The 54995-nt window shown below is 61.7% G+C and carries 58 protein-coding genes, 1 tRNA gene and 2 pseudogenes; 36 read left to right on the top strand and 25 right to left on the bottom strand.

Annotated elements, in window-relative coordinates; genetic code table 11:
- Nucleotides 1–43: 43 nt before the first annotated feature.
- Nucleotides 44–255, bottom strand: a pseudogene (locus K3174_RS14780) (integrase core domain-containing protein); the annotation flags it as partial.
- 807 nt (nucleotides 256–1062) lie between these two features.
- Between K3174_RS14780 and K3174_RS14775 the strand changes: the two are divergent.
- Nucleotides 1063–3171, top strand: coding sequence for a DUF3363 domain-containing protein (locus K3174_RS14775; RefSeq protein WP_221560082.1), 2109 nt, complete (start codon nucleotides 1063–1065; stop codon nucleotides 3169–3171).
- Between the two features lie 242 nt (nucleotides 3172–3413).
- The gene (locus K3174_RS14770; protein ID WP_221560079.1) at nucleotides 3414–3947 is read left to right on the top strand and encodes an NUDIX domain-containing protein; all 534 of its coding nucleotides are present in this window, start codon (nucleotides 3414–3416) and stop codon (nucleotides 3945–3947) included.
- Nucleotides 3948–4623: 676 nt separating this feature from the next.
- Here K3174_RS14770 and K3174_RS14765 read toward each other — a convergent pair.
- The gene (locus K3174_RS14765; protein WP_221560077.1) at nucleotides 4624–5565 is read right to left on the bottom strand and encodes a HEPN domain-containing protein; all 942 of its coding nucleotides are present in this window, start codon (nucleotides 5563–5565) and stop codon (nucleotides 4624–4626) included.
- A 487-nt stretch (nucleotides 5566–6052) separates the two neighbouring features.
- Between K3174_RS14765 and K3174_RS14760 the strand changes: the two genes are divergently transcribed.
- The 3 genes and pseudogenes from K3174_RS14760 to K3174_RS16900 form a co-directional block, all read left to right on the top strand.
- Entirely contained in the window at nucleotides 6053–6274 is a 222-nt protein-coding gene (locus K3174_RS14760) for a hypothetical protein (RefSeq protein ID WP_221560074.1), read from the top strand.
- Nucleotides 6275–6417: 143 nt separating this feature from the next.
- Nucleotides 6418–6687, top strand: a complete 270-nt coding sequence (locus K3174_RS14755) for a helix-turn-helix domain-containing protein (RefSeq protein ID WP_221560071.1) — start codon at nucleotides 6418–6420, stop codon at nucleotides 6685–6687.
- Nucleotides 6684–7727, top strand: a pseudogene (locus K3174_RS16900) (recombinase family protein); the annotation flags it as partial. The gene K3174_RS14755 and the pseudogene K3174_RS16900, both read left to right, overlap by 4 nt.
- 573 nt (nucleotides 7728–8300) lie before the next feature.
- Here K3174_RS16900 and K3174_RS14745 read toward each other — a convergent pair.
- Nucleotides 8301–8390, bottom strand: a tRNA-Ser gene (locus K3174_RS14745).
- 162 nt (nucleotides 8391–8552) lie between these two features.
- Here K3174_RS14745 and hspQ point away from each other — a divergent pair.
- Nucleotides 8553–8933: a heat shock protein HspQ gene (gene hspQ / locus K3174_RS14740; protein ID WP_221560068.1), complete on the top strand. Its 381-nt coding sequence runs from the start codon at nucleotides 8553–8555 to the stop codon at nucleotides 8931–8933.
- Nucleotides 8934–8946: 13 nt separating this feature from the next.
- Here the strand turns inward: hspQ and K3174_RS14735 are convergent, their stop codons facing one another.
- Nucleotides 8947–9846, bottom strand: coding sequence for an ABC transporter permease (locus K3174_RS14735; protein WP_221560065.1), 900 nt, complete (start codon nucleotides 9844–9846; stop codon nucleotides 8947–8949).
- 71 nt (nucleotides 9847–9917) lie between these two features.
- Here K3174_RS14735 and K3174_RS14730 point away from each other — a divergent pair, with 71 nt between their 5' ends.
- Nucleotides 9918–10598 (top strand): GcrA family cell cycle regulator, encoded by a 681-nt coding sequence (locus K3174_RS14730; protein ID WP_221560062.1) that lies wholly within the window; start codon nucleotides 9918–9920, stop codon nucleotides 10596–10598.
- Between the two features lie 122 nt (nucleotides 10599–10720).
- Nucleotides 10721–11248 carry a DUF1993 domain-containing protein gene (locus tag K3174_RS14725; RefSeq protein WP_221560058.1) on the top strand — a complete coding sequence of 176 codons (528 nt, stop codon included), beginning with the start codon at nucleotides 10721–10723 and terminating at the stop codon, nucleotides 11246–11248.
- On the opposite strand, the gene K3174_RS14720 is transcribed toward K3174_RS14725, so the two are convergent.
- From K3174_RS14720 to K3174_RS14690, 7 genes are all read right to left on the bottom strand, one after another.
- Nucleotides 11245–11925, bottom strand: a complete 681-nt coding sequence (locus K3174_RS14720; protein ID WP_221560054.1) for a spermidine synthase family protein — start codon at nucleotides 11923–11925, stop codon at nucleotides 11245–11247. The genes K3174_RS14725 and K3174_RS14720 overlap by 4 nt on opposite strands.
- 74 nt (nucleotides 11926–11999) lie before the next feature.
- Entirely contained in the window at nucleotides 12000–12707 is a 708-nt protein-coding gene (locus K3174_RS14715) for a hypothetical protein (protein WP_221560051.1), read from the bottom strand.
- Between the two features lie 202 nt (nucleotides 12708–12909).
- Nucleotides 12910–15198 carry a polyribonucleotide nucleotidyltransferase gene (gene pnp / locus K3174_RS14710; RefSeq protein ID WP_221560048.1) on the bottom strand — a complete coding sequence of 763 codons (2289 nt, stop codon included), beginning with the start codon at nucleotides 15196–15198 and terminating at the stop codon, nucleotides 12910–12912.
- Nucleotides 15199–15370: 172 nt separating this feature from the next.
- Nucleotides 15371–15640, bottom strand: a complete 270-nt coding sequence (gene rpsO / locus K3174_RS14705; RefSeq protein ID WP_221560045.1) for a 30S ribosomal protein S15 — start codon at nucleotides 15638–15640, stop codon at nucleotides 15371–15373.
- 5 nt (nucleotides 15641–15645) lie between these two features.
- Complete coding sequence (gene truB, locus K3174_RS14700) at nucleotides 15646–16644, bottom strand: tRNA pseudouridine(55) synthase TruB (protein WP_221560042.1); 999 nt, start codon at nucleotides 16642–16644, stop codon at nucleotides 15646–15648.
- Nucleotides 16641–17333 (bottom strand): site-2 protease family protein, encoded by a 693-nt coding sequence (locus K3174_RS14695; protein WP_221560039.1) that lies wholly within the window; start codon nucleotides 17331–17333, stop codon nucleotides 16641–16643. The genes truB and K3174_RS14695 overlap by 4 nt, the downstream gene beginning before the upstream one ends.
- Nucleotides 17334–17358: 25 nt before the next feature.
- Nucleotides 17359–17937, bottom strand: coding sequence for a thymidine kinase (locus tag K3174_RS14690; RefSeq protein ID WP_221560036.1), 579 nt, complete (start codon nucleotides 17935–17937; stop codon nucleotides 17359–17361).
- A 100-nt stretch (nucleotides 17938–18037) separates the two neighbouring features.
- On the opposite strand from K3174_RS14690, the gene K3174_RS14685 reads away from it, so the two are divergent.
- Both K3174_RS14685 and K3174_RS14680 read left to right on the top strand, forming a co-directional pair.
- Nucleotides 18038–19678 (top strand): AbgT family transporter, encoded by a 1641-nt coding sequence (locus tag K3174_RS14685; RefSeq protein ID WP_221560035.1) that lies wholly within the window; start codon nucleotides 18038–18040, stop codon nucleotides 19676–19678.
- A 12-nt stretch (nucleotides 19679–19690) separates the two neighbouring features.
- A complete protein-coding gene (locus K3174_RS14680) occupies nucleotides 19691–20266 on the top strand; it encodes a YceI family protein (RefSeq protein ID WP_221560032.1) in 576 nt (191 codons plus the stop codon).
- On the opposite strand, the gene K3174_RS14675 is transcribed toward K3174_RS14680, so the two are convergent.
- Entirely contained in the window at nucleotides 20263–21171 is a 909-nt protein-coding gene (locus K3174_RS14675; protein WP_221560030.1) for a haloalkane dehalogenase, read from the bottom strand. The genes K3174_RS14680 and K3174_RS14675 overlap by 4 nt on opposite strands.
- A gap of 71 nt (nucleotides 21172–21242) precedes the next feature.
- A complete protein-coding gene (gene rbfA, locus K3174_RS14670; RefSeq protein WP_221560028.1) occupies nucleotides 21243–21644 on the bottom strand; it encodes a 30S ribosome-binding factor RbfA in 402 nt (133 codons plus the stop codon).
- 238 nt (nucleotides 21645–21882) lie between these two features.
- Here rbfA and K3174_RS14665 point away from each other — a divergent pair, with 238 nt between their 5' ends.
- Complete coding sequence (locus K3174_RS14665; protein ID WP_221560026.1) at nucleotides 21883–22194, top strand: RcnB family protein; 312 nt, start codon at nucleotides 21883–21885, stop codon at nucleotides 22192–22194.
- A gap of 70 nt (nucleotides 22195–22264) precedes the next feature.
- On the opposite strand, the gene K3174_RS14660 is transcribed toward K3174_RS14665, so the two are convergent.
- The 7 genes from K3174_RS14660 to pspF all read right to left on the bottom strand — a co-directional run bounded on the left by K3174_RS14660 (nucleotide 22265) and on the right by pspF (nucleotide 29806).
- Nucleotides 22265–22693 (bottom strand): PaaI family thioesterase, encoded by a 429-nt coding sequence (locus K3174_RS14660; RefSeq protein ID WP_247712213.1) that lies wholly within the window; start codon nucleotides 22691–22693, stop codon nucleotides 22265–22267.
- Entirely contained in the window at nucleotides 22690–23121 is a 432-nt protein-coding gene (locus K3174_RS14655) for a PaaI family thioesterase (protein WP_221560024.1), read from the bottom strand. The genes K3174_RS14660 and K3174_RS14655 overlap by 4 nt, the downstream gene beginning before the upstream one ends.
- Before the next feature lie 17 nt (nucleotides 23122–23138).
- Nucleotides 23139–25646, bottom strand: a complete 2508-nt coding sequence (gene infB / locus K3174_RS14650; protein ID WP_221560022.1) for a translation initiation factor IF-2 — start codon at nucleotides 25644–25646, stop codon at nucleotides 23139–23141.
- Nucleotides 25647–25675: 29 nt separating this feature from the next.
- Nucleotides 25676–26395 carry a DUF448 domain-containing protein gene (locus K3174_RS14645; protein WP_221560020.1) on the bottom strand — a complete coding sequence of 240 codons (720 nt, stop codon included), beginning with the start codon at nucleotides 26393–26395 and terminating at the stop codon, nucleotides 25676–25678.
- Nucleotides 26376–28073 carry a transcription termination factor NusA gene (gene nusA / locus K3174_RS14640; protein ID WP_221560017.1) on the bottom strand — a complete coding sequence of 566 codons (1698 nt, stop codon included), beginning with the start codon at nucleotides 28071–28073 and terminating at the stop codon, nucleotides 26376–26378. Before nusA ends, K3174_RS14645 begins: the two co-directional genes overlap by 20 nt.
- Nucleotides 28073–28636 (bottom strand): ribosome maturation protein RimP, encoded by a 564-nt coding sequence (gene rimP, locus K3174_RS14635; protein ID WP_221560015.1) that lies wholly within the window; start codon nucleotides 28634–28636, stop codon nucleotides 28073–28075. The genes nusA and rimP overlap by 1 nt, the downstream gene beginning before the upstream one ends.
- Nucleotides 28637–28783: 147 nt before the next feature.
- Nucleotides 28784–29806, bottom strand: coding sequence for a phage shock protein operon transcriptional activator (gene pspF, locus K3174_RS14630; protein WP_221560011.1), 1023 nt, complete (start codon nucleotides 29804–29806; stop codon nucleotides 28784–28786).
- A gap of 166 nt (nucleotides 29807–29972) precedes the next feature.
- On the opposite strand from pspF, the gene K3174_RS14625 reads away from it, so the two are divergent.
- The 12 genes from K3174_RS14625 to K3174_RS14570 are packed head-to-tail and all read left to right on the top strand — an operon-like array spanning nucleotide 29973 to nucleotide 34191.
- Entirely contained in the window at nucleotides 29973–30125 is a 153-nt protein-coding gene (locus K3174_RS14625; protein ID WP_221560008.1) for a hypothetical protein, read from the top strand.
- 2 nt (nucleotides 30126–30127) lie between these two features.
- Nucleotides 30128–31018 (top strand): phage shock protein PspA, encoded by an 891-nt coding sequence (gene pspA / locus K3174_RS14620; protein ID WP_425594439.1) that lies wholly within the window; start codon nucleotides 30128–30130, stop codon nucleotides 31016–31018.
- Between the two features lie 5 nt (nucleotides 31019–31023).
- Nucleotides 31024–31329 (top strand): envelope stress response membrane protein PspB, encoded by a 306-nt coding sequence (gene pspB / locus K3174_RS14615; RefSeq protein ID WP_221560005.1) that lies wholly within the window; start codon nucleotides 31024–31026, stop codon nucleotides 31327–31329.
- The gene (gene pspC, locus K3174_RS14610) at nucleotides 31326–31703 is read left to right on the top strand and encodes an envelope stress response membrane protein PspC (RefSeq protein ID WP_221560003.1); all 378 of its coding nucleotides are present in this window, start codon (nucleotides 31326–31328) and stop codon (nucleotides 31701–31703) included. The genes pspB and pspC overlap by 4 nt, the downstream gene beginning before the upstream one ends.
- A 21-nt stretch (nucleotides 31704–31724) precedes the next feature.
- Complete coding sequence (locus K3174_RS14605; RefSeq protein ID WP_221559993.1) at nucleotides 31725–32033, top strand: hypothetical protein; 309 nt, start codon at nucleotides 31725–31727, stop codon at nucleotides 32031–32033.
- Nucleotides 32030–32341, top strand: coding sequence for a hypothetical protein (locus K3174_RS14600; protein ID WP_221559983.1), 312 nt, complete (start codon nucleotides 32030–32032; stop codon nucleotides 32339–32341). Before K3174_RS14605 ends, K3174_RS14600 begins: the two co-directional genes overlap by 4 nt.
- Nucleotides 32341–32649 carry a hypothetical protein gene (locus K3174_RS14595; protein WP_221559982.1) on the top strand — a complete coding sequence of 103 codons (309 nt, stop codon included), beginning with the start codon at nucleotides 32341–32343 and terminating at the stop codon, nucleotides 32647–32649. The genes K3174_RS14600 and K3174_RS14595 overlap by 1 nt, the downstream gene beginning before the upstream one ends.
- Nucleotides 32646–32957 carry a hypothetical protein gene (locus K3174_RS14590; RefSeq protein ID WP_221559978.1) on the top strand — a complete coding sequence of 104 codons (312 nt, stop codon included), beginning with the start codon at nucleotides 32646–32648 and terminating at the stop codon, nucleotides 32955–32957. The genes K3174_RS14595 and K3174_RS14590 overlap by 4 nt, the downstream gene beginning before the upstream one ends.
- A gap of 20 nt (nucleotides 32958–32977) precedes the next feature.
- On the top strand, nucleotides 32978–33217 hold the full coding sequence (locus K3174_RS14585; protein ID WP_221559975.1) for a hypothetical protein: 240 nt from the start codon (nucleotides 32978–32980) through the stop codon (nucleotides 33215–33217).
- Nucleotides 33214–33390: a hypothetical protein gene (locus K3174_RS14580; RefSeq protein ID WP_221559973.1), complete on the top strand. Its 177-nt coding sequence runs from the start codon at nucleotides 33214–33216 to the stop codon at nucleotides 33388–33390. Before K3174_RS14585 ends, K3174_RS14580 begins: the two co-directional genes overlap by 4 nt.
- A gap of 41 nt (nucleotides 33391–33431) precedes the next feature.
- On the top strand, nucleotides 33432–33839 hold the full coding sequence (locus K3174_RS14575) for a SufE family protein (RefSeq protein ID WP_221559970.1): 408 nt from the start codon (nucleotides 33432–33434) through the stop codon (nucleotides 33837–33839).
- A gap of 1 nt (nucleotide 33840) precedes the next feature.
- The gene (locus K3174_RS14570) at nucleotides 33841–34191 is read left to right on the top strand and encodes a YbaN family protein (protein WP_221559968.1); all 351 of its coding nucleotides are present in this window, start codon (nucleotides 33841–33843) and stop codon (nucleotides 34189–34191) included.
- Nucleotides 34192–34396: 205 nt separating this feature from the next.
- Here the strand turns inward: K3174_RS14570 and K3174_RS14565 are convergent, their stop codons facing one another.
- Entirely contained in the window at nucleotides 34397–34915 is a 519-nt protein-coding gene (locus K3174_RS14565) for a sterol desaturase family protein (RefSeq protein ID WP_221559966.1), read from the bottom strand.
- 52 nt (nucleotides 34916–34967) lie between these two features.
- A complete protein-coding gene (locus tag K3174_RS14560) occupies nucleotides 34968–35393 on the bottom strand; it encodes an acyl-CoA thioesterase (protein WP_221559963.1) in 426 nt (141 codons plus the stop codon).
- Nucleotides 35394–35484: 91 nt separating this feature from the next.
- Between K3174_RS14560 and leuC the strand changes: the two genes are divergently transcribed.
- From leuC to K3174_RS14505, 11 genes are all read left to right on the top strand, one after another.
- Nucleotides 35485–36936, top strand: coding sequence for a 3-isopropylmalate dehydratase large subunit (gene leuC, locus K3174_RS14555; protein ID WP_221559960.1), 1452 nt, complete (start codon nucleotides 35485–35487; stop codon nucleotides 36934–36936).
- A 13-nt stretch (nucleotides 36937–36949) separates the two neighbouring features.
- Nucleotides 36950–37108, top strand: coding sequence for an isopropylmalate isomerase (locus tag K3174_RS14550; RefSeq protein WP_221559955.1), 159 nt, complete (start codon nucleotides 36950–36952; stop codon nucleotides 37106–37108).
- A gap of 73 nt (nucleotides 37109–37181) precedes the next feature.
- Complete coding sequence (leuD, locus tag K3174_RS14545; protein WP_221559953.1) at nucleotides 37182–37787, top strand: 3-isopropylmalate dehydratase small subunit; 606 nt, start codon at nucleotides 37182–37184, stop codon at nucleotides 37785–37787.
- Nucleotides 37784–38782: an NADPH:quinone oxidoreductase family protein gene (locus K3174_RS14540; RefSeq protein ID WP_221559951.1), complete on the top strand. Its 999-nt coding sequence runs from the start codon at nucleotides 37784–37786 to the stop codon at nucleotides 38780–38782. Before leuD ends, K3174_RS14540 begins: the two co-directional genes overlap by 4 nt.
- Nucleotides 38783–38848: 66 nt before the next feature.
- Entirely contained in the window at nucleotides 38849–39175 is a 327-nt protein-coding gene (locus tag K3174_RS14535; RefSeq protein ID WP_221559948.1) for a DUF1476 domain-containing protein, read from the top strand.
- Nucleotides 39176–39179: 4 nt separating this feature from the next.
- The gene (locus tag K3174_RS14530) at nucleotides 39180–39413 is read left to right on the top strand and encodes a BolA/IbaG family iron-sulfur metabolism protein (protein WP_221559945.1); all 234 of its coding nucleotides are present in this window, start codon (nucleotides 39180–39182) and stop codon (nucleotides 39411–39413) included.
- Between the two features lie 37 nt (nucleotides 39414–39450).
- Nucleotides 39451–39783 (top strand): Grx4 family monothiol glutaredoxin, encoded by a 333-nt coding sequence (gene grxD, locus K3174_RS14525; RefSeq protein ID WP_221559935.1) that lies wholly within the window; start codon nucleotides 39451–39453, stop codon nucleotides 39781–39783.
- 310 nt (nucleotides 39784–40093) lie between these two features.
- Nucleotides 40094–40876 carry an NUDIX hydrolase gene (locus tag K3174_RS14520; protein WP_221559933.1) on the top strand — a complete coding sequence of 261 codons (783 nt, stop codon included), beginning with the start codon at nucleotides 40094–40096 and terminating at the stop codon, nucleotides 40874–40876.
- A 164-nt stretch (nucleotides 40877–41040) separates the two neighbouring features.
- Nucleotides 41041–42036, top strand: coding sequence for a LacI family DNA-binding transcriptional regulator (locus K3174_RS14515; RefSeq protein WP_221559930.1), 996 nt, complete (start codon nucleotides 41041–41043; stop codon nucleotides 42034–42036).
- 74 nt (nucleotides 42037–42110) lie between these two features.
- The gene (locus tag K3174_RS14510) at nucleotides 42111–42875 is read left to right on the top strand and encodes a carboxylesterase family protein (protein ID WP_221559916.1); all 765 of its coding nucleotides are present in this window, start codon (nucleotides 42111–42113) and stop codon (nucleotides 42873–42875) included.
- Nucleotides 42868–43737 (top strand): endonuclease/exonuclease/phosphatase family protein, encoded by an 870-nt coding sequence (locus tag K3174_RS14505; RefSeq protein ID WP_221559903.1) that lies wholly within the window; start codon nucleotides 42868–42870, stop codon nucleotides 43735–43737. Before K3174_RS14510 ends, K3174_RS14505 begins: the two co-directional genes overlap by 8 nt.
- Before the next feature lie 9 nt (nucleotides 43738–43746).
- Here the strand turns inward: K3174_RS14505 and K3174_RS14500 are convergent, their stop codons facing one another.
- Both K3174_RS14500 and K3174_RS14495 read right to left on the bottom strand, forming a co-directional pair.
- Nucleotides 43747–45246 carry a glucoamylase family protein gene (locus K3174_RS14500; protein WP_221559900.1) on the bottom strand — a complete coding sequence of 500 codons (1500 nt, stop codon included), beginning with the start codon at nucleotides 45244–45246 and terminating at the stop codon, nucleotides 43747–43749.
- 66 nt (nucleotides 45247–45312) lie between these two features.
- The gene (locus K3174_RS14495; protein ID WP_221559898.1) at nucleotides 45313–48363 is read right to left on the bottom strand and encodes a TonB-dependent receptor; all 3051 of its coding nucleotides are present in this window, start codon (nucleotides 48361–48363) and stop codon (nucleotides 45313–45315) included.
- 199 nt (nucleotides 48364–48562) lie between these two features.
- On the opposite strand from K3174_RS14495, the gene bglX reads away from it, so the two are divergent.
- Both bglX and K3174_RS14485 read left to right on the top strand, forming a co-directional pair.
- A complete protein-coding gene (gene bglX, locus K3174_RS14490; protein ID WP_221559895.1) occupies nucleotides 48563–50896 on the top strand; it encodes a beta-glucosidase BglX in 2334 nt (777 codons plus the stop codon).
- Between the two features lie 4 nt (nucleotides 50897–50900).
- Nucleotides 50901–52586 (top strand): sulfatase family protein, encoded by a 1686-nt coding sequence (locus K3174_RS14485; protein WP_247712212.1) that lies wholly within the window; start codon nucleotides 50901–50903, stop codon nucleotides 52584–52586.
- A gap of 119 nt (nucleotides 52587–52705) precedes the next feature.
- Here K3174_RS14485 and K3174_RS14480 read toward each other — a convergent pair whose 3' ends face one another.
- Nucleotides 52706–54694, bottom strand: coding sequence for a glycoside hydrolase family 97 protein (locus K3174_RS14480; protein ID WP_221559893.1), 1989 nt, complete (start codon nucleotides 54692–54694; stop codon nucleotides 52706–52708).
- Nucleotides 54695–54995 lie beyond the last annotated feature (301 nt).

Genomic DNA, 54995 nt, shown 5'->3' with positions numbered 1-54995 from the left:
AAAGGGTATCTGACCTGCCCCCACTGAGTGGCCCAGTAGATTGTTAGTGTAAGACTGCCTCCGGCGCCATGACTGATCGTAGTTGGAGGGAAGCAGAACCGGAGGGCAGCCATGGCGCGGTGGCCGTTTCCGGGGTCGGAGGAAGATAGCCGAGCGAGCTGTGCGGCCTGACGGTGTTGTAGTGGCGCGCTATGCTTCGATCAGGATCTCTGCCTCAGCTAAGGTGTAGGAGATCTCCCCATTCAAAAGTTCGTCATCATGAGCGCTCGTTGCGGTCGCCCGCAAGCTCGCGATCGTGATGCATGCGATGTAGCGCGACGGCAGCTTCTATGTCGGCCATCTCGGTGCATCCGAACACGAGGTCGACGCCGCCAACGCCGCCAAGCTACGGCGGCTGAGCTACGCGCGCTAATGATGACGAACACACGAACTGCAGCCGGCGGACGGCTCGAATGCACACGGAGGTCCGCGCGAGCGGCAGAAGGAATGATACAGACCCGGAACACGGGAAGCACGATATCTTGCCTGCGGCTGCGCAAGCTGACCGCGCCAGATTGCCTGTGACGACGTCTCGTAAATCCTATAGCGACATGTGCCGCGAGCGCCACAGCACCGCCTCGCTGCAGGGCGATACCGCCCGCGATGAGCACGGAAGACTCCGGCTTATCAGACCTCACCCGTTACTTCGCAGACTGGCGCATCCGGGCGTCGAATAGTGTCCCGATACCTGCTATGGAGGAGAAATGGCGACGGCGAATACTTCCGGAAAATCGAAGCCAAATAAGATGGCAAGATAAAGCGAGAATCTTCGCTGCCGGGGCGTTGCCCCTAAGTATCTGTCTGCACATTGTTTTTGGGCGCTTTGCGACCGGGTTGGCGAAGTGACCGGGTGGCGCTCCTGCCGATTTTCCATTTCTTATCAATGCAAAAATGGGTGGCGCTCGCATCGGGTGGCTTCTGACACTCCGCCTTTTGCCGCCGATGGCAAGCCGTTGCACGCCAGGCTGCTACGCCCCGATTTACGGTCTTGCGCGGCTGATTCCGACCCCCAATCGTCGTCTCATGAGTGGTGATGACGACAGCTCTCGTATCCGTCCCGGCAAGGTTCGCGACCGTGGCGCAGGCGTGGCCCGATTGGCCCGCACGCGCCCCTTGCGCCATCGGCCAAAGAGCTTCACGGCGCAGGTCAGCCTCGCGATCCGCCGCGCCGGTGGTAGCCCCAGCCAGCTGTCCGGTTCGCGGAAGGCAAGCGGGCGGTGCAATGCGCGCGGTCGGGGCGCGAAGATCGCTGCCGGATTGAAGGGCCGCAGCGGGTGGAGCCGGGACGCGAGCGGTGTTCGCACCCGCGCGCGCCGGGTCGCGGTAAAGGCGCGGATCGTGAAGCTCAATCCGCAGCGCGGGGGCACGCGCGGGCGGCAGTTCGTGAGCGGCAAGGCAGTGGATGCGCATCTGCGCTACCTGGAGCGTGACGGCGTCACCCGCGACGGCGAGAAGGGTCAGGTCTATTCCGCCGATAATGATGTGGCGGACGGTTCAGCCTTTCTCGACCGAGGGCGCGAGGATCGCCACCAGTTCCGGTTCATTGTATCGGCAGAGGATGGCGTCGAGCTATCCGATCTGCGCCAGACCACGCGTGACCTGATGGCGCAAATGGAAGCCGACCTTGGCACCCGGCTCGACTGGATTGCGGTCGATCACCACAACACCGGACATCCGCACACCCATATTCTGGTGCGCGGCATAACTGATGATGGCAAGCGGCTCGACATTGCGGGAGACTATATCGCCCATGGCATCCGCGAACGCGCGAGCGAGATCGTCACGCTGGAGCTGGGCCGCCAGACCGAGCAGGAGGTCAGTCGCCAGCTGGAACGCGAGGTGGGTGCCGACCGGTTCACCCGGCTCGACCGGATGCTCATCGCCGAGCAGCAAGCTGGCAGCGAGTTTGCCGACCTTCGCCCCGACAAGGACATGGCCCTGACCATGCGCCAGAACCGGGCACTGATGATCGATCGTGCCCGAAAGCTGGAGCGGATGGGCCTGGCGACCGAGCACACACCGGGTGTGTGGACCATCTCACCCCGCGCTGAACAAACGCTGCGCGAGATGGGCACGCGCGGCGACATCATCAAAACGATGCATCAGGCGCTGGACCGCGAAGGGCTGGCCGAGCAGCGGGCCTATGCAGGATATTCCATCCACCAAGCCGCACCCACCGAACGCATCGTCGGCCGCGTCGTCGCCAAGGCACTGGGGAGCGACGAGCTGGGTGAACGCATGGGGCTTACTATCGACGGGATGGACGGGCGTGTTCATTACCTTGAGGTTCCAGCATCAAAGGCGGAGGACATCAGTCGCGGCAGTATCGTGGCGGTCAATCCGCCGCCGAGCATCGCGCGGACGGCAGATGAGAACGTCCTCCAGCAGACCGACGCCAGTGGCATCTATCGTCCATCGGCCCATCTGGAATCGATGCGCGAGACCATGCCCCGGATCGACCACGAGAGGCATGTCCAATTGCACGTCCGCAGGCTCGAAGCCTTGCGCCGCGCCGGGATCGTCGAGCGCATCGATGCCGATCGCTGGAGCGTTCCCGCCGATCTGCCCGAACGCGGCCTTGCCTATGACCGGCAGCGGTTCGGGGAAGGCCCGCGTATCGAAGAACTGTCGCACCTGCCCCTCGACCGTCAGGTGCGTCATGAAGGCGCGACCTGGCTTGACCGGACCATGCTCGACGGCGGACGCGAGGCCGCGCCGCACACCGGATTCGGCGGCGATGTGCGAAATGCTTGGGAAGCGCGCAAACAGGCGCTTGCCGACATGGGCTATGTTCGGGATCTTGGCGGCGGGAAGTACCGTGCCCCCAGCGACTTGATCGCGCAACTGGAGCAGGCCGAGGTCAGCCGCGTGGGCAAGAAGTTTGCCGCCGAGCGCGGGCTCAGCTGGCAGCCGACCGAAACAGGCGACCGGGTCTCGGGTAAGCTGGTTGGGCAGGCCCAGCTTGCCAGTGGGCGGTTCGCCATGATTGACAATGGCCTCGGGTTCCAGCTCGTGCCATGGAACGACGCACTCGGAAAACGTCTTGGCCAGCAGATCAACGGCATCGCTATGTCCGGCGGGGGCGTCGACTGGACGCTGGGGCGGAGCCGCAGCCGGGGACTGGAATTGTGACGCTGGTGGGAAGGCCGCACCCAAGATGCGCTCGGAAGAGACCATGCACCGGCGTGTCTTCTCATGAAAAAGCCTGGATGTCTGCTACGGTAAAGAACGGCTTTTTTTGCATCACCGTCGTGTGCCCCTAGTCCGTGGCGCTGATGCTTACAAAAGCTGGCCTTGAACCGCCATGATTATCGCAGACCAAGTCTGCAGCACCTTCGGCAGGGAATCTGCTTAGTGAACAGAGGAAACTCAAGATGCCGCATGACCTGATCGAGAGCAGGACCATTTTTGTCGGTCAGTTTGTCAACATTCGCATGGACATAGTGGATATCGGTACATCCCACGTGGACCGGGAAGTAGTCGAAGAGTGCGAAGGTGTACTTGTGGTTCCCGTCACCGAGAGTGGGACGGTCATCCTCGTTGAACAGAGCCGCCACCTGTTTGGGACCACCTATGAAGTGCCAGCCGGGGCGATCAATTCAGGTGAGACACCCATCGAAGCGGCTGTCAGGGAACTGCGCGAAGAGGCGGGCCTGAAAGCCAGGCACCTTGAATTGCTCAGCTCGCACGTCAACGGCGTTCACATGAGCGGCCGAAACTACTGTTTTCTGGCTACAGGACTTGAGGGAGGCACAGCGGCCGCATGTGATGCGGATGAGGAGTTCCATGGTTGCGCTGAATTCAGCTTCGAGGACATCGCTAAGTTGATCGACGAGGGCAAGATTCCGGACCTGCGTAACCGCGCTTGCCTTTGGCGAGCGCAGCTTCATTTCCTTGGCGCCGTCTGACCTCTTTGGAAACCCAGTGGGCCCACACTTGGCGGCACGAGCTACAGAATGCGTAAGTATGCTGACAAACCAATCTGCCGCCCTCACCGGATGAACCCGTTGCAGCTGAGTGGCAGGTTTCGGGATGAAACCCGAACACCGCCGATGGCCGCTCTTGGGTGGGATACGGACGTTGACCAGAGTGCCCTGAAGACTATTATCCGCGCCTAATGGCTAAGCTATCCGCCATTTTGGCTTTTGTCCTCATCGTTAGCGGATGCACTGACTTCGATGAACCAGCCACATTCGATCCTACTCCGGTCTTAGGGTGCTACGTCGCTCACAATGCGCCTTCCCTGAGCATTCAGTTGAATGGTGTTCGGATTGAGCAAAGCTCGGAAATCCTACCATTTCAATACGAACAGCACAAAGTGGGCATGGTTCTCGCGATACCAATGGTCGCTTCAGTCGGCCAAAGCGGATTTGAACTTGGGTCGGGAGACGAGCATTTCTACAGAGTGCTTTGGACCAAAGGTGGACCGGTTATACGGGTGGCATTTGCCCCTGACGGGATCATACGAGATTACAAGCGGAGCGCGAAAGAGGTTTGCTGATCAGATGTCCGCAATGGGGTCGATTTCAGAATTTCTGGTTTTGGCTCAAAATCCGCAAAAGCGGACGCTGGCGTCCTGCTCAATCACCGAACCTTATCCGGCCTCGCCTTCGCCTCTGACTTCAGCTTCTCGATCCGCTCCGAACATACCTCGTGCACAACGCGGCCAAGCTCCTCTACCTGCGCGCCTAGCCATTCCAGGTCTTCCTTCGTCACGCGGTAGTGCTTCGAGTAACGCGCCTTGACGTAGGCGTCCTTGAGCTTCTCGAACCGCGCGCGATCCTTCTTCAGTTCGCGCGGCCAGACGTAGGTAAGGCGCGGATCGATCCGCTCAGCCTGGGTGCGCAGGAAAGCGAGATTATGATTGTGCGGCGTGTAGAATGTGCAGACGAGTAAAGCGCCGTGATAGAGCCGCTCAGTCGCTTGGTGGAGCTCGAACGCTGCCTTCTTGAAGCGTGCTCGATCAAGGTTTGATCTGAAGTCGTCAAAGAACTCACCAGCGCTCGGATACCACTCCTGAAAGTACTCCTGCGCCATTGCGAGCGCCTGCGTCGGCGTCTTCGGCTTGGGTGTGTGGAGCTCGGTGTCGTCGGACTGGTAGACCGCGATCCCTTCGGCTTTCACATCCATGAAGAAGTAGCGCCCGTGGGCAAGCCCGTCGTTCACCTCCTGCAGGGTGTGGACGATGAAGTTGACTGGCGTGCGCAGCGTGCCGGTCACCCCATACTCGCGCATCAGCCGCTCATCGAGCTTCGCCCAGTACTTCACCCGTTCGGTCAGCCGCTTGTCGCTGACGATGATGAGCAGATCGAAGTCCGACTGGTAGCCCTTCGCGGTGTGCGGCTCGTCGACCCAGGTGCCGCGCGCATAGCTGCCGTAGAGGATCACCTTGAGGATGCGCCCCGCCTTCTTCCACTCGTGCTTGGCAAGCGCGAAGGCGTCGTCGAACTCCTCGAAGATCAGCTGCACCACGCGCTCCAGCTCGCGCTGCTTTTGCGGAGGCAGATGATCGAGGTCGGTGCGCATGGTCTGGGCAGTCTAGCAAGCTGTTGAGCAACTTGCACCTCTCCGGCGACCATCATCCGCATCGATGGCACCAGACAGGATGCATCCACGTCCCAAGTGGGACCCTGCGCGGTTTCGAATGCCGTCAATACCAATAACTGGGGATGGAGCGGAAACACGACATGCTGGGCGAGCAGACATCCCGCTAGCTGCCAGCATCGGCGGACGCGCGCCGCCCCTCAAGACCAAGCCCTGCGGGCGGCGCTGTCAGCGCCGGTCTTGACCGCCGCCGCCCATCCGCCGGGATCGAGTCGTGCGCCGGGACGGAAGAACGCATCCGCGCCGAACTAAAGAACGGGGCTGGGAAAGCACCGCGAGCGCTACGCTTCTATCGCCATTGTCCGCCTTTGCCCGACCATCGCCCCTATCTGCGCGCGGCGGTACGAAGCGAAGTCCGGCGTAGGCATGCGTGGTTCCGCTTCCGCTCGGCATCTCTGATCCTGGTGGGATGCCACGCAAGCCGCGTCATCACGAACCCACCGCGTCCGAGCAGCTTGAACAACTGCTCGGCGAGCCATGGCCGTTCCGGGGCCGTCCACCCAAACACGACGTCGAGCGCTGGCGCGTGAAGGACGATTGGCCAGCAAAGATCCCAGTTACCGATGCCGAAGTAGCCGTGTTCGAGGCATGGTTTGGCGATGTGTTCCATGAGCTTTTTGGCCGGGCCTAACCGTTCAGGTTCACTCATCGCACTTGAAGAGCGGTTGCTCTTTATCCCTCAACGAGGTATAATCAGTGGTTTATAACCCGCTGCAAGACGTGACCAAAAAGCGTCCGACTTTTTGGCGAGCTATAGCTGAAACGGAGCGCACAATGGCAGGAGAGGCCACCACCAACGCCGAAGGCGTATCGAGATCGAGCCTCATTCGCGTGCACATTCCGCAGGAGATTGATGTGAAAGCTATCCGGGCCAAGCTTGGCATGACCCAGCACGAGTTTGCCGCAAGGTTCGGCTTGTCGATCAAGACGCTCCAGCACTGGGAGCAAAAGCATCGCGCGCCCGAGGGCCCTACGCGCGCCTATCTTCTCGTCATCGACCGTGACCCTGACGCGGTGCAGCGCGCCTTGGGGAGCGCAGCATGACCGACGCCGCCTCCAGCTCCGTCCCGCTGCGCGCTGCCCTCTATCTGCGCGTCTCGACCGCGCGGCAAGCCGAGCATGACGTATCGATCCCGGATCAACGCAAGCAGGGCGAAGCCTGGTGCGCTGCGCGCGGCTACCAGCTGGTTGAGACGTTCGTGGATGCAGGCGCTTCGGCGACCAATGACCGCCGCCCCGAGTTCCAGAAGCTGATCGAGGCAGGGACGGCAAAACCCGCCCCGTTCGAGGTGGTGGTCGTCCATTCGTTCAGCCGGTTCTTCCGCGATCATTTCGAGCTGGAGTTCTACGTCCGCAAGCTCGCGAAAAACGGCATTCGCCTCGTATCGATCACCCAGGAGATGGGCGACGACCCGATGCACGTCATGATGCGCCAGATCATGGCGCTGTTCGACGAGTATCAGTCCAAGGAGAACGCTAAGCACGTGCTTCGCGCCTTGAAGGAAAACGCGCGGCAGGGATTCTGGAATGGCTCACTGCCACCGATCGGCTACCGCGTGGTCGCCGCCGAACAGCGCGGAGCCAAGATCAAGAAGAAGCTGGAGATCGATCCGGTCCACGCCGAGACCGTGCGACTGGCGTTTCGGCTTTCGCTTGAGGGTGACGGCACGTCCGGGCCGATGGGCGTCAAGGCGATCACCAAATACCTCAATGAGCGCCGCATCTTCACCCGTGACGGCGGGCGCTGGGGTATTGGCACGGTCCACCGTATGCTGACCCGTCCGACCTATATCGGACGCCACGAGTTCAACAAGCGGAGCAAGTCAAAGGCGCTGAAACCCGCTGACGAAGTCATCGCCGTCGCGGTCCCGCCGATCATCGATCAGGCGACCTTTGATGCTGTGCAGGCGCGCATGAAGGCACGCAATCCCAAGGTGACACCGCCGCAAGTGGTCGGTGGTCCTACCTTGCTGACCGGCCTGATCCACTGCGCAAAATGCGGCGGGGCCATGACCATCCGCACCGGCAAGGGTGGGCGCTATCGCTACTACACCTGCTCGACCAAGGCACGGCAGGGGCCCACCGCATGCAGTGGCATGACCGTGCCGATGGAGAAACTTGACACACTGGTTGCAAAGCATCTGGAGGAGCGTTTGCTTGACCCGGCAAGGCTGGAGCAGGTGCTGGCGGCAGTTCTCGACAGGCGGAAGGAGCGCACCGAGCGCCGCCGCGAGCACATCGCCGAGTTGAACAAGCGCGCTACCGAGGCCGATCTGCGGCTCAAGCGGCTTTACGATGCTATCGAGAGCGGTGTCGCTGACCTGGACGACCCCGATCTCAAGGACCGGATCGCCAGTCTCAAGGCCATCCGCGACCAGTCCCGCGTCGATGCCGACCGGGCGTCGGCTATGCTGGAAAGCGCAGGGCAAAAAGCCATCACCGCGCCGATGCTTGCGCGGTTCGCACAGACTGCTCGTCAGCGAATACGTCTACCCGGTGGCGGTTACCGCCGTGACCACCTCCGTGCTTTGGCGCAGCGAGTCGAGGTCAGCGATGGCGAGGTTCGGATCATGGGATCGAAATCCGACCTGCTGCGGACGCTTGCCGCGGGCGGTCCCGGAACGCCGCCGGGCTCGGTGCCCAGCTTTGTTCCAAGGTGGCGGAGAGGGAGGGATTCGAACCCTCGATACGGTTGCCCGTATACCGCATTTCGAGTGCGGCGCATTCGACCACTCTGCCACCTCTCCGCATATATCGGGTGCGCTTGCGGGCGTATGGCCCCGGTCGAAGCGAGCGCGCCGATTAGCCGAGCCCCCCTACCTTGCCAAGCCCCTTTTCACGGGATTTCGGGGGATCACACGCGTGCGCCCATTGTAAGCGCGCCGAAATGTCCCATATCCATCGCTCTCATGGATCGTGCACAATATTTCTCCGCCCAGGCCGGTCGCACAATCGATGTGCCGCGCCGCGTCAAAAGCCGCTTCGCAATTGGCGACGTGGTCAAACACAAGGTATTCGATTTTCGCGGGGTAATCTTCGACATCGACCCTGTATTCGCGAATAGCGACGAATGGTACGAAGCGATCCCCGAAGACATTCGGCCCGATCGCAATCAGCCTTTCTACCACCTGCTCGCCGAAAGCGACGACAGCGACTATGTCGCTTATGTCAGCCAGCAGAATCTGATGACGGATTCGACTTCGGGGCCGGTTTCCCATCCCGATGTGCACCAGTATTTCGAGCAGTTCGAGAACGGCCGCTACCGCATGCGCCGAAGCATGACGCACTGAACCGCCGGCGCGGTCAGTTCTTGATCTTCCAGCCGGATTTCAAGAGACGATAGGTCAGGAACGCCAGCATTGCGTTGAGTGCCAGCAGGCCGATACCGGCCAGGGCCACGGCGGCGCCATCGCCGATATCGCTCTGGCCCAGGAAACCATAGCGGAAGCCGGAAATCACGTAGAAGAACGGATTGGCACGGCTCACCGTCTGGAAGGCCGAGGCCAACCGATCGATGATGTAGAACGTGCCCGACAACATCGCCAGCGGCGCGATCACGAAATTGGTCACCGCCGCATTGTGATCGAACTTTTCCGCCCAGATAGAGGCGATGAGGCCCAGCAGGGACAGCATCAGCGCGCCCATCAGGCCGAACCACAGCACCGCCCATGGATGCGCCATGGCAAGGCTCACACCCGGATACAGCATCATGGCCCCTGCAACGACGAAGCCGACTGCGATGGCGCGTGTCATTGCCGCACCGACAATCCCCGCCATCAGCTCCCCTTCGGACAGCGGTGGCATCAGCAGGTCGATGATCGTCCCCTGAATCTTGCCGGACAGCAGCGAGAAGCTGGAATTCGCGAAGCCGTTCTGCATCATCGCCATCGCAATCAGTCCGGGTGCGACAAAAGTCGGGAAATTCACGCCCAGCACTTCCCGCCCGCCGCGGCCCAGCGCAACCGAGAATATGACGAGAAAAAGCAAAGTGGTGACCGCAGGCGCCCAGATTGTCTGCGTCTGGACCTTGAGAAACCGGCGTATCTCCTTAATATAGAGACTCCACAGGCCAATTCCGTTGATCCCACGAATCACCGGACGCCCTTGCGGCGGAAAACGGCCCTCCCTTCCGGCATTTTCCTCTACCAACGAGGCGTCCGGGTGTTCGCCTCCGGGCGGTACGGGCTGGGCTTGATCCACCATGAGGGCGCGACTACGGCCAAGCGTCACGGCTTGCAAGCTGCGGCGTCGAGACACGAGATACAGGACTGCAAATGAGCTGGACCGACGAACGGATCGCAACGCTGAAGAAAATGTGGGAAGGCGGGTCGACTGCCAGCCAGATTGCCGACGAACTGGGCGGCGTCAGCCGCAACGCTGTGATCGGCAAGGCGCATCGCCTCGGCCTCAAATCGCGCCCGTCGCCCGTCAAGGCGAATGAGAAGAAGAAGCCTCCCGCGAAGGCGAAGCCCGTTGCACCAAAGCCCGTCGCCAAAAACTCGGCGAAGCCTGTAGCCAAGCCGGCCCCAACATCGCCCGCCAAGCCTGTCGCTTCCCCGCAGCTCGCAGCGGATGCAACCATTCCTTCGCAGCCCCTGCCCAACAAGACTCCCGATTTGCCCAAGATCGTCTCCGTCGGCCCGGGAGGGTTTCTGCGCCAGGGCCCCGGCGACCAGCAGGCACCCATCCCGCCGGCGCCGCCGCGCCGTCTCGTACCGGCAAAGCCAAGCCCTGAAATTGCCGACAAAACCAGCCTGCTCGATCTGTCGGACAAGGTCTGCCGCTGGCCAATGGGACATCCGGGCGAACCGGATTTCCATTTCTGCGGCGAAGCCGTGAACCCTGGCTTCCCCTATTGTGTCGAGCATTGCGGCAGGGCTTATCAGGCGCAGCTTCCCCGTGGCGCCCGCCGTCCTCCCCCCCCGCTGCCATTCGGCGGTCCACGCGTTCGCTGACACCGGCACCGATAAAAGGCTTCCCGGGGGCCGACGAATTGTCGCACGACGGGGAGTAGCGCCCAAGTTGCTGGTCAGCCCCTCCCGTGCCGCTATGCTGCGGGCGAAAGAGGAGATTCGCCATGGCTGTTACACTTCATGAAGCCTTTGTTCCCAGCTGTCAGCAGATACTCACCGCGATGCAGGGTCTGGTCGACAAGGCTCAACAGCACGTGGAGGAACATGGCCTCGCCGATGCCGAGTTGATCGAGGCGCGGCTATGCGACACCATGTGGGACCTGCCATGGCACGTGCGCAGCGTTTGGGTACACTCGGCCTATGCGATCTCGCTGCTCCCGACAGGTGAGTTCTCGCCGGATTTTACCGAGCAGCCGCGTAGCTGGGACGCGATGCGCGCGCAGCTCGAGACGGCGCAGGATGCGCTTGCCGCGGTCACTGTCGATCAGTTGGAAGAGGTCGCCGAGCTTACAGTGGGTTTCGTCATTGGCGGCAAGCGACTGATGGAATTCAAGGCACAGGACTTCCTGCTCAGCTTCAGCCAGCCGAACTTCTATTTCCACGCGACAACCTTTTACGACATTCTGAGAATGAAGGGAGTGGAGATCGGCAAGCGCGATTATCTGGGCGTGCCGCGGATCAAGACAGCTTAGCGTTTGCGAGCGAACCAGATCATGTGGCGCGGCCCCTTGTTATTGGGCCGTGCGCGTATTTCCCGCACCTCGACATCGAAGCCGCTTTCCTTGAGGCGAACAGTGAATTTGTGGTCAGGCGCCGCGGACCAGACCGCCAGGACGCCGCCCGACTTAAGCGCATCGCGCGCCTTGCCCAACCCGGTCTTGGAATAGATGCGATAATTCGCGTCGCGCACGATGCCGTCGGGGCCGTTGTCGACGTCGAGCAAAATGGCGTCGTACTTGTCGGTGGTCCCGTCATTGGCATCATCGATTAACGCCGCGACGTCGCAAATGACGATCTGGCCACGCGGATCGTCCAGCGTTTCTTCGGTGAGGTGCGCCAATGGTCCCTTAGCCCATTCGAGGATTTCGGGTACGATCTCCGCGACAGTCACCGATCCACCCTCGGGCAATTTGTCGAGCGCAGCGCGGTAGGTGAAGCCCATGCCATATCCACCGATCAGCAAACGGGGCCTCTTGGCGTCGAGTTCTGCCAGCGTCAGTACCGCCAGCTGTTCTTCGCTGAACTGCATGCGCGTACCCATCAGCTCATCGCGGCCAAGCATGATGATGAAGTCGCGCCCATGGCTGACGAGCGTCAGAGTGTCGCCGTCGGGCACTTGGGCGGTGGCAAGCGTTTCACGCGGTAACAAGGGCATCTCCAGATTGACGGAGTGCCCCTAACCGAAGCCCCGGTGGGCTGAAACAGCAGATTTCAATTATCGCTTCAGCTGCCGACGTAGGGGTCCACCACCCACTTGCCGCCTTTCTTCTGGCACCATTGCAGCGGCGCAGAAGTCAGTTGGTCGCCGGTTTCGGGAATCAACGTATAGCTGACCTGACGGCATCTGCGGTCGAAATAATCGGTGGCACGGCTGACCAAAACGTAACCTCGCTCCCCCCGGTGTTTCCATATTCGCGTTTCCCCGTTTTTGAGAGCTCGCAACGTCGTGCGGCGCACAGCGTCTCTATCGGGGCCAGCATAGGGGATCGCCGCGGGGGTAGCCTTCAGGGGCGGGCCGACGGTAAAGGTCAGTTCCGGTGTCGACGTCGCTTCGGCAGGCTTTCGGGATCTTGAGGCCGTACCCGCCTTCGGAGCGTCCGCTTCGGCGTCTTCCGATTCCTGGGCCGTTTCGACCGGTTTGGGACGAAAGAAATCGGCCACCGTGCCCATGCCGTAACCAGTGCCGCCTTCGTCGTCTCCCGCCGCAATGCCCGCGTCCTCCCCGCTTCTCGACGGTGGTCCGAACATCTGCCAACTATAAAGCCCGGCGGCCACCATCAGTGCGAAAATCGTGACGACAACCAGCCAAAGATTGTGACGATCGAGGCGAACCGTCTCAGCGATCTCCTGCTCGCTATAGCCGCGTTCGCGGAGCGTTTCGATCCGTTCCGAATGACGACTGCTTTTCGCGACTTTGGCCAAAGCGGTCACGCTCCATTCTCCTCTGCATGACCATCCACGCAGATGGCATCAACTCGCACGCAAATGTTCAGGTGTTCTAAATAGCACGTTGGTGGAACCGTGTCATTTATCCTGCCTAAAAACCGATTAATCGCATTCTACGGGATTTTACCAAAGAAAAGGGCCGCGAGGAACTCCCCCGCGGCCCTTTCCGGGTCAGGTTCCGGACAGATCAGTCCTTCAGGAAATCCGGCACATGGGCTTCACCGCCGCCATTGCCGCCGTCACGATCGCCGCGATCGCGACGCGGGCTGCGATCGCCGCCCCGGCCACCACGGCCGCCGCGACGGTCACCGCCGCCGCCACGCGGGCCGCGATCACCGCGCGGTTCGCGCGGCGGGCGAGTGTCTTCCAGCTCTTCGCCGGTTTCCTGGTCGACCACGCGCATCGACAGGCGGACCTTGCCGCGATTGTCGATCTCGAGGACCTTGACCTTTACTTCCTGGCCTTCGCTGACGACATCGGTCGGCTTCTCGACCCGCTCGTTCTTCATTTCGCTGACATGGACGAGACCGTCCTTGCCGCCCATGAAGTTCACGAAAGCGCCGAAGTCGACGATGTTGACGACCTTGCCGTTGTAGATCTTGCCGACTTCCGCCTCTTCGACGATGCCTTCGATCCAGGCCTTGGCGGCCGCGATCTCATCGGCGTTCGAGGACGAGATCTTGATCACGCCTTCATCGTCGATATCGACCTTGGCACCGGTTTCGGCGACGATCTCGCGGATTACCTTGCCGCCCGTACCGATCACGTCGCGGATCTTCGACTTGTCAATCTGGATCGTTTCGATGCGCGGAGCGTGTTTGGAAACCTCGGTACGCGAACCGGTCAGCGCCTTGTTCATTTCACCCAGGATATGCGCACGGCCGGCCTTCGCCTGTTCGAGCGCCTTCTGCATGATTTCCTGCGTGATGCCGGCAACCTTGATGTCCATCTGCATAGTGGTGATGCCGGTTTCGGTGCCTGCGACCTTGAAGTCCATGTCGCCGAGATGGTCCTCGTCGCCGAGGATGTCGGACAGAACCGCGAAGTCGTTGCCTTCGAGGATCAGGCCCATGGCGATGCCGCTTACCGGGCGCTCGATCGGAACGCCGGCGTCCATCATCGACAGGCAGCCGCCGCAGATCGTCGCCATCGAGCTCGAGCCGTTGGACTCGGTGATGTCGGACAGGACGCGGATCGTGTACGGGAAGTCGTCATGCTCGGGCAGCACATTGTGCAGCGCGCGCCATGCCAGCTTGCCGTGGCCCGTATCGCGGCGCGACGGGGCGCCGAAACGGCCCACTTCGCCGACCGAATAGGGCGGGAAGTTGTAGTGCAGCATGAAGCGTTCGTAGGACAGGCCTTCGAGACCGTCGATCATCTGCTCGCTGTCCTTTGTGCCGAGCGTGGTCGAGCACAGGGCCTGCGTTTCGCCGCGAGTGAAGAGCGAGGAACCATGCGCACGCGGCAGCACGCCTACCATCGCCTCGATCGGGCGGACCTGATCGAGCTTGCGGCCGTCGATGCGGGTACCGTCCTTGAGGATGGCGCCGCGGACGATTTCCGCTTCCAGCTTCTTGATCAGCTTGATCGCCGTCATCCGCTGCTGGCCGTCGAACTCGTCCGAGGCGTAGTGCGCCTTGACCTTGTCGCGGGCGGCATTGAGCGCGTCCGAGCGGGCCGATTTGTCGGTCTGCTTGTAGGCGGCTTCGATGTCCTTGCCGATCATCGCCTTGATGGCCGACTTCATGTCGTCATTGCCATCCTGCGAGGCGACGTCCCACGGATCCTTGGCGGCCTGTTCGGCCAGATCGACGATCGCATTGACGACCGGACGGATATTGTCATGAGCGAAGGCGACCGCGCCGAGCATTTCGGCTTCGGTCAGTTCCTTGGCTTCCGATTCCACCATCATCACGGCGTCGCCGGTAGCGGCCACGACGAGGTCGAGACGGCCATCGTCGGCCAGCGTAGCGGTCTGCTTGGGGTTGAGGATGTATTCGCCATTGGCGAAGCCGACGCGGCAGGCGCCGATCGGGCCCATGAAAGGCACGCCCGAAATGGTCAGCGCAGCCGAAGCGGCGATCATCGCCAACACATCGGGCTCGCACTCGCCGTCATAGCTGAAGACCTGTGCGATAACGTTGATTTCGTTATAGAAACCTTCGGGGAACAGCGGACGGACCGGACGGTCGATCAAGCGGCTGGTCAGCGTTTCCTTTTCGGTCGCACCGCGCTCGCGCTTGAAGAAGCCTCCCGGGATACGGCCGGCCGATGAGAATTTTTCTTGGTAGTGGACGGTCAGCGGGAAGAAGTCCTGACCTTCCTTGACGCTCTTGGCGGCAGTGACCGCGCACAGAACGACGGTTTCGCCGTAAGTGGCGAGGACCGCGCCGTCAGCCTGACGGGCAATGCGGCCGGTTTCCAGAGTGAGGGTCTTTCCGCCCCACTCCAGCGATACGGTTTTCGTGTCGAACATGTATATTCCTTGATGACCCGCACGGCCTTATTGCGGTGCGGGGCCTACTGTGCCGGGTATTCCGTCCCGGTCCGGTGCGAGGCTGTCTTCGCCTCCTTGTCCGCTCCAGCGCCGGATTGCGCAGAAGCCGGATAAACAAAGGGGCGGCCTGAGCCACCCCTTCGAGAAACTCTTATTTGCGAAGACCCAGCTTCTGGATCAGCGCGTTATACCGCTCCACATCCTTCTTCTTGAGATAGGCGAGCAGGTTGCGGCGCTTGTTCACCATCATGAGCAGGCCGCGACGCGAGTGGTTGTCCTTGTGATTGGACTTGAAGTGCTCGGTCAGGTTGCGGATGCGCTCGGTCAGGATGGCGACCTGTACTTCCGGCGAACCGGTGTCACCATTGGCGACGGCGTTGTCCTTGATGATTTCAGCTTTACGCTCGGCGGTAACCGACATGTATTCTACTCCGCGACATCCGGTAGATTGAAACCCCGCACGACCTTTGCCGTGCCACCGCTGAGTTCCATCAGAGCCACCGGCACATCGTGCAGTGTCGCAAGGTGGAGCCCGTCGGTATTGGGCAGCTCCGATAGTACCCGGCCCTGGCGGACCGCCTGCGCGCTATCGGGATCGAGTTGCAAGGCCGGGATGTCGTCCAGCCCCGCCTCGAGCGGCAGGAGGAGGTTTTCGATGGGCGCGCCCTTAGCGATTTCCTCCAGCTTGTCCAGCGAAATCGCCTGCTCCTCGCGGAACGGACCCGCCTTGATGCGCCTGAGATAGGTGACGTGCCCCAACGTTCCAAGCGCACGCGCGATATCACGCGCCAGCGAGCGGATATAAGTGCCCTTCGACACATGCGCGACGAGGGTAACACTGTCGGCCAGTTCCAGCGGAGCTTGCGGATCGTAAGGGTCGGAACGACCGGCGGTGGTCGCAAAGGCCGAGCGCAGTTCTTCGTCTTCGCGCTGACCGTGAAAACGCAACGAATGGATAGTGACGGCCCGCGTCCTCATCTCCACTTCCTCGCCAGCCCTCGCCCGGTCGTAAGCGCGTTTCCCATCGACCTTTACCGCCGAATAAGCGGGCGGTAACTGCTCGATCTCGCCCGTAAAATGTCCAAGCACCGCGGCGATGGCCGCCATCGGTGGGCGACGATCGGTTCGCTCGACAACCTTACCTTCGGTATCCAGCGTGTCGGTCTCTTCGCCGAACTGGATGGAAAAGAGATAGATCTTGTCGGAATCGAGCATGCGCCCCGCAAGCTTGGTAGTCTCGCCCAGCGCGATCGGCAGAACGCCTTCGGCCAGCGGGTCGAGCGTGCCGCCATGCCCGACCTTGGTCTTCGCGTAGCCACCCTGCCGTAGCACGCGCTTGACCGCGCTCACCGCCTGGGTCGAGCCCAGACCACGCGGTTTGTCCAGAACAAGCCAGCCATGCGGTGCCGGTTTGGCATCGCTCATCCGGCGATCCCGCGGGCTACCCAGTCCGCCAGATCGAAATAGCGTTCCTGCAGCCAAAGCACCGGCGGCAGGACGGTGTTTTCGATGAGACCACTATTCGGAAAGGCCCAGGTTGCCGCGATCAGTACGATGAAAAACAGCATGCCCAGCGATTGCAGTTTTTGCCAGTTCCCCGCCCATTTGCGCGGCAGCAGTCCACCGACGATGTGCGATCCGTCGAAAGGAGGAATCGGCAGGAGATTGAACAGCGCGAGGAACACATTGATCAGGATAAACACCCCGCCCGCGGTCAACAGCCATTCCGGCGGTGTATTTCCCGAAGCGATGAACATCCCCGAAATACCACCGAAGATCAGCGCACCGACGAAGGCCAGAACCAGGTTGGTGCCGGGCCCGGCGGCTGCGACCGCAACCATGCCGAAGCGCGGATCGCGCAATCGATCGCCCCGCACTGGGACGGGCTTGGCCCAGCCGAAGATCGGTCCGCCGAACAGGGCCAGCGCGCCGGGAACCAACAATGTGCCGATCGGATCGACATGACGAATGGGGTTGAGCGAGAGGCGGCGCTTTTCCTTCGCCGTTGGATCGCCCAGTGCAAGAGCGGCCCAGCCATGGGCGACCTCGTGAAATACGATGGCGATGATCAGGCACGGGATCAGGATCACCGCGAGGAGGAGCGTTTCTGTCATGGCGGGCTAAATAGGGCGTGCAGGGCTAACCCGCTAGCGCCTGGCGAAAATGCTTGCGGCACAAGGCGACGTAGCGGTCGTTCCCGCCGATTTCGGTCTGCGCGCCTTCGCTTACCGCCTTGCCATCGGCATCGACACGCAAATTCATTGTCGCCTTGCGTCCGCAATCGCACACCGCCTTCATTTCCACCAACGCATCGGCGATGCCGAGCAACGCAGCGGAACCGGGAAACAGTTGTCCCTGGAAATCGGTCCGCAGGCCGTAACAGAGAACGGGGATACCGGCGTCGTCGGCCAGCCGCGCCAATTGCCACACCTGCTCCCCGCTCAGGAACTGCGCCTCATCCACCAATACGCAGGCGATGGCATCCTCCGCATGATCCGCCAGGACGCGCGCTTCGATATCCGTTTCCGCCTCGTAGCGATGCGCATCGCTGGAAAGGCCGATACGGCTGGAGATCGCACCGAAGCCCGGCCGATCGTCCAGCGCGGCAGTCCACAGCGACACGCGCATTCCCCGCTCGTCATAGTTGAAGGCCGCCTGCAAGAGCGTGCTGCTCTTACCGGCATTCATGCTGGCATAGTAGAAATAGAGCTTGGCCATGCCACAGCCCTAGCCTGGCGCTGCAGGACTGTTAAGCAGGCTGTCAGACAGGATCGGGGAAGATACCCGGACCACCTTTCGGAGAGAAATACGAATGTCGATGGCAGAGGCGAACACGGCGACGAATACGCAGACCGGCATATTGGGGTGGGTCGAGCGGACCGGCAACAAACTGCCCGATCCCGTGTTCATCTTCTTTTACCTTATCCTGGCTCTCGTCGTCGTGTCGATCCTGGCGGCGATGACAGGCGTGTCGGCACTGCACCCGACGGTTATCGACGAGACGACCGGCAGCGCACAGCAGATCGAGGCAGTCAGCCTCCTTTCGCCGGAGAATATCCAGCGCCTGTGGGTCGAGATGCCGGCGACCTTCACCCACTTCCACCCGTTAGGATATGTGCTCGTCGTCATGCTGGGGGCAGGCGTTGCCGAGCGCTCCGGCTTTTTCGCCGCGGGTATGTCCAAAGCGGTCAAGAGCGCGCCAAAGGCACTGCTGACCCCTGTCGTCGCGCTGGTCGCGATGCTCGGCAACCACGCGGCAGACGCGGGTTATGTCGTACTGATTCCGCTCGCGGGCATATTGTTCGCTGCTGCCGGACGTCATCCGCTCGCCGGGATTGCCGCCGCTTTTGCAGGTGTCTCCGGCGGCTTTTCGGCCAATATCTCGCCGGGTCAGCTCGACGCATTGCTGTTCGGCATCACCGAGGAGGCGGTTGGCGCGAGTGCGCTCGCACCTGCATGGACGGCGAACATCGCCGGCAACTGGTATTTCATAAGTGCGATGACCTTCCTGTTTCTTCCGATCATCTGGTACGTAACGGACAAAGTCGTCGAACCGCGCCTCGGCCCCTGGAAAGGGGGCGCGACCGCCGGCAAGGACAGCGACGATCCCAGCCCCGACCCGGCGGGTGAAACCGGCCCGCTTGCCTCCAAGGGCCTGCGCCATGCGGGCATTGCTGCGCTGTTCGTGGTTGCGCTGTGGGTGCTCATGGTCTTCGCTCCGGGCACCCCGCTGGTGGACGAGACGGCCTGCGAGGCCGTGCCGGCGGCCGACTGCTCGATCCATACCCAGCTCGCCCCGCTTTACCGCTCGCTGGTAGCGGCTTTCTTCCTGCTCTTCCTCCTAACCGGCTGGGCCTATGGCCGCGCGACCGGCAGCATAAAAAACCATCGCGATCTGGTGGAGATGATGGCCGAGAGCATGAAAGATCTGGGCTATTACCTGGTGCTGGCCTTTGCCGCAGCGCATTTCGTAGCGATGTTCGGCTGGTCGAACCTCGGTCTGATCAGTGCGGTGCACGGTGCTGCGGCCATCGAATCCACCGGGCTACCTCTGCCGCTGGTGCTGGGCCTGATGGTCCTGTTCACCGCCCTGCTGAACCTCTTCGTTGGGTCGGCCAGTGCGAAATGGGCGCTGCTCGCGCCGATCCTCGTGCCGATGCTGATGCTCCTCGGCATCAGTCCTGAAGGGGCGACGGCCGCCTATCGCGTGGGTGACAGCGCAACCAATATCATCACCCCGCTGATGGTCTATTTCCCTTTGATTCTGGTCTTCGCCCAGCGCTGGCAGAAGGATTTCGGGCTGGGCAGCCTGACGGCCATGATGCTGCCCTATTCGATCTGGCTGCTCGTCTCAGGCACTTTGCTTATAGTAGCGTGGTTCTATCTCGGGATACCGCTCGGTCCGGACGCGCCGGTCGGCTACACCCTGCCGGCAGCGGCGCTGGCGCCTGCAAGCTAGCGCCCGATCGTCATGCAGGTCGCCCGCTGTTCGGTCGTTCTGTCCATCGCTGCTCTGGTCGGAGCAGCGACCGCTGGCACGACGAGCTATATGGTAGACACAGCGGGCAGCAATGTCTCCGCCAAGGTCGCCTTTCTGGCGATTGGCAGCAAGACGGCCGACTTTCCCGATGTCTCCGGCAGCGCCCGGCTTTCGCCAACTGATCCGCAGCGGGTCGATCTCGACATAAAGATCGACGCGCGCACGCTGACTGCGTCCGACAAGACCACGCAGAACCGACTTAAGGGCGAGAAGTTCTTCTGGGTCGAGAAATATCCCATGGTCCGCTTCCTGGGCAGCCGGATGGTGCTGACGGACGAGCGGACCGGCACGGTGCAGGGCTCGCTGACGGCGCGCGGAGTGACGAGGCCGGTGACGTTGACGGTCGCCTTCGACACGCCGCCCGCCGACGCCGGCCTGGGCGCCGCCATCACCCTGACGGGCGAGGCGACTATCGACCGCCGTGAGTTCGGCATGAAGTCCTATTCGCTGATCGTCGGCAGGACCGTGAATATCACGCTCAAGGCCCGCTTGCGTCCGGCAGGCTAGTCGGCGGCGAAAGCCGCAAGCGCTGCGCGGGCAATGCCTTCGCCCTTCTCTTGCACGAAATGGCCGCCATCGGCGATTTCCATGGGCTCGGGGCAGCCCCTCATCATCGTGCGCATGTGCTTCATCGCGGGCGGGCCGAGCACCGGATCCTGCACGCCGATGGCCATGAAGCTCTTGCCGCTCCATTCTTCCGACCAGAATTTACGCGCGCGCTTGCCTTCTTCGACGCCTTCCATGGCCGGGTCGACGGGAACGAGCTCGGGAAAGCGGCGAACGCCCGCTTTGAAAGTCATATCCGGGAATGGCGCGCCATAGGCCGCGGCTTCGGCGTCCGTGATGCCAGGTGTCCCGCGCTTGAACAGGCCCGCAACGTCCATGTCCGGCTGGCTGCGGTTGAAAGCCTTCCAAGCATCGAAGCCGGGTCCGGGACTTTCGCCGATGGGAATGCCAGTGTTCATCACGATCAGCCGTTCGAACCGCTCCGCCATATCCGGCACGATGCCGAGGCCGAGGATCCCGCCCCAATCCTGGCACACCAGCGTCACGTTCCGCAGATCCAGCGCTTCGATAAACGCCATCAGCATCCCGCGATGGAAGCCGTAAGTGTAGCGTTCGTCGTCTTCGGGCTTGTCCGATTTGCCGAAACCGATGAGGTCCGGCGCGACCGCCCTGCCCCCGGCGGCGGTGAAAACCGGGATCATCTTGCGATAGAGGAAGGACCAGCTCGGTTGCCCGTGCAGGCACAGGAAGGTCTTGCCCGCCTCGGGGCCTTCGCCGCCTGCCTCGTCGACATAGTGCACGCGGATGCCCTCATACCCGGGCAGGTCGTCGATGTAATGGGGAGCGAACGGGAAATCGGGAACGCCGGCGAATGCTTCGTCGGGGGTACGCAGAATGCTTGCCATCGGGTTTCTCCTCTGGGCAGGCACCATTGCAGGGCAGATAGGTTTCGACAAGCAACCAATTGCCGCTCGTGTCAATCGTCTGTGTCGAGATCGCGCATCACTTTCGGATCGCTCAACAATGTTTCGATCCGGCCCGCTTCGTCGAAGCTTTCATCTGGCTGGAAGGCCAGCTTCGGCGCAAACTTGAGACCGAGGCGCTTGGCCACCTCTTTCTGAAAAAACGCCGTATTGCTCCGCAGCGCCTTGAGCACGGCTGCTTCGTCCTGCCCCAGCAGCGGCTTCACATAGGCCTTGGCGTTGCGCAGGTCCGGGGTCATCCGCACTTCGGTCACGGAAATATGGCTGGCGCGCAGCACATCGTCATGTGCCTCGCCCCGGGCGAGCAACTCAGACAGGATATGCCGTACCCGCTCCCCGACCTTGAGGACGCGAACCGATTGCTGCTCGGGAGTGGAGTTCTGATGGCGGGCCATCCGGGAGCCATAGGCCGCACGGGCACCGGCGCGCAAGATACTCCCGGAAGGCGCGGACAAGCCCTGGAAGCCGCTAGCTCAGCAATACGATCGGCTGCCCCCGCTTCCCGTCCTGCCGGCGCGCCGCGCGGCCGCCCCAACTTGCGATAATCCGCGACAATTTCCGACATTTCGAGACGAGCAACAGAGCCGTTCCGCCGGTACATCGATCCTGTCGATCGCAAAGGAGATCAAAGAAATGAAAGTTTCCACCATCACTCTGGCCGTGGCCGCTGCGGCCGCCACTCTCACCGTTCCGACCGCTGCCTACGCAGCCCATGATCGTGGCCACACCAAAACCGTGGTCAAGAAAGTGATCTATACGACGTTCAAGAAGGGCCAGCGGTTCGATCACAAGCGGGCCAAGAACTATCGTGTGATCGATTATCGCACGATCAAGGGTCTCAGGGCCCCGGCACGCGGCTATCGCTATGTCCGCGCGGGTAACGATGTGCTGTTGATCCGCGACAAGGACCTCGTGGTCGTGACGGTCTTTGCCAATCGCTTCTGAACCGGTTGGAAGACCGAACGGGTCGAGGCGGGATCGCGAATGGCGCGCTCCCGCCCCCGACCTGCGCGTCCTAGCGCTCCGCTCCTTGCCCGATCGCAGTCGGCCGCACGGTCGGAATTGCCGTAGAGGTTGCGCGGGCGAGAATTCCGCCTTCGGGATCGAACAATTCGCCTTCGAGAAAAATGACCTTGCGACCGCGACGCACGACCCGGCCTTTGCCGATCAGCGGGCCCGCAGGCACCGGCTTGAGCAGACTCATCGAAATTTCGAGATTGAGCGGCGCTTCGGCCTGATCGGTCGCCCAGACATGCGCCCAGCCCATCACCTCGTCGAGGAAACCCGCGACCAAACCGCCCTGAACGCTGCCACGCGGCGTGATGAAACTGTCGGGCGCATGGAAGCGTAAGGTGACCTCCTCCCGCTCACGGTCGAAGCGTTCGAACTCGACCCCCATCAATTCCGCATGGGCAGCGCCCAGAGCATGCCGTGTGCTGCTCATTCTTCCGCGCCCGGCATGGGCGTCGGGATGGCGCTTGACGTCGCACGGGCGAGCAGATTGCCGTCCTTGTCCAGCAGTTCACCCTCGAGGAAGACCACCCGCTTGCCGAGTTTGACGACCCGCCCCTTGGCGGTGATCGTCTCCATCGGCACCATGCGCAGATACGTCAGGTTCATGTCGAGATTGAGCGGCAGACGCTGCTCTGCTGCACCGAAGCGCGCTTCGGTGACGGCCAGCAGTGCCCCGCCCATAATCTCGTCGAGAAAACCGGCGATCAGTCCGCCCTGCACCGCGCCACGCGGGCTCGCGAAGCTCGGCGGCGGGGTGTAGCGGCAGGTCAGTTCGCCCTTCTCGGCATCGAACGACACGAAATTGCTGCCCATCAGCTCGGACGATGGCGAGCGTCTGCGTTCGTAGATTTTCGCCATGCGTCCTCAGCCCCCGCTCACAGCGTGCGTTCGCGCTCCTCGACTTCGAACACTTCGAGCTGGTCGCCCGGCTGGATGTCGTTCGTGTCGGCAAGGACCACGCCGCATTCCAGACCGGCGCGGACTTCGTCCACATCGTCCTTGAAGCGACGCAGGCTGGCGATGGTGGTAGCCGAGACAATGACATCCTCGCGCGTGAGACGTGCATGCAGTCCCTTGCGGATGACACCTTCCTCGACCAGCAGACCGGCCGCCTTGTCGCGCTTGCCCGACCGGAAGACCTCCTTGACCGCAGCACGGCCGACGACGTTCTCGATCCGCTCCGGACCCAGTTCGCCCGCCATCTCCTTGGCGATTTCCTCGGTCAGGTGGTAGATGACGTCGTAATACTTCATCTCCACGCCGTCGCGCTTCACCAGTTCGCGCGCCTTGGCATTGGGGCGCACGTTGAAACCGATAATCGGCGCGTTCGAGGCCGAAGCCAGCGTCACGTCGCTTTCGGTAATCGCGCCCACACCGGCATGCAGCACACGAACCTTGATCTCGTCGTTCGACAGATTGTGCAATGCGGTGTTGATCGCCTCGACCGAACCCTGCACGTCGGCTTTCACCACGACGGGGAACTCGATGACGTTCGATGCGAGGTTGTTGAACATCGTATCGAAGCTGGTCGGCGCCAGCGCAGTGCGCTTCTCGGTGGCCTTTTCCTGACGGTACTGGGCGACTTCGCGGGCACGCTGCTCGTTCTCGACCACGGTCAGCGTATCCCCCGCGCTCGGCACCCCGCCGAGGCCGAGAACCTCGACCGGCATGGACGGCCCGGCCTTTTTGATCTGCTTACCCTGATCGTCGACGATCGCACGGACGCGGCCGCTTTCGGTGCCGACGACGAAGGTGTTGCCACGCTCCAGCGTGCCGCGTGTCACCAGCACGGTCGCTACCGGGCCACGGCCCTTGTCGAGCTGTGCCTCGATCACGGTCGCTTCGGCCAAACGGTCGGGATTGGCCTTCAGTTCGAGCAGTTCGGCCTGCAGGCTGATCGCATCTAGCAGCTTGTCGAGCCCGGTCTTTTCCTTGGCCGAGATTTCCACGTCCTGCACGTCGCCCGACATCTTCTCGACGATCACCTCGTGTTCGAGCAACCGGTTGCGGATATTGTCCGGATTGGCTTCGGGCTTGTCCATCTTGTTGATCGCAACGATCATCGGCACGCCCGCGGCCTTGGTGTGATTGATGGCCTCGATGGTCTGCGGCATGATGCCGTCGTCGGCGGCCACCACCAGCACCACGATATCCGTGATGTTCGCGCCACGCTGGCGCATCTGGGTAAAGGCGGCGTGGCCCGGCGTGTCGAGGAAGGTGACCAGATCGCCGCTCTTCGTCTTCACCTGATAGCTGCCGATATGCTGGGTGATGCCGCCGGCTTCCCCCTTCACCACATTGGCACCGCGCAGCGCGTCGAGCAGCGAGGTCTTGCCGTGATCGACATGGCCCATGATCGTGACGACAGGAGGACGCGGCTTGAGCGTTTCTTCCGGATCGACATCGCCTTCGGTCGGAATGTCCACATCGGCCTCGGACACTTTCTGGATCTGGTGCCCGAACTGTTCGACGAGCAGCTCCGCCGTATCCTGGTCGATCGTCTGGTTGACGGTGACCATCATGTCGAGATTGAAGAGTTCCTTGACGAGGTCGGCTCCCTTCTCGCCCATGCGCTTGGCCAGCTCGCCGACGGTGATCGCTTCGGGCACGATCACATCGCGGACCTGCTTCTCGCGCGGCTTGTTCGACCCGCCGCCCTGCAGGCGACGCTCTTTCTCGCGGGCGCGCTTCAGCGCGGCGAGGCTGCGCGCACGGCGACCTTCGTCCTCGTTGAGGGCCCTCTTGACCGTCAGCTTGCCCGATCGGCGCTTGTCCGGGGTTTCGGTAGCGCGAGCGGGCTTTTCTTCCTTCTTCTTGCGCTCCGGCTTCTTGGGCTCGGGGCGCGCAACCGGCGTGAAGCGGCGCGGTGCGGGCGCAGGCGTACCGTCTGCACTCGCTTCCTGGACCGGTTCTTCCTGCGCCGGAGCATCCTTGGCCTGCTGGGCTTCTTCGGCAGCCTTCTTGGCAGCCTCTTCCTCGGCCTTGCGATTGTCCTCGGCGCGCTTTTTCTCATGCTCGGCGGCCTGGCGTGCTTCCTCGGCCTCGCGGACAGTCTGCTCCGCCAGGGTCGCGAGGCGGGCTTCCTCGGCTTCGCGCTGGAGGCGGGCGACGCGTTCCTGCGGCGTTTCCGAAGCAGGCGCGGCCTTTTTGGGCGGAGCCTTCTTAGCAGCCGGGGCCGGCGCAGGTGCCGGGGTCGGCGCGGGCGCGGGCGCGGGCGGTGGCGGCGGTGGAGTTTCGCCGGGCTTCACAAGCTTGCGGCGGCGCTTCACCTCGACCGCCACCTTGTTGGTGCGGCCGTGGCTGAAGGTCTGCTTGACCTCGCCCGGCTGCGCACCCTTCAGGGTCAGCGGTTTGCGGGCTGGTTTCTTGTCGTCGTCGCTCATTCTTGTTCGTTTCTCTTCGTATCAATCGTTCAATTCGTCGTCGGCGCGCTGGATCGCGGCGCCATACCGGCCGGGAATTCCTGACCCAGATAATGCATGAGGCGCGTCAGGGGCTTGATGACCCTGGCGGCCGATGCATCCTCGGCCAGCGCCAAGTGGACGACATTGTCGCGGCCCAATGCCACAGACAAAGCGTTCCGGTCCAGAGGCAGTTCGAGCCCGCGTTCGCCCGAACCTTCCATTTCGCGCCCGACGCGCCACGCCTGGTCCAGTTTCTTGCGACCGTCCTCGCTCGCATCGCTGGCGTGGAGCAGCAGGGCGATCGCCCCGCCCCGTGCCGCTTCGGCAATGCGCTGCGTACCCAAGATAAGGGCTCCGACGCGCATTTCGAGCCCCAGCCGGTCGAGTAGAACGCGGGTCAGCGCGTCCTCGACCATCTGCGGCAGCGTGTCGGGAATCTCGAGATCCCCGGTTTTGAACGCCCTTGCGAGCGCGCCCTTCAGCTTCCCGTCGGCCAGCGCGTCTGCAAGCGCCGCCCGGTTCTCGCCGATCCAGGCGCCACGCCCGGGTGCCTTTTCGTGCGCGTCGGGCAGCACGAGCCCGGCAGGCGAGGCGACCAGCCGCACGAACGTTTCGCGCGGGGCCTTCGCACCCGAAAGAATGCAGCGCCGTTCGGGCTCGGAAGCTTTCCGTGCCTTGGGCGTGTCGACGATGTCCGGCGTCAGGCGCTCATTGGGTGGAGTCCGCATCGGCGGCCTCCTGCGTGTCGTCCGTCCCGGCGGCTGCCGGGGCCTTCTCTTCGTCTTCGGAACTTGCGGGAACCGCCTGCGGCTCCTCGTCTTCGAACCAATGCGCGCGGGCAGCCATGATGATCTCGTTGCCCTGCTCTTCGGTCAGACCGTATTCGCCCAGCACGCCACCTTTGTCCTGTTCGCGGACCGAGGGGCGCCGCATCGGCGGACCGTCGGTATTGTTGCGGCGGCGCGGCGCTTCGCGTTTCTTCTGGATGAGTTCGTCGGTGGCGAGATCGGCCAGATCGTCGAGCGTCTTGATGCCCGCCTTGCCCAGCGTGACGAGCATGGCTTCGGTCAGATGCGGCAATTCGGCCAGATCGTCCTCGACGCCCAGTTCGCGCCGCGCTTCGCGATGCGTTGCTTCCTGCCGATCGATGGCTTCCTGCGCTCGGCTCTGGAGTTCCTCGGCCAGATCTTCGTCGAAGCCTTCGATGCCGGCCAGCTCTTCCAGCTCGACATAGGCGACTTCCTCGAGTTCGGCGAAGCCTTCGGCGACCAGCAACTGCGACAGCGTTTCGTCGACGTCGAGTTCTTCCTCGAACATTTTCGACCGCTCGGCGAACTCCTTGCTCCGCTTTTCCGAAGCTTCTTCTTCGGTCATGATGTCGATCTGGTTGCCGGTCAGTTGACTGGCGAGACGCACGTTCTGGCCGCGACGACCGATGGCCAGCGACAGCTGATCGTCAGGTACGACGACTTCGATACGGCCATCTTCCTCGTCCAGCACGACGCGGCTGACGGTGGCCGGCTGCAACGCGTTGACGATGAACGTCGCGCCATCTTCCGACCAGGGGATGATGTCGATCTTCTCACCCTGCAATTCCTGCACGACGGCCTGCACGCGGCTGCCCTTCATGCCGACGCAGGCGCCAACGGGATCGATGCTGCTGTCATGGCTGATTACGCCGATCTTGGCGCGACTGCCCGGATCGCGGGCGGCGGCCTTGATTTCGATGATGCCGTCGTAGATTTCGGGCACTTCCTGCGCGAACAGCTTCTTCATGAAGTCGGGATGCGCGCGGCTTAGGAAAATCTGCGGGCCGCGATTGTTACGTTCCACCTTGGTGATCAGCGCGCGGACCCGTTCGCCGACACGCGCGGCTTCGCGTGGGATCTGCTGGTCGCGGCGGATAACGCCTTCGGCCCGACCGAGATTGACGATTACATGGCCGAATTCGACCGACTTGATCACGCCGGTGATGACTTCGCCCGCGCGGTCCTTGAATTCCTCGAACTGACGCTCGCGCTCGGCATCGCGGACCTTCTGGAAGATCACCTGCTTGGCGCTCTGCGCGTCGATACGGCCGAGGTCGACCGGCGGTAGCGGATCGACGATGAAGTCGCCGATCTTGGCATCGTCCTGCAGCTTCTGCGCGGCCTTCAGATCGACCTGCTTGAAGTAATCTTCGACTTCCTCGACCACCTCGACCACACGCCAAAGGCGCAGGTCGCCGGTCAGCGGGTCCAGCTTGGCGCGGATGTCGTTTTCGGCGCCGTAGCGGTTGCGGGCAGACTTCTGGATCGCTTCTTCCATCGCCTCGATGACGATCGCCTTGTCGATCATCTTTTCCGAGGCGACCGAGTTTGCGATCGCAAGGAGTTCAGCCTTGTTGGCGGAAATGGCGCTGGCCATCAGTCGTCTGCCTTCTCTTCAGTTTCGACGATTTCGTCGGCACCACTCGTATCGAGTGGCTGGGTGGCGGCAATCAGTTCGTCGGTCAAGACGAGCTGTGCGGAATGTATCTGGTCGCGGGGGACGGACACTTCCCCGGCCTTGCGGTCGAGGATGGCAACCATGTCGCCTTCGATCCCCTTGAGTTCGCCCCTGAGGTTGCGCTGACCGTCCCAACCCTTGGTCATGGAAATCCTGGCCTCGTGCCCGGCCCAGTCAGCGAAATCCTTCGCGCGGGTGAGCGGACGGTCGATCCCCGGGCTGGAAACCTCGAGGTGATAGGCGCCTTCTATCAGCACCTCGCCCTGCTCCTCGAGCGCGTCGATCCGGTCGGACACGCGGCGCGACAGCGCGGCGCACTGATCGATCACCAGCTGGCCGGTGGCCGGATCCTCCGCCATGATCTGCAGAGCTTCGCCGCCGTCCCCGGCTTCCGAGGGCATCATCTTCACGCGCACGAGCTCGAAACCGAGGGCCTTCGCCTCGGGTTCGATCAGGTTTGTAAGGCGCGCGATATCGGCCATTCGGTCTCCATTTACACACGTCATGCGACAACGAGGTTGCTCAAAGCGCTTTTGGCCGGCCCCTCGCGGCGCCAGCCCCTTCAGTGTCGCGACAATGTCGGGATGGGCAGTCAGATAGGCGCGAGTCCCGCGAAAAGCAAGCGGCGATCAGCTATCGTCGGCGAGCGCGTGTTTCTTGATGCAGTGACGCAGCTGATCGTAGCTCAACCCCAGGGCTTTGGCGGTCTGGCGCTGGTTCCAGCGATGCTTGCCGAGCGCATGCTCGACGATTGCCCGTTCATGCGCATCGACCGCAGAGCGCAGATCTTCGACATGATCGAAATCAGGTGCCCGTTCCGGGGACACGATTGCTTTGGCAGATGCCTTTTCCATCCGCGGTTCGGGACTGAGCGGTTTCCACGGGCTGTCGAACGGATCGAACACGACATGCCCGATCGGCTCGCCCCAATCGTCCCAGCGATAGATCGCGCGCTCGACGACATTGCGCAGTTCGCGCACATTGCCCGGCCATTCGTGCTTTTCCATCTGCTCCGAGACGTGCGGAGCGAAGCCGGGCCAGCCCTCCCAACCGAGTTCGGCAGCCATTCTCCGGCCGAAATAGTCGGACAGCACGTGCACGTCGCCTTCGCGCACCCGCAACGGGGGCAAGGTGATGACTTCGAAACTCAGCCGGTCGAGCAGGTCGGCGCGAAAATCGCCGCGCTCCGCCTTGGCCGGCAGGTCCTCATTGGTGGCGGCGACAATCCGCACATCGACGCGCGTCGGACGACTCGATCCGATCCGCGTCACTTCGCCATATTCGACCGCGCGCAGCAGGCGTTCCTGCGCGCCCATCGACAAAGTGCCCAGTTCGTCGAGAAATAGCGTGCCCTTGTCGGCTTCCTCGAACCGGCCGACGCGCGATCTGGTAGCACCGGTGAAGGCTCCCGCCTCGTGCCCGAACAGCTCGGCTTCGATCAGCGTTTCGGGCAGCGCGGCGCAGTTCATGACGACCAGAGGTTCGTCCCAGCGGGTGGAGAGACGATGCAGGCGCTCGGCGATCAGTTCCTTCCCCGTCCCGCGCTCGCCGATGACGAGCACGGGGCGCCGCATGGGCGCGGCGCGGCTGGCACGCTCGACCGCGTCGAGGAAGGCCCCAGATTGCCCGATAAACTGATTTTCCCGCTCCATGGCCAAGAGATAGGAATTTTTCCCAATGCTTGGCAATGAAAACCAACATGTCGTTCGTCGATTATCCGAAAATCTCTGCAATTCTCCCGTTTTTCGATTTTGGCACGGGCTTTGCTAAATATGCTACAACAGCAATCGGCCAGTCGGCCCCAGGGAGGTAACCCGCATGTACAACCGCAACTTCTTTCGCAGCCAGCTCGGACAGGCTGCCATTGCCAGCATCGCTGCCATGGCCACCTTTGTCGTGCTGAGTTCGCAGATCGCGGTTACGGCACCCGCGCCGGTGCTGGCCGCCGTCGAACAGGTCGAGATCGCATGACCTTGCCTCCCGACCACGACCCCCTAGGGCCGGAGCGCCGCTCCCCCGACAGTCCCCACGGCAGCGATGCCGAAGGCGCTTCGGCCCGCCCCCGCTTGTCGCGTATCGAGGAAGAGGTAGAACGGCTGCGCCGGTCACCGACTCCCACCCGCGACGGCGGGCGGTCCAAGGGATCGGACTTTTTTGCCAATGGAGCACCTTTGATGGGCATTTTCAGCCGTACCCGCGATATCATCGCCGCCAATTTCAACGACATGCTCGACAAGGCGGACGATCCCCAGAAGATGATCCGCATGATCATCCTCGAGATGGAGGAAACGCTGGTCGAAGTGCGCGCCAGCGCCGCCCGCACGATTGCCGATCAGAAGGAAATGCACCGCCACACGGTCAAGCTGGACAAGCTTCAGGCCGACTGGAACGAGAAGGCGCAGCTTGCCATCTCGAAGGACCGCGAGGATCTTGCCCGCGCCGCGCTCGTCGAAAAGAAGAAGGCGGCCGATATGAGCGAACAGCTCAAGCAGGAAATCGCCGTGCTCGACGATGCGCTGCGGGCCTATGAGCAGGACATTCAGAAGCTGCAGAACCGCCTGCGCGAAGCACGCAGCCGCCAGACCGCCATTGCGGCCCGCCTCGAAAGCGCGGAAAACCGCGTCAAGCTGCGCAGCCTGATGACCAATGAACGCGTCGACGATGCACTCAGCCGCTTCGACCAGCTCGAGCGCCGCGTCGATTACGCCGAAGGCCGCGCCGATGCCTTGAGCATTGCCGACAAGTCGGACAAGCCGAGCCTCGCCGACGAGATCGCCGCGCTGGAAGGTGCCGACGCGATCGACGACGAACTCGAACAGATGAAAAAGGCGCTCGGCAAGGGCAGCGCCGACAAGGAGGACTGAGACTCATGGAATTTGGCAGCGAAATATTCGTCGTACCGGCCATCTTTATCGGCCTTCCGTGGGTGATCCTCCACTACATTACGAAGTGGAAGACCTCGGCCACCATCACGACCGATGACGAAGCCCTGCTCGAGGAACTCTACAGCCTCGCCAAGCGCCTCGACGACCGGATGGATACGGTCGAGCGTCTCGTCGCTAGCGACAACCCCGATTTCCGTCCCGCCCGCCTCGTCCATGACAGCGAAAAGGACAACCAGCAATTGCGCGAACTCGAACAACTGATGGCCGAGAAGAAAGGAGCCAACAAGTGAACAGCCCCCGCACCACGCTCTACCGCGACAAGCAGAACGCGAAGCTGATGGGCGTCTGCTCTGGCATCGCGGACTATACCGGCGTCAATGTCTTGTGGGTCCGGCTCGGCGTCCTCGGCCTGACCTTCATGTCCGGCGGATCGACGATCCCGTTCTACTTTATCGCCGGCCTGCTGCTGAACAAGAAGCCCGCGCATCTTTATGTCGATCGCGAAGAGCAGACATACTGGCAGCGCGTGCGGCAGAACCCGAAGCGCACGGCCCGCGAAATCCGCGCGCGGATGAAGGATGTCGATCGCCGCCTGGCCGACGTGGAGACCTTCTACGTCAGCAGCAATCCGCGCCTGACCGCCGAGATCGAACGGCTGCGCTGAACGAAATAGGGGAGGTACACGATGGACAGTATCGGCGTCTTAATACCGATCATCGCGCTGATGATACCGATCGTCGCGATCTGGACCAGACACCAGCAGAAGCTGGCGGAAATGAACGTCCAGACCACGGCTCAAGCCACCGCCGAAAAAGCGGCACAATATGCCAGCAAGGTACAGGATCTCGAAGACCGGGTCCGCGTGCTCGAACGCATCGTCACCGACAAGGGTTACGATGTCGCCACGCAGATAGAAGCCCTGCGTGATCAACGCTCGGTCGAGGAACGCGGCAGCGGTGTTCCTTTGAACATCAAGCAAGGGGAGAAAGCATGATAGAATTCTTCACTGAAACCGCGATCATCGCAGGTGTCGCTATCATAACCGGCGGCTGGGTCGCCACCACCTGGCTGCGCATCAAGAACGGCTACCCGCTGGAAAACAGCTGGGGCAAGGCGGTCTACCCCAAGAACGACCAGGCGGTCGAACGGGTCAAGCTGCTCACGCAGGAGAATGCCGAACTGCGCGCCGAACTCGGTTCGCTCAAGGACCGGCTCGGCAATGTCGAACGGATCGTGACCGATAGCGGCTATCACCTGACGGCCGAAATCGACCGCCTGCGCGATGGCAGGGAGGCCAACTGATGGACGGGGATCTCGCTCTGATTTTCGGCTTTATCCTTGCCGTCATCATGCTGGTTCTGCCGTTCGCTTACATCGTCAATCAGCGCGTCCAGGCGCACGAGGAGCGCAAGCTGGAACTCGAGGCCCGGGCGGAAGAGGCCAAAGCCGAACAGCTGAGGTTTGCCAATGGCGACTACCGCAAAATGGAGGAGCGCGTCCGGGTGCTCGAACGGATCGCCACCGAAGGAAACCACGCCCTGGCAACGCAGATCGAAGAGCTGCGCGCGCTGGACGCGGCGGAAAGCCGCAGGCCGGAGGCAGCAAGATGAGCTGGCCACTTGCCGTCGTATTCATCGTGCTGATCGTCGCCATCGGCAAGGTGATGACTGCGAAATACCGTTCGCAGGGAGGGATCATCTCCGACCGCAGGGGCAACAAGCACTGGATCGGCCCGGGATCATCGTCGGCCAATCCGCAACCGGATTCCGATACGAAGCGGGAAGTCGAGGATTTGCGCGAGCGCATCAAGGTACTCGAACGCATCGCCACCGATGGCAATTCGCTCGACGCCCGGGAAACGAAGCGGATTTCGGCCGAAATCGAAGCCCTGCGGGAAAAGCAGGTCGATAGGGACTAGTTGAAGGAGGACATGAGGTGATGTTCGAACCGACTATGATAATCGCGGCCGCTTCGCTGGTCGGTCTGGCCATCGTCGCCTGGGCCCTGCTGCGCGCCTGGCATGGCTGGCTGGCGCTCAAGCGTCAGGAACTCGAGCGATTTCAAACCCCCGGTAATCCCGACGAGGGATCCTCGCTCGGCGCGGCACGGATCGAGATTTCCGACCTCAAGGAACGGATCAAGAAGCTCGAGGCGATTGCCAGCGGGGTCGATCTATGAGCGCCGCGCGGACCGACGCTGCCCGTGCGGGGATCGGCCTTGGCAGTGCGATCGCCGTGGCGGTCAGCTGGAGCCTTCACAAGTCCATCATATGGGCGGCGATCCACGGCTTTTTCGGCTGGTTCTATGTGGTCTATTACGCCTTCACTCGCCCGGGCGGTCTGTCCGGCTGAGGCCGATGGACGCTCGCCTGCCCGCCCGCTAAAGGCGCGCCATGCGAACACTTTCCGACATTGCCGAAGAATACGAGTTCCTCGAAGCGGACGAACGGTATCGCCTGCTGATCGAGCTGGGGCGCGAGCTCGACACCATGCCGGACGCACTTAAGACCGATGCGACGCTGGTGCGCGGCTGCAGCGCCCAGGTCTGGGTCTATCCCACCACTGAGACGGGAAAGCTGCATTTCCTCGCCGACAGCAATGCGGCGATCACCAAGGGTATCGTCGCATTGGTGATAGCGGCCGTGCAGGACAAACCGGCTTCCGAAGTCGCGCAGATGGATATTGCTGCAGCGCTCGAGCCTTTCGATCTCAAGAACCAGCTATCGAGCAACAGGACGCAGGGCGTGCCCAACATGATCGCTCTGGTGAAAGAACACGCCGCGCGGATCGCGGCCGGATGAAATGAAACGGCCGATCTACAAGGGCCTCGGTTTCGTGTCGGTCGGCCTCGGCGCAATCGGCGCCGCGCTGCCGATCATGCCCACTGTCCCTTTTCTGCTGTTGGCGGTCTATTTCTTCGCGCGCTCCAGCCCCGAACTGGAAAAGAAAATCCTCGATCACCCGCATTGGGGCCCACAGGTAAAGGACTGGCGCGATCGGCGTGCGATCAGCCGACGGGCAAAGACCATGGCGATCGGGGCGATGACGGCCGGCGTGGTTTTCACCTGGTACACGCTGGGGCATCCCTGGTACTGGATTTCCGTGGCCATCCTCGTGATCTGCGGTAGCTGGATCGCTACGCGCAACGAATAGCGCGAACGCAATCTCCTACAGGCGATCTCTTCCGTTATCGCAACGGAATATCCGGCACAGATGACCTACCCGGGGGGGGCCTGTCGGAGCAGCGACAACCTGCCTGAACACGTATATTATCGTTTATTATTAGATACTTAATTGGATTTCTGCCGATTGACACGGTGTCAACTTCGTCAACCGGGTGTCACCGGAATAGCGCGCTTCAGGATGTTGCGCTCGCCCGCACCTCGGCCAATCCTGCCTCGCGCTGGCGCTTGAGTTCGGCCTTCAGCTTTGCGGGATCGCGGGCCAGGATAAAGCCGAAGCTCACCCCGCCCTCTTTTCCGATCGTCGCATGGTGCAGCTTGTGCGCCTGGACCAGCCGCTTGGCATAGCCGCTCTTCGGTACCCAGCGAAAATAGCGCTGATGGACCAGCCCGTCATGCACCAGCGTATAGATGATGCCGTAGAACAGGATGCCGATCCCGATCCACGTGCCCGGCCACCAGGCATTCGCGCCAAGAACCAGGGGGCTGCCCACGGCAAACGTCGAGATACTCATTGCCGCCCCGACGACCGCGAAAAGATCGTTCTTCTCGAGCGCATTGTCATGCGGCTCGTGATGGTCGCGGTGCCAGGCCCAGCCGAAGCCGTGCATGATATATTTGTGGCTCGCCCAGGCGACCCATTCCATCGCCGCTACGGTGGCGAGAACAATCAGGGCGGGAACGAGGAAATCCATTCGCGCAGTATAGGGCGTGTCGCGCAGCAGGCAAAGCCTGCCCTGCCCCGCTCTATTCGCCGGTGTAGCGCTTCTGCTTGCGCGGCATGCCGAAACAGCGCTCGGCCACGTCGCGGTCGATCCGTGCCGGGCGCAGGCTTTCGGCATCGATGCAGCACCACATGCTCTGCACTTCGGCCAGGACCTCTTCGCCGCGGCGAATCACCGTGTTGTAGAAACTGCGCGCACCGGCGATCTTTTCGAGCACCGTTTCCGCGATCACTTCGTCGTCCAGAAAAGCCGGGCGGCGATAGGTGATCTCGTGCTTCAGCGCGACCCACGCCTTGCTCGCAACCTCTTCCGCTGGCGCCAGCTTCCGCCAGTGCGCATGAACCGTATCCTGCACCCAGTTCAGATAGCGCGCATTGTTCACGTGCCCCATGAAATCGATATCGTCGGGAAGGACCTTGATCGGGAAGGAAAATGGCTTTGCTGACATATGTGTCAATAGAGCAGAGAAAGGTTAAGTTTGGAAGACTCTGGATTTGCCTTTTTGCAGGAGTGGCAAAGCTGCCGCAATGTTCGGGGCGATGGCCAGCAAACCACGCACGCTCTACGAAAAGATCTGGGACCAGCACGTGGTCGAACGGTTCGATGACGGAACCTGCCTGATCTATATCGACCGCCACCTCGTGCACGAGGTTACAAGTCCGCAGGCCTTCGACGCATTGCGGCTGGCAGGTCGCACGGTGCGGCGTCCGGATCTCACTCTTGCCGTCCCGGATCACAACCTGCCGACCACTGCGCGGCTGGCCCCCGACGGGTCGCGCGTGCCGATCGCGGATCCGCAGAGCGCGGCGCAACTGGCCGCTCTCGAACGCAACGCTCCCGCCTTCGGCATCGACTATATCGACGCCATTGCGCCCGAGCAGGGCATCGTTCACGTCGTCGGCCCCGAACAGGGCTTCTCGCTGCCCGGTGCGACCATCGTCTGCGGCGACAGCCACACGGCCGCGCATGGCGGTATCGGCGCGCTCGCCTTCGGGATCGGCACCAGCGAAGTGGAGCACGTGCTGGCCACCCAGACGCTCCAGTTGCGCCAGTCGAAGACGATGGAGGTGCGCGCCGAGGGCGAACTGGGTCCCGGCGTCACTCCGAAAGATCTGATCCTCCATATCATCGGCGTGATCGGCACGGCCGGCGGCACCGGCCATGTCATCGAGTATCGCGGGCACGTATTCGAGGAAATGAGCGTCGAAGGCCGCCTTACCGTATGCAATATGAGCATCGAGGGAGGTGCCCGCGCAGGCCTCATCGCGCCCGACGACAAGGTGTTCGCCTATCTCGCAGGCCGTCCCTATGCACCGGCGGGCGACGACTGGGATCGCGCCATGGAATGGTGGCGCTCGCTCTCCACCGACGCCGGTGCGAGCTTCGACAGATCGGTGGTGATCGACGCTGCCGATGTCGAGCCAACGGTGAGCTGGGGAACCAGCCCGGAAGATGTCGTTGCCGTAAGCGGCGCCGTACCCTCGCCCGACAGCTTCGCCGACCCGTCCAAGCAGGACGCAGCGCGCAAGAGCCTGGACTATATGGACCTCGCGCCGGGCACTCCGATCGAGGATATCGCGGTCGAGAACGTCTTCATCGGCAGTTGCACCAACAGCCGGATCGAGGATCTGCGCGCCGCTGCAGAAATACTTAAAGGCCGGAAGAAAGCGCCCAATGTGCGCTGGGCGATCGCGGTGCCCGGATCGGGGCTCGTCAAGCGACAGGCGGAAGCCGAAGGGCTCGACCGGATCTTCACCGAAGCAGGTTTCGAATGGCGCGAGCCCGGCTGTTCGGCCTGCCTCGCGATGAACCCCGACAAGGTCCCGCCGGGCGAACGCTGCGCCTCGACCAGCAACCGCAATTTCGTCGGCCGTCAGGGTCCCGGCGCACGCACACATCTCGTCAGTCCGGCCATGGCCGCCGCCGCCGCCGTTACCGGCCGGCTTGCCGATGTGCGAAAGTTCGCCCCTTGCCAAGAAGTCGGCGGCTGACCATTGAGGATGCATGACCAAGAAGCTTTCCGGAAAAGCCGCCATCGCCAGTGCCATCGGCTCCGCCGCCATCGCTGCAGCGATGCTTTACGCCAACAAGCGCAAGGAGCGGAAAAAGGGACCGAAACAGCCCGGCTCCATTCCCTCCGGAGAGAATCCCGAAACCGACTGAAGGCCGGCACGGGAAGGGAGAAAGGCATGTCGCCATTGGTCAGGTTGCGGGCATTTGCGGAAAGCGCGGGCCGATGAAGGCCGTCTCCACCATCCGTGGCCGCGCCATTCCGCTCGGCCTCAAGAACGTCGACACCGACGTCATCATCCCTGCGCACTGGCTCAAGACCATCAGCCGTGAAGGGCTTGGCAAGGGTGCGTTCGAAACTATCCGGGCAACGCCGGGCAACCCGTTCGATGTGGAGGACTTCGCCGGGGCCCCGATCCTGATCGCAGGCGACAATTTCGGGTGCGGCTCCAGCCGCGAACATGCTGCCTGGGCGATGCTCGACATGGGCCTGACTGCGGTGATCGCGCCGAGCTTCTCCGATATTTTCGCGGGCAACGCGTTCAAGAACGGCATCCTCGCCGTCGAGCTGCCGCAAGAGCAGGTCGATCGGCTGCTCGAAGTCGCAAAGGACGAACAGATAGCCGTCGACCTGGAAAACCAGGTAGTGACCACTCCTTTTCAGGACCGGTTCGAATTCCAGATCGACCCTTTCCGCAAGCGCTGCCTGCTCGAAGGGCTCGACGAGATCGGCTTGACGCTGGGTAGCGAAAGCGAAATCACACGCCACGAACAGGTGCGCGAGGGCGCCATGCCCTGGCTCGACAAACCAAGCAGGAGAGATGCAGCGTGAAGGCAGTCCTTTCGAAGGAAACCGGCGGCCCCGAAACCCTCGTCGTCGAGGACATCGAAGTGCCAACGCCCGGCAAGGGAGAGGTGCTGGTCAAGGTTGCTGCCTGCGCGATCAATTTTCCCGACACGCTGATCATCCGCGATATGTACCAGTTCAAGCCGCAGCGTCCCTTTGCTCCCGGTGGCGAAATTTCCGGCACGATCGAGGCACTGGGCGAAGGCGTCACCGGCTTTGCGGTGGGCGACAAGGTCATGTGCGGCGTCGGCAATGGCGGCCTTCAGGAAAAGGTCGCGGTTGCGGCCACGCGCCTGTTCAAGGTGCCCGACGGGATCGATCTGGTGAAGGCCAGTGCGCTGCTGATGACCTATGGCACAACCATCCATGCTTTGAAGGATCGCGGCGACATCAAGGAAGGCGAAACCGTGCTTGTGCTGGGCGCCGCCGGTGGTGTCGGCCTGTCGGCGGTGGAACTGGCCAAGGCCTATGGCTGCCGCGTGGTCGCGGCGGTGTCGACCGAAGAGAAAGGCGAGGTCGCGAGGAAGCACGGCGCGGACGAAGTGGTCATCTATCCGCGCGCGCCCTTCGACAAGGACACTTCGAAACAGTTGGCAAACGACTTTAAGGCGGCGGTCGGCCCCAACGGTGCGGATATCATCTACGACATTGTCGGTGGCGACTATTCCGAACCCGCCTTGCGGGCGATCGCCTGGGAAGGCCGCTTCCTCGTGATCGGTTTCCCGGCGGGCATCGCCAAGATGCCGCTCAATCTGACGCTCCTGAAGAGCTGCGATATCCGCGGCGTGTTCTGGGGTGCCTTCACCGCCCGCGAACCCGAACGCAACCAGCGGAATATCGAGGAACTGTTCGACCTCTGGAAGGCAGGCAAGATCGATCCACTGGTCAGCGAGACATACCCGATCGAGCGCGCACATGAAGCGATCGCCAAACTCGAGAACCGAGGCGCTATCGGGAAGCTCGTTGTCGTAATGGGATAACCGCCCTTGCAGGGCGTGGGGGCCACGCCTATTCCGGCCTCGAGATTCCATCCCAAGAGGACTGACATGACCGATTTCAAGGATCGCGAGCGCGGCGAGGAAGCCAAGTTTGCCTTCGACGAGGAGAACGCCTTCAAGATCGCCGCCCGCCGCAATCGGCTGGTCGGCGAATGGGCAGCAGGCCTGATGGGCCTGACCGACGAGGAAACCGACGCCTACAAAAAGGCAGTCGTCCAGGCCGATTTCGAGGAAGCGGGCGACGAGGACGTAATTCGCAAGCTGCTCGGCGACCTCACGGCGGCCGAGTGCGATGTGAGCGAAGCGGACATTCGCACCAAGCTGGAAGAATGCGCCGTCGAAGCACGACGCCAGTTCATGACCGATCGGAACTGATCCCATGCCGATGGCCGCCAATGATATCGTCGCGCTGATCGAGAACGCGCTTCCCGGCGCTATCGTAGAGATGCGCGACCTCGCGGGGGACAACGATCACTGGGCGGCAAAGGTCACCGCCCCGCAATTTGCGGGACTGACGCGCGTCAAGCAGCACAAGCTGGTCTATGACGCGCTGGGCGGGAGGATGGGCGGCGAACTGCACGCCTTGCAACTGACCACCCAAGCCCCCACCTGATTCCGGGAAGTCAAATTCAAAGTAAAGGACGGACCCAATGTCCGACACCAACCAGCGCATCGCCGACATCGTCGGCGGCAACGATGTCGTCCTCTTCATGAAGGGCACCCCACTGTTTCCGCAATGCGGCTTTTCCAGTCGGGCCATCGCCATCCTCGACCACTGCGGCGTCGCCTACGACAGCGTCGACGTATTGCAGGACATGGAAATCCGCCAGGGCATCAAGGCCTATTCCGACTGGCCGACCATCCCCCAACTCTATGTGAAGGGCGAATTTGTCGGCGGCAGCGACATCATGATGGAAATGTTCGAAGCCGGCGAACTCCAGCAGATGATGGACGAGAAGCAGGTCGCCAAGGCGGAAGGCTGATATCGACCTCAGCGCCGGCCCGTGCCGGTGCCCCCGAAAACGGGAAAGACCCGCCCGGTGGGACAACCGGGCGGGTCTTTTTGATCTCGAGGGCGGAGGTTTGGAGACCTGGGGTTAGCTTGCCCTCGCGAAGACGTGATCGAGACATCGTTCAGTATGCATGCAGCGTGCCAGATCCGTGCGAGCGCGCATTTGCACACAAATCGATGGTTAACATGACCTTTGCAGCACAGGTTGATGTAAAATTTTCCGACACGCAGCGTTCGCCTTTGCGCTTGGCAAACGCGGTCGCCACCGGCACAATATTTGAATGACCGAGCAAAGCGACAGCGGGATAGACGGAATTCCCGCAGCGACCGTGGTAATCTTCCGCAATGCTCGCGAAGGCGGCCCACCGCAAATCCTGATGACGATCCGCTCGCGCGAAATGGTGTTCGCAGGCGGCATGGCGGTCTTCCCCGGAGGACGCGTCGATCCGGCCGATTTCGATCTTGGCGCGAGCATGGGCGGACCGCTGGACCCCGATGAAGCGGCGCATCAGGTCGCGGTGGTACGCGAAACGCTCGAGGAAACCGGGCTTGTGATTGGGCTGGCCGGCGATATCGACGGAGCCAAGGCACAGGCCGCGCGGCAGTTCCTCCAGCAGACTGGCGAACTGGCCCCCGTTCTCGATCATTTCGACTGGGAACTCGATCTCGATCAGTTGGTGCCCTTTGCCCGCTGGTTCCCGAAGAACGAGCGTATCCCGAGGGTCTACGACACCCGTTTCTACCTGGCCGATCTCGGCACGGGCGCGGTCGAGATCGAAGCGGACCTATCCGAAAACACGCACCTTTTCTGGACGACCGCGCAAGGCGCACTCGACGCGGCGGACAATGGCGAGATCAAAGTGATCTTTCCCACCAGGCGCAATCTCGAACGGCTCGCCCTGTTCGACAGTTTCGCTGCGGCAAGAGCCCAGGCGCAGGCAATTCCCGTCCGCACCATCACGCCCTTCATCGGGGAAATGGACGGCAAGTCTTGGCTGCACATCGGCGAAGACTTCGGTTATCCAGTTACCGGCGAACTTCTGGACAGCGTAGCACGGGGCTGAGACGGCAGAGTCCGGAAAGCATATGTACCGCCAGCAGAGAAGCGGAGACGAACTCTCGGGCCACCGCCGCGGCGGTACGTATCAACCGCTATCTTGGCCGCGTTGATCGAGTAACTGGTGGTCTTGCGCCTCAATTTAGGTAGAGGTGGCATCGAGAGGGACGCATGGTAACAATTCGGGACGTTGCAAAAGCTGCTGGCGTGTCGGTCGCGACCGCTTCTCGTGCCCTCAACGGCATGTCGATTGTGACCGCCAAGACGCGCGAGAAGATCGAAGCCACAGCCTCGGAACTGAACTATGTTCCCCACAGCGGCGCCCGCAGCCTTACCAAGCGCAAGACCGACACGATCGGCGTCATCCTGCCCGATCTGTTCGGCGAATTCTTTTCCGAGATCATTCGCGGTATCGACCTGGTTACGCATCGCGCAGGGAAGAGCCTGCTGCTGGGCAACATGCATGGCAGTGCGGAAGAAACGGGGCTGGCGATCCGCGCCATGCGCGGCAGGGTAGACGGTCTCCTCGTCATGCCGCCGGATTCCCGTGCGGACACGATAGAGGCGGTGACGCGCGATATACCCACGGTTTTTCTCAATGCCCAGGGGAAGGACGAAGTTACCCCGTTCGTTTCGGTCGACAATTACGCCGGTGCCCGTCTCGTGACCGACCATCTAGTCGATCGCGGCGCGCGCACCATCGTCCACATTGCAGGCCCCGCCAGCAACCGCGATGCCCGCGAACGCCAGCGCGGATATTGCGATGTGTTAGCCGAAAGGCTGGGCGACAGCAGCCCCCACATCCTGCCCGGTGATTTCCGGGACGATGCCGGTCGCAAGGCCGCGCGCCTGCTGTTGAATAGCGACATATCCTTCGACGCGATTTTCGCCGGCAACGATATGATGGCCGTCGATCTCATGAACGAATTACGGAAGGCGGGCCGTGATATCGGCAATGATGTCCTCGTTGCCGGCTTCGATGATATTCCGCTCGCTCGATATGTCACACCCGGGTTGACCACGGTTCACTCCGACATCACGCGATTGGGTTCCGCCGCCGCGGAGTTGATGCTCCGGATGATGAAAGGGGAGACGCTGGACCCGAACGAAAGTCTGGTCATCGCCCCGACGCTGGCGATCCGAGGGTCGAGCGCAGGCAGGGCTTGAACGGCTCGTCCCACATGAATTGACGCCTCGCGGCGCTGTTGCTTAGGGACCTGAAGACCGACTTCCCGAAGCCGATGGAGATAGCAGCAATGAACCGGTTCGGACGATTTGCCGCGCTGATTGCGGCAGCCACACTTGCAACCGCCTGCGCCAGCGTGCCGAGGCCAGCATTGGCGGAGACCGAGCCCGTTACCGGACAGCATCCGCATGAAAGTGTCGAAGCGGGTGGCTATCCCTACCAGCTCTTCGTGCCGCGAAATTTCGATCCCGAGGCGCGGTGGCCGCTGATGATTTTCCTGCACGGCTCGGGTGAGCGCGGCACCGACATCGCGAAGGTCAAGGTCCATGGACCGCCCAAGCATGCGGACCTCGATCCGGATTTTCCTTTCATCCTCGTCTCCCCTCTGCTCCCCGCCGAAGAGGACTGGGATATTGCGAAGCTCGAGGCCATCCTCGATCGCATTCTGGAAACGATGCCGGTCGACCGCGAGCGCATCTATCTTACCGGATTGAGCCGTGGCGGCCATGCGACATGGCGCTGGGGCGCACAACGACCCGACCTTTTCGCAGCACTGGCACCGGTCGCCGGACGCGGCGATCCAGCGACGGCTTGCCGGCTCGTCGACCTTCCTATTTGGGCGTTGCACGGGGACCGCGACGATGTCGTTGTACCTGAAGGCAGTTTCGCGATGGCGCGCGCGATCCGGGCGTGCGGAGGACAACATACGAGACTGACCATCTATCCCGATCTCGGTCACAATGCGTGGGATCCAGCCTATGCCGATCCCGAGCTTTATCTCTGGTTGCTTTCGCATCGACGCCCCGACAGCGATGAATAAATCGTTCCGCGCGATCCTGCTTGTCTTCGCACTGATCGTTACCGGCTGTGCGCATGTGCCTGCACCGGACACCGCGAATGAAGCCGCGTTTCGGGTGATGACCTTCAACATCAGGCTCGACACCGCATCGGATGGGCAGAACGCTTGGCCCGAACGGCGCGAACTGGTGCGCGACCTGATCCGCCACGAGGCACCAGTCTTGCTGGGCATGCAGGAGGTTCTTCTGCATCAGAAGCGCTATCTCGAAGAAGCTTTGCCCGGTTACGACTTCATTGGCGTGGGCCGCGACGATGGCGTCGCGGCGGGAGAGTTTTCTCCGCTAGCGTGGCGGCGCGACGTGTTCACCTCGATCGAGAGCGGCACCTTCTGGCTGTCATCGACACCGGAAGTGCCTGGAAAGGGCTGGGACGCCGCCTATCCGCGTGTCGCCACTTGGGCGATCCTGGAGCGTCGCGATGGTGGTGGCAAAGTGCGTGTACTCAATACGCATTTCGATCACGCTGGCGTATCGGCACGCACCAACGCGGCCCGAATGATCGCGGAATGGGTGGATAACGGCGCAGGTGCCGGACTCCCGACGGTGGTGATGGGCGATTTCAACGCCGATCCGGACAGCGATCCCTACGCCATCCTCGTCGGCGGCACGCTCGCCGACAGCCGCAGCGTAAGTGCAACGAAGCCCTATGGTCCGCCGGGCACTTTCACCGGCTTCGATATCGCGCGCGCCGCACCGATGCCGATCGACCATATCTTCGTGTCGCCGGACATCGTGGTGACCGAGCATGCGGTTGTCACCCAGCATTGGGGCGGTCGCTTGCCCTCGGACCATTATCCCGTCGTGGTGCGGTTGGACCTGCCGTGAAACCAGTCGCTATTGCGGGGGTTGATCCAGCCAACCGCCGGTAAAGCCCATCCGTTCAAGCCCCCGCCGGATATGCGGATTCTTGCGCATAGTGCGCCAGACCAGTTCGCTGCGATGGTTCTCCATCATTGCAAGGATAGGTCCCTGATCGATGCCGAGATGGTCCCTCGCTACCCATCCCTTGACCGGATCGGCGTCGCCACTGGTCGATCCCTCTTCGACGAAAGTGAAGCTGGGATTGATCGCATCCTTGAAGCCATAGTCGGTGTAGAGACGATCGCCGTATTTGGCTTTCATGTTCATCAGCGCCGGGATCGTGACCTCTGGAGCAAAGGGGATCGATCCGCCCGGCGCCGTCGGCACGATCGTGCCATCGTCGACAACCCGAATGCCACTGACCCCACGCGCGGAATAGGTCATGAAATTGCGCAGCTTGCCGTTGACGGTGTACTCGCCGCGCGATCCGGCTGGCCCGTCGGATGCGGTCCAGCCCCAGATGTCGGCGCTGTAGTCCTTCCAGTCATTCGGATTGTCCGCGCCATAAGCTCGCTGGCTCAAGGTCGCCCGGCGGCTGTTCTCGAAATAGTCGATCCCTTTGCCGCGCATGAATTCATCCTGGATGCCGCGAAAATCGATCCAGACATGGCTGTATTGATGACCGAACAAGGGTTCGAACTGGAGGTGTTCGTATCCGTAATACGTGCCCCAGTCCTTTTCGAGATCGGCGGCCCAGCCTTGATCCCACGCGTCTTTGCCGATCGGATGGGTCGGCGAACCGGCGGCGAGAATATAGACCAGCATGCCTTCGTTGTACCCGACCCAATCATGCGTACCGAAATCGCCGTTTTCCCCGCGTTCGGGGTACCAGCCCATGGCAATCGCCTTTCCGCCTCCGCCATTGGCTGACGGAATTCTGCTGTTTTCACGCTGGGCGAAAGTCCAGTCGACACGGCGATATATCTTTTCCGCGAGATCGCGGATTTCCGTCTCGACAGGTGTATCGCGGTCGAAATAGCTCTGGGCGAACAACACGCCTCCCAGCAGCAAGGAGGTATCTACCGTCGATAGCTCGGTGGTACCACGCCGGGTGCCATCCTCGAAATTGAGGAAGTGGTAGAAGAAACCTTTATGCCCCGACATACCGCTCTCGGCCACACCCTGGGGGGCGTTCCAGTAGAATTCGAGACAATCGCGCGTGCGGGCAGCAGCCTCGTCACGGGAAACATAACCTCGTTCCGCACCAATGCCGAAAGCCGTCAGAGCATAGCCGGTTGCGGCAATCGAGGAAAACGGGTTGCTTGGCCATCGATCGGGGGCAAGGCAGCGCTCCGTATCGGTCGTATCCCAAAAGTAACGGAAGGTCCGCTGCGTGAGGTCTTCGGAAAAGGACCCCACATTGGCAGCTTCTGCAGCGGCGGCCGCACCTCGGCCGGTTTCGATCGGCTCAACCGCAACACAGGCTGTGAGACCGAGAGAGTAAAGGGCAGCGCAAGCCGCGATAAGTTTCATGATTCACCTTGATTGTGTGGATGCGCCGCACCGGGAGGAAAGTGCGGCGCATCCTGTACGACCCGATCAGAACTCGAAGCCTGCTGAGACTTTGAGCGTCCTCGGGAAACCGTCGGTACTGAGGTTGTTGAAATCCCGTTCTCCGGTCACAGCGTTGAAGCCGTTGTAATTTCGATCGTTGAACACGTTGAGCACATCGGCACGCACCCAGATGCGTGTGTCGTCGTTGATCAAACCGATGTCGAAATATTTTGTCAGCGACAGATCAAACTGGCGGAAACCCCAAAGATCGCCGTTGGAATCACGCTCTACGGCAACGATATCGCGCGAATCGGGATCGCCGTCGACGGAAATGAACGCCTGTTCGTAAGCCGGCGATGCGATCTGGAACTTGCTGCCAAGGGTGAAGTTCAGTGGCAGGTCCACCGTTCCGGCCATCACGAAGCGATGCTTGCGAACGCCGCGCGAGCGGATAACGGGGTAGTCGTCGAAGGACGGGAAATCGAGCGAGAAAAACTCACCGAAGCGCCGGTTTTCCTCCGCTAAGGTAAAGGTGTAGGTGGCATCGATCGACCACGGCGATTGCGGCGTGTAGCGCTTCCCGAACTTGAGATATGCCGAGTCCGCATCGGTGTTGATGCCGTTGGTGCCGATCAGGATTGCGCCATATGGGCTTGGCGGGAAGCCAAACGGCGACTGTGCATTGCCTTCGTCCGGGAAAAAGCTGCCATCCGGCCGGCGATTGCCCAGCAGATAGCCGAACCCGTCGCGGCTCGCGATATGGCTGTACCCGACCTCTAGATTTATGAGATCGAACGTGCTGCGCACACCAAGACTGAACTGGTCCGAGTAGGGAAGCTTGAGATCGTTGTCGATGAAACGAAGTTCGCCTCCGGCACCCGGAGGGGCTCCATCGATCAATTGCTGGCGCCCCGCTTCGGTCAGATAGATCGGGTCGAACGGAACGCAGGTTGGACTGGCCGTACACTCGCCGCGCGGGTCTCCCGCATTCTGGAACTGGAAGGTGCGCCCAAATGCTGCCCCCTGTACTAATTCCTGCTGAACGAAATCGAACTGGTTGCGATCGTATGACCGACCATAGCCGCCGAAGAGGACGAATTGTCCATCGGGATCAAGCCAGTAGGAAAAACCGATTCGCGGCTGGATCGCGCCGTAGAATACCTCACGCTCGGTCCCGGTCGAGATGAAGTCATTGATGTCGTAATTCGCGTTGACGAGATTGGGATAATTATCCGGTTGAACCGCCGCAACACGCGCCGGATCGTGTACGTAATTCAAGAAATCTGGAGTGCGCTCGAAGTCCCAGCGCACACCGAGATTGAGGGTCAGGCGATCGGTGACGTCCCAGTCGTCCTGAATGTAAATACCGAACTGGAAGGTCTTGGAATTGAGCGTAATATCCGTTCCCGGCGCGACCGAACTGAAGTTGAGCTCGTAGGGGATCTGGTCGTTGAACGGCCCGCTGTTGAGATTGTCCGGATCGTCAGGATTGTAGGAGGTGTTAAACGTATATTGCGGATTGAAGCTGTTTTGCTCGGTCGAATTCAGCGTCACCCACTTCGCCTTCACACCGGCCTTGATCGTGTGGCGATCGAACCCCGTCCAGGTGAAATCGTTCGAGATTTGCCAACCGTCCTGGCCCTTGTCCTGGAAGCTGCGGCCACCGCCGGTCTGCAGAATGGTATCCTCTCGCCGCGTATCGTCTTCGAAGATAACGGCACGAAACACGTTTCTGGGCTCCAACAGGAACGGTCGTGGATTCCACGTCACGTCTTCATAAGTGACCTTGAAATCGTTGATAAAATTGTCAGATGTGTGTTCCCAACGCGCCAGACCTCGCCATTCCTTCACGCTTGTGACCGTACGCGTGCTGTAGGCGGCGTTACCGCTACTGAAGTCCTCTCCGTCTTCGTCGCGGTATTTGAGCGATACCTGGAAAACGTCGGCGCTGTTGGGCGTGAAATCCAGCTTCCCGAAATAAAGGTTCTCGTTGAAGATCTCGCTCCGCGAGCCGAACTCGCCCTGATACTGGCTCGGAAAGTCACTTGGCGCCAGATCGAGCCCCGGGGTCACGTCTCGCGGCGTAACGATCTCCTTTCCTTCGTAAGTCCCGAAGAAGAACAGCTTGTCACGAATGATGGGGCCGCCCAGTGTGCCACCATACTGCAAATCTCGACTTTCGGTCTTACCCAGAGGATTGGTACCGAAAATCTCGATCGGTCGGGCGGCTCGCAGCTTCTCGTTGGTAAAATCGATAAATCCCGAACCGTGGAATTCATTGGTCCCCGATTTGGTGATTGCAGTCACGGCGACCGAGCTGACCTGATCGAATTCCGCCTTATAGTTCGAGCTGATGACGCGATATTCGCCGATCGCCGCTTGCGGAAACGGGTTCCCCTGCGTGGAATCCTGTCCCGTTATGCCGCCGCGCAGTACATAGTCCTTCTGGCTCACGCCATCGATGAACACGTTCACCGAATTGCCGTTCTGAGCGCCGCCCTGAAGCCTGCGGTCGCCGCCGAAGTTATCGATGAACTGAACACCCGGCGCAAGATCGGCGAAGGCGAGGAAATTGCGGTTCGTCTGCGGGATCTGCTCGATCAGGCGCTGCGAGATGTTGATACCGACTTCACCACCTTCCAGCGTGCGGATGCGGTCGCCGGTCACCAGAATCACATCTCCGTCGGCCGGCGCCTCTTCGGGGCTATCTTCGGCACCGTCCTCTGCCGGAGCAGCAAGCTCTCCAACATCGAAGTTCAACACGGCATTCTGCGCTACCGACAGTTGGAACGTGTCGGTTGAGAGGACGCCATCGGGCGTCGTCACTTCCAGCCGATAGGCCCCGGCGGCGAGCGACGCGAAATTGTACCGCCCGTTGGCATCAATCGCGACTGACCGACGCACACCAGTATCCTCACGCACCGCAGCGACCTGGGTCGCGCCGCCAGTGATCTGGCCGCGTAAAGAAGCGTTGGATTCCTGCGCATGGGCGGGAGCTGCAATGCCGATCGCCAGCGCACCCGTAGCGCAACCCTGGACCAGCGCCAGGGCCAGGCGACGTGCCACAGCCGAGCGATTCTTGTGCGAAAAGATCATCGGTATTTCCTCCCCAAAATCACGGCCTTGCTTCGACCGTTTAGGCCCGCCGCATTATTTGTGACGTAACCGAATCGACATTTGATAACCGGTGTTGTAACCGGTTTCATGATCGATGTATAGATGGCGCGGAGAGGCGATTCTTTCATGCGATCGATCGCCGGAGAAAAACTCGGAAATCCGAACTGGGAGGATTTACATGCGTTCACTGCACCGAACCGCGCTAGCCTGCGCGAGCGCTTTGGCGCTTGCCGGATGTGCAACGACCAGCGGGGCATCGACGCCTGAAGCCAAGACCGGTTCTGCGTCGACAACGGTTCCGGTGCAGCCGGCACAGCCTGCCTGGGCGCAGCGCGATGCTGAAATGGACGCCTTCCTCGACGATCTTATCGGCAAGATGACGCTGGAAGAGAAAGTTGGCCAGTTGACGCTGCTAACCAGCGACTGGGAATCGACCGGCCCGACAATGCGCGAAGGCTACCAGCAGGACATTGCCGCCGGCCGGGTGGGTTCGATCTTCAACGCCTATACCGCCAAGTACACGCGCGAACTGCAGCAAATGGCCATTGATGGCACGCGGCTCAAGATCCCGCTGCTGTTCGGTTACGATGTAATCCATGGCCACCGTACGATATTCCCTATCTCTCTTGGCGAAGCCGCAAGCTGGGATATGGACGCGATCGAGAAGTCCGCACGGGTCTCGGCACAGGAAGCCTCGGCAGAGGGTATCCATTGGACGTTCTCGCCCATGGTCGACGTCGCCCGCGACGCACGCTGGGGGCGCATCTCCGAAGGCGCGGGCGAGGATGTCTATCTTGGCAGCCGGATCGCGAAGGCGCGGGTGCACGGCTATCAAGGCGACGATCTCGGTGCGGTCGACACCGTTCTCGCCACCGCGAAACATTTTGCCGCATATGGCGCGGCGCAGGCTGGGCGCGATTATCACACCGTCGATATCTCCGAACGCACCCTGCGTGACATCTACCTGCCGCCATTCAAGGCTGCCGTCGATGAAGGTGTTGCAACCTTCATGACCGCATTTAACGAGTACGATGGCGTGCCTGCCAGCGGTAGCAGGTTCCTGTTGACCGACGTTCTGCGCAACGAATGGGGCTTCGACGGGTTCGTTGTTACCGATTACACCTCGATCAACGAGATGGTTCCGCATGGCTATGCCAAGGACTTGGCACAGGCCGGCGAGCAGTCGCTCAACGCCGGTGTGGACATGGATATGCAGGGCGCCGTGTTCATGGAGAACATGGTGAAATCGGTAGAGGAAGGCCGCGTCAGCCAGGCGAATATCGATCGTGCCGTACGTCGTGTCCTCGAGATGAAGTACCGGCTCGGCCTGTTCGAAGATCCCTATCGCTACGCCGATCAGGCGCGGCAGGAAGCAACGCTCTACAAACCCGAATTCCTCGAAGCCGCGCGCGACGTAGCGCGCAAGTCGATGGTGTTGCTCAGGAACGAGGACAACGTGCTGCCGCTGGCCGCCAATGCCGGCCGGATTGCGGTGATCGGGCCGCTCGGCAACAGCAAGACCGACATGATCGGCAGCTGGTCGGCTGCGGGCGATCGCCAGACCCGCCCGGTCACCGTGCTCGAAGGTATTCAGGCTCGGGCGGGCGACGGCGTCAGTGTCGAATATGCCAAGGGCGCAAGCTACGAATTCGCCGATGCGGGCAAGACCGATGGCTTCGCCGAGGCGCTTGCGCTGGCGAAAGGCGCGGACGTGATCGTCGCCGTCATGGGCGAAAAATGGGACATGACCGGCGAGGCGGCCAGCCGCACTTCGCTCGATCTTCCTGGCAACCAGCAGGCCCTGCTTGAACAGCTCGACGCAACCGGAAAGCCGGTGATACTCGTAATGATGAGTGGACGCCCCAACTCGATCACCTGGGCGAACGAAAACGTGCCCGCCATCCTGCACGCCTGGTATCCGGGCACCCAGGGCGGGCATGCTGTCGCCGATGTGCTGTTCGGAGACTACAATCCCGCGGGCAAGCTGCCGGTCACGTTCCCGCTTAATGTCGGCCAAGCGCCGATCCATTACGACATGAAGAACACCGGCCGCCCGATCGAGCTGGGCGAGCCCGGCGCGAAATATGTCTCGCGCTATCTCAGTACGCCGAACGACCCGCTGTACCGCTTCGGCTATGGCCTGAGCTATACGACGTTCGGCTATTCGCCTGCGAAGCTGGCTGCAACATCGATGGGGCCAGGCGGTTCGATCACCGCCAGCGCGACCATTACGAATACCGGCGAGCGGGCGGGTGAGGAAGTCGTCCAGCTTTACGTGCGCGATCTCGTCGGCTCGGTGACCAGGCCGGTCCAGGAACTGAAAGGTTTCGAGAAGATCATGCTCCAACCCGGTGAAAGCCGCACCGTGACCTTCACCCTTCGCCCGGAAGATCTTGCCTTCACGCGTGCAGATATGTCGCATGGGTGGGAACCGGGTGAATTCCAGCTCTGGATCGCGCCTTCCTCCGGCGCGAAAGCGAGCACTCCCGTGACATTCTCTCTAACGGAGTGATCGCTTGAACCTCCCCGGTTTCCGTGCCCCCCACCCCCTCGCGCTGCTCGCTGCGATTACCCTGGCAAGCTGCGCGACCGTGGAGACCGGGGAGGTTCACCAGACCCGTCCGTCAACTACTGCCGGCCAGGCGCGGCCGAACATCATCTTCATCATGTCGGACGATCACGCGCAAACCGCGATCTCCGCCTATGGAACCGAGATCGGCAAGCTCGCCCCCACACCCAATATCGACCGGATCGCGGCCAATGGCGCGCTGTTCGAAAACAGCTACGTCACCAATTCGCTCTGCGGGCCCAGCCGCGCAACGATGCTCACCGGCCAGTTCAGCCATATGCATGGCTTCACCCAGAACGGTCAGAAGTTCGATAACGGACAGTGGAACTGGGTCCGCGAGCTCGGCCAGTCCGGCTACAAGACCGCACTGTTCGGCAAATGGCACCTGAACTACTCGCCCGAAGGCGCCGGGATCGACGACTGGGCAGTGCTCGACGATCAAGGCAAATACTACAATCCCGATATCATTACGCCGACGGGGCGCAGCGTGGTCGAAGGTTATGCCTCGGACATTGTCACCGATTACAGCATCGACTGGCTGGAAAATAATGCCGGATCGGACGAGCCCTTCGCCATCCTGATCCACCACAAGGCGCCGCATCGCAATTTTATGCCTGCGATCCGCCATCTGCAGAAGTATATCGGCACCGAGTTTCCCGTGCCGACCAACTATTTCGACCATTATGACGGTCGCCCGGCGGCCGCGGCGCAGGAAATGAACATTTACCGCGACATGTATGAAGGCCACGACCTCAAGATGACGACAGAAGAGGGGTCGACGGAACTCCGCTTCAACCCCTGGACCGACGATTTCGATCGCATGACGCAGGAACAGCGCGACGCCTATTTCGGCGCGCTCCAGCCCGGCAACGACGCGATGAACGCGGCCGATATGAGCGAGCGCGAAATGGCGATCTGGAAATACCAGCGCTATATGGACGAATATCTCGGCACCGTCGCCGCCGTGGACGAAAGCGTCGGTCGCGTGCTGGACTGGCTCGAAACGTCGGGTCAGGCGGACAACACCATCGTCGTCTACACCTCGGATCAGGGGTTCTACCTTGGCGAACATGGCTGGTTCGACAAACGCTTCATGTACGAAGAAAGCCTGCGCACGCCGCTGGTGATGCAATGGCCCGGTCATATCGCGCCGGGCACCCGGGTTGGCGTGCCGGTCCAGAATGTCGACTACGCCGCAACCTTCCTCGACTTTGCCGGCCTTGCCCCGCGCGACAGCATCCAGGGCCGTTCCTTGCGGGAAGTAGTCGATGGCCACCCGCCCGCCGATTGGCGCAAGGACATCTATTATCATTATTACGAGTATCCCGGCTTCCACTCGGTGCGCGCGCATTACGGCGTCAAATCGGGGCAGTACAAGCTGATGCGCTATTACGGCGATATCAATCAGTGGGAATTCTACGATCTCGAAACCGACCCGAACGAAATGAAGAACCGCATCGACGATCCGGCGGTGCAGGGCATCGTAAAAGAGATGAAAGCGCGGCTCGACGCGTTGCGCACCCAATACCGCGACAGCGACGGCCCTTCCGTCGGCGATCCGCTAACCGCGGTGGCAAAGGGCAAACGCGATGCCGAAGCGGCTGCAGGCGCAGGCCACCACGCGCATCACTGAGGGGTGCGGCAAGGCCTGATGTCCGAAAGCACTCTGTTCACAGCCACGGCGACCGAACCCAAGCGTAGCGCGTTTTTCTCCTATTTCACTCGGAGCGAGGGCTAAGAAGCCTTAGCGCTTCACCGCGTCGGGCGCAGCGAAAGGGCGAAACCACCGCCTGCTTCCATCGCCAGCACAAGCGTTTCGCCGCCGCGCACTTCGAGGGTTTCGCGTGTCATGGCGAAACGGTCGCCATCGATCCCCCCGCCCTCGTCGTCACGCCAGATCTCGGCGGTATAGCGCTTGCCCTCGGGCAGGAACGACAGGTCGATCGGCATTTCGCGGCGGTTGTCGTCGGTTACGCTGCCGATCCACCAGTCTTCGCCGCCGCGCCGCTGCCGCGCGACGATCGCATATTCACCAATGACGCCTGCAAGCACCTTTGTGCGCTCCCAATCCACCGGTACCTGCTCGATAAAGGCGAGCGCATCGGGATGTTTCGCATAATTCTCGGGCAGGTCGGCAGCCATCTGGATCGGCGAATAGATCACAACGTAATCGGCAAGCTGGCGAGCGAGCGTGTTCGGAATCGGGCGTCCTTCCCGGCCTGCGAGACTGACGATACCCGGCGTCAGGTCGAATGGCCCCGAAAGCATGCGGGTGAACAGAAGCGTTGGTTCATGGTTCGGCGGATTGGGCGGTTCCCCCCAGGCATTGTATTCGGTCCCGCGCGCACCTTCGCGGGTAACGAGGTTCGGGTAGGTCCGCCTGAGGCCCGTATCCTTGATCGGCTCATGGGCGTTGACCGCAATGCGGTGCCGGGCCGCACGCTCCGCCACATGGGCATGGTGGCGCGCCATGTACTGACCGTCGTGATATTCCCATTGTTCGGTGCCGTCCGGGTCTTCGCGAAGCACGCCGCCCGCGTCGGCGACATAGCCGGTCTTGACCGAATGGACACCGTAGCGCTGGTAATAGTCGAAGGCGGCCTCAAGCTCGCGTTCGTACAGGCCCGCATTGCCCGCGGTTTCATGGTGACCCATGATCTCAACGCCCTTTGTACGCGCATAGGCGGAGATGCGGTCCATGTCGAAATCGGGATAGGCGACCGCGAACTCGAAGTTACGCCCGCTCTCGCTCCACCAGCCCTGATTCCAACCTTCGACGAGGACCGAGCCGAAGCCGTGCGCAGCGGCAAAATCTATATATTCGAGCACGTTTGCCGTTGTGGCGCCATGTTTCGGGCCAGCGTTCCAACTCCACTTGTCGAGATGCATACCCCACCATATGCCGACATATTTGTGGGGTTTGACCCAACTCACATCGCCCAATCTGTTGGGCTCGTTGAGATTGAGAATAATATCCGCAGCCGCGTAGAGCGCGGGGGCATCCTCGCCAATCAGGATGGTGCGCCACGGTGTCTCGAACGGGGCCTCGCGCCGCACCTTCCAAGGTTGCGAAGACGGCGCGAGGCGAGTGCGGAAGCGTTGCCCATCGATCCGCTGCAGCCAGAAGCCCGAATAGTCGATCAGCGCCGCCTCATGGATCGCGACATGCAACCCGTCGGCGCGCCTGAACGTGATCGGCGAATGGGCGGTGCCCACCTGGTTTGCCGGTGTGTGGTTGTAGAGATATTCGTAGCGGTTCCACTCGCCTCCCGGGATCCACCAAGCCTCCGCGTCTCCGGCAATGGCAAATTCGGTCATTTCTTCGTCGATCATCACATCAGCGAGTTGCTCTTGCCGCGGAAAAGCGAAGCGAAAGCCCACGCCATCGTCGAAGACGCGAACTATAAGGTCGATCCGACGCTTGGTCTTGCGCTGTTCCATCATGGGTACGCGCATTTCGTTGTAGTGGTTCACGACCAGCCTGCTCTCGCCCCAGGGCTGCTCCCAGGTTTCGTCGACGCTCGACCGTACCGGATCACCGAGTTCTATGCCGCCTCCCCATTTTCCGGCACCGCGGAGCAGAAAGCCGAGTTGCGAGGGATCAATCATCGGATTGCCGTCACGATCGACCGAGTAAGTCGGCGCTTCGTCGACAGTGGTTAGTGCAAAGCAAAGACGCCCGTCGGGCGAACACTGCCGATGCTCTGCATTACCTTGAGCCACCGCGATCTCGAAAGGCATGAACAACAAGAGCAACACGGCGAAGATTGCCGAGACGCGCTGGCTTCGTGACAATGATCCGATCATCTCTACCTCCGAGCACTCGGGCTAGTCGGACAATCCGCGCGATACCAGAAATTTCGTGCAACCGGTTACATTCTTGGGTATTCGGTTGGGTGCGTGGCCCGCACGAACCTCGAACGGAGCCCGATACGAAAAGAACAGGCCGGCATTCCCCGAAAAGTCGGCTTCATTGTGGAGGGATGGAATGGCACTTGCTGCGGATATGGTGTCGGGCGTTGATGGTGTGGCGCAGGAGGAT

It is taken from the genome of Qipengyuania qiaonensis (assembly GCF_019711515.1).
Taxonomy (GTDB): domain Bacteria; phylum Pseudomonadota; class Alphaproteobacteria; order Sphingomonadales; family Sphingomonadaceae; genus Qipengyuania; species Qipengyuania qiaonensis.
The sequence above is the reverse complement of the archived record's forward strand: the minus strand, read 5'-3'. Positions and strand labels throughout refer to the sequence as shown.

Excerpts from the sequence above, each read along its gene's own strand:
- K3174_RS14575 (WP_221559970.1), top strand. The coding sequence starts at position 33,432 with ATGCGAACACTTTCCGACATTGCCGAAGAATACGAGTTCCTCGAAGCG.
- K3174_RS14675 (WP_221560030.1), bottom strand. The coding sequence starts at position 21,171 with ATGGCAAGCATTCTGCGTACCCCCGACGAAGCATTCGCCGGCGTTCCC.
- K3174_RS14590 (WP_221559978.1), top strand. The coding sequence starts at position 32,646 with ATGAGCTGGCCACTTGCCGTCGTATTCATCGTGCTGATCGTCGCCATC.
- K3174_RS14530 (WP_221559945.1), top strand. The coding sequence starts at position 39,180 with ATGCCGATGGCCGCCAATGATATCGTCGCGCTGATCGAGAACGCGCTT.
- K3174_RS14600 (WP_221559983.1), top strand. The coding sequence starts at position 32,030 with ATGATAGAATTCTTCACTGAAACCGCGATCATCGCAGGTGTCGCTATC.
- leuC (WP_221559960.1), top strand. The coding sequence starts at position 35,485 with ATGGCCAGCAAACCACGCACGCTCTACGAAAAGATCTGGGACCAGCAC.
- K3174_RS14560 (WP_221559963.1), bottom strand. The coding sequence starts at position 35,393 with ATGTCAGCAAAGCCATTTTCCTTCCCGATCAAGGTCCTTCCCGACGAT.
- K3174_RS14655 (WP_221560024.1), bottom strand. The coding sequence starts at position 23,121 with ATGGCGAAAATCTACGAACGCAGACGCTCGCCATCGTCCGAGCTGATG.
- pspF (WP_221560011.1), bottom strand. The coding sequence starts at position 29,806 with ATGGAGCGGGAAAATCAGTTTATCGGGCAATCTGGGGCCTTCCTCGAC.
- K3174_RS14625 (WP_221560008.1), top strand. The coding sequence starts at position 29,973 with ATGTACAACCGCAACTTCTTTCGCAGCCAGCTCGGACAGGCTGCCATT.
- K3174_RS14570 (WP_221559968.1), top strand. The coding sequence starts at position 33,841 with ATGAAACGGCCGATCTACAAGGGCCTCGGTTTCGTGTCGGTCGGCCTC.
- pspB (WP_221560005.1), top strand. The coding sequence starts at position 31,024 with ATGGAATTTGGCAGCGAAATATTCGTCGTACCGGCCATCTTTATCGGC.
- pnp (WP_221560048.1), bottom strand. The coding sequence starts at position 15,198 with ATGTTCGACACGAAAACCGTATCGCTGGAGTGGGGCGGAAAGACCCTC.
- leuD (WP_221559953.1), top strand. The coding sequence starts at position 37,182 with ATGAAGGCCGTCTCCACCATCCGTGGCCGCGCCATTCCGCTCGGCCTC.
- K3174_RS14685 (WP_221560035.1), top strand. The coding sequence starts at position 18,038 with ATGGCAGAGGCGAACACGGCGACGAATACGCAGACCGGCATATTGGGG.
- rimP (WP_221560015.1), bottom strand. The coding sequence starts at position 28,636 with ATGGCCGATATCGCGCGCCTTACAAACCTGATCGAACCCGAGGCGAAG.
- K3174_RS14505 (WP_221559903.1), top strand. The coding sequence starts at position 42,868 with ATGAATAAATCGTTCCGCGCGATCCTGCTTGTCTTCGCACTGATCGTT.
- K3174_RS14775 (WP_221560082.1), top strand. The coding sequence starts at position 1,063 with ATGAGTGGTGATGACGACAGCTCTCGTATCCGTCCCGGCAAGGTTCGC.
- K3174_RS14730 (WP_221560062.1), top strand. The coding sequence starts at position 9,918 with ATGAGCTGGACCGACGAACGGATCGCAACGCTGAAGAAAATGTGGGAA.
- grxD (WP_221559935.1), top strand. The coding sequence starts at position 39,451 with ATGTCCGACACCAACCAGCGCATCGCCGACATCGTCGGCGGCAACGAT.
- K3174_RS14680 (WP_221560032.1), top strand. The coding sequence starts at position 19,691 with ATGCAGGTCGCCCGCTGTTCGGTCGTTCTGTCCATCGCTGCTCTGGTC.
- K3174_RS14770 (WP_221560079.1), top strand. The coding sequence starts at position 3,414 with ATGCCGCATGACCTGATCGAGAGCAGGACCATTTTTGTCGGTCAGTTT.
- K3174_RS14585 (WP_221559975.1), top strand. The coding sequence starts at position 32,978 with ATGTTCGAACCGACTATGATAATCGCGGCCGCTTCGCTGGTCGGTCTG.
- K3174_RS14510 (WP_221559916.1), top strand. The coding sequence starts at position 42,111 with ATGGAGATAGCAGCAATGAACCGGTTCGGACGATTTGCCGCGCTGATT.
- K3174_RS14755 (WP_221560071.1), top strand. The coding sequence starts at position 6,418 with ATGGCAGGAGAGGCCACCACCAACGCCGAAGGCGTATCGAGATCGAGC.
- K3174_RS14495 (WP_221559898.1), bottom strand. The coding sequence starts at position 48,363 with ATGATCTTTTCGCACAAGAATCGCTCGGCTGTGGCACGTCGCCTGGCC.
- rbfA (WP_221560028.1), bottom strand. The coding sequence starts at position 21,644 with ATGGCCCGCCATCAGAACTCCACTCCCGAGCAGCAATCGGTTCGCGTC.
- K3174_RS14605 (WP_221559993.1), top strand. The coding sequence starts at position 31,725 with ATGGACAGTATCGGCGTCTTAATACCGATCATCGCGCTGATGATACCG.
- K3174_RS14760 (WP_221560074.1), top strand. The coding sequence starts at position 6,053 with ATGCCACGCAAGCCGCGTCATCACGAACCCACCGCGTCCGAGCAGCTT.
- bglX (WP_221559895.1), top strand. The coding sequence starts at position 48,563 with ATGCGTTCACTGCACCGAACCGCGCTAGCCTGCGCGAGCGCTTTGGCG.
- rpsO (WP_221560045.1), bottom strand. The coding sequence starts at position 15,640 with ATGTCGGTTACCGCCGAGCGTAAAGCTGAAATCATCAAGGACAACGCC.
- K3174_RS14520 (WP_221559933.1), top strand. The coding sequence starts at position 40,094 with ATGACCGAGCAAAGCGACAGCGGGATAGACGGAATTCCCGCAGCGACC.
- K3174_RS14660 (WP_247712213.1), bottom strand. The coding sequence starts at position 22,693 with ATGAGCAGCACACGGCATGCTCTGGGCGCTGCCCATGCGGAATTGATG.
- K3174_RS14480 (WP_221559893.1), bottom strand. The coding sequence starts at position 54,694 with ATGCCTTTCGAGATCGCGGTGGCTCAAGGTAATGCAGAGCATCGGCAG.
- K3174_RS14725 (WP_221560058.1), top strand. The coding sequence starts at position 10,721 with ATGGCTGTTACACTTCATGAAGCCTTTGTTCCCAGCTGTCAGCAGATA.
- K3174_RS14765 (WP_221560077.1), bottom strand. The coding sequence starts at position 5,565 with ATGCGCACCGACCTCGATCATCTGCCTCCGCAAAAGCAGCGCGAGCTG.
- K3174_RS14580 (WP_221559973.1), top strand. The coding sequence starts at position 33,214 with ATGAGCGCCGCGCGGACCGACGCTGCCCGTGCGGGGATCGGCCTTGGC.
- hspQ (WP_221560068.1), top strand. The coding sequence starts at position 8,553 with ATGGATCGTGCACAATATTTCTCCGCCCAGGCCGGTCGCACAATCGAT.
- truB (WP_221560042.1), bottom strand. The coding sequence starts at position 16,644 with ATGAGCGATGCCAAACCGGCACCGCATGGCTGGCTTGTTCTGGACAAA.
- K3174_RS14565 (WP_221559966.1), bottom strand. The coding sequence starts at position 34,915 with ATGGATTTCCTCGTTCCCGCCCTGATTGTTCTCGCCACCGTAGCGGCG.
- K3174_RS14695 (WP_221560039.1), bottom strand. The coding sequence starts at position 17,333 with ATGACAGAAACGCTCCTCCTCGCGGTGATCCTGATCCCGTGCCTGATC.
- infB (WP_221560022.1), bottom strand. The coding sequence starts at position 25,646 with ATGAGCGACGACGACAAGAAACCAGCCCGCAAACCGCTGACCCTGAAG.
- K3174_RS14645 (WP_221560020.1), bottom strand. The coding sequence starts at position 26,395 with ATGCGGACTCCACCCAATGAGCGCCTGACGCCGGACATCGTCGACACG.
- nusA (WP_221560017.1), bottom strand. The coding sequence starts at position 28,073 with ATGGCCAGCGCCATTTCCGCCAACAAGGCTGAACTCCTTGCGATCGCA.
- K3174_RS14515 (WP_221559930.1), top strand. The coding sequence starts at position 41,041 with ATGGTAACAATTCGGGACGTTGCAAAAGCTGCTGGCGTGTCGGTCGCG.
- K3174_RS14535 (WP_221559948.1), top strand. The coding sequence starts at position 38,849 with ATGACCGATTTCAAGGATCGCGAGCGCGGCGAGGAAGCCAAGTTTGCC.
- K3174_RS14500 (WP_221559900.1), bottom strand. The coding sequence starts at position 45,246 with ATGAAACTTATCGCGGCTTGCGCTGCCCTTTACTCTCTCGGTCTCACA.
- K3174_RS14690 (WP_221560036.1), bottom strand. The coding sequence starts at position 17,937 with ATGGCCAAGCTCTATTTCTACTATGCCAGCATGAATGCCGGTAAGAGC.
- K3174_RS14550 (WP_221559955.1), top strand. The coding sequence starts at position 36,950 with ATGACCAAGAAGCTTTCCGGAAAAGCCGCCATCGCCAGTGCCATCGGC.
- K3174_RS14665 (WP_221560026.1), top strand. The coding sequence starts at position 21,883 with ATGAAAGTTTCCACCATCACTCTGGCCGTGGCCGCTGCGGCCGCCACT.
- K3174_RS14735 (WP_221560065.1), bottom strand. The coding sequence starts at position 9,846 with ATGGTGGATCAAGCCCAGCCCGTACCGCCCGGAGGCGAACACCCGGAC.
- K3174_RS14595 (WP_221559982.1), top strand. The coding sequence starts at position 32,341 with ATGGACGGGGATCTCGCTCTGATTTTCGGCTTTATCCTTGCCGTCATC.